Below are 57671 nucleotides of genomic sequence, written 5' to 3' on the forward strand. Positions count from 1 at the left end.
GCGGCCAGCACCTCCGAGCGCAAGTTCCCCGAGTACTACGACAAGACGCCGTTCTTCTATGAGTGGAGCCGCAACTTCATCAAGGAGTTCCGCCTCGACGCGGCGGGCGACCTCCTGAAGATCAACCCCTTCGTCGCCGAGCTCGGCCTGCGCTCGCCGATCGACATGAAGTTCGGCCCGGACGGCGCGATGTACGTCGCCGAATGGCCTACACCGCCAACGGCACCTACTCGGCCCAAATGACGGTCACCGACAGCGGTGGCAAGTCGGCCGGCGTGAACGTGCCGATCATCGTCGGCAACACCCGCCCCACGGTCACCTTCACCTCCCCCGCCAACGGTCGCTTCATCGACTACGGCGACACCATCACCTACCAGATCAGCGTGACCGACCCCGAGGACGGGGCCGTCGACTGCTCCCGGGTCGTCGTGACCGCCGCGCTCGGCCACGACAGCCACAGCCACGACACCGGCCAGTACACCGGCTGCTCCGGGACCATCACCACCGGCGCCTCGGGTCACGACGCCACCGCCAACACCTACCTCGTGCTGTCGGCCGACTACACCGACAACGGCGGTCTGCAGGGCACCACCTCCATCGTGCTCCAGCCCCGCCACAAGCAGGCCGAGTACTTCACCGGCAAGTCCGGGGTCCGGGTCGTCGAGCAGAGCGGCGCCGAGAACGGCAAGCGCATCGGTGACATCTCGAACGGTGACTGGATCTCGTTCAAGCCCCTGAACCTGGCCGGCGTCGAGTCCGTGACCTTCCGGGTCTCGGCTCCCTCCAGCACGGGCGGCTCCATCGAGCTCCGGGCCGGCTCGCCGACCGGCGCGCTGATCGCCACCAGCCCCGTCCCGTCCACCGGCGGATGGGACAACTACGTCAACCTCGACCCCGTCGCGGTCACCGACCCCGGCGGCACCCAGACCGTGTACGCGGTCTTCAACGCCCCGACCGCCGACTCGTTCGACGTGGACGCGCTCGTCTTCAACGCTCCCGGTACGGGCTGGACCCCTCCGCAGAGCGGTAACAAGTACACCGTGACCAGCGCCCACAGCGGCAAGCGCGTGGACGTGCGGAACGGGTCGACCGCCGACGGCGCGGCCGTCATCCAGTGGACGGCGAACGGCGGCACCAACCAGCAGTGGCAGCTGACCGACGCGGGTAACGGCGCCTACACCCTCACCGCGCAGCACAGCAACAAGTGCCTGGACCTGGCGTCGAAGACCGCCGCCAACGTCCAGCAGTCGGCGTGCGTCGCCGGCGCGTCCGACCAGAAGTGGAAGCTCGTGTCGGCCGGGCTCGGCAACTACCGGATCGTCTCGGTCCTCAGCAACAAGTGCCTGAACATCCCGCAGGCGTCCACCGCGGACGACGTGCAGCTGGTCCAGTCGACCTGCAGCACGACCGCGGCCAGCCAGAAGTGGAGGTTCGGCCAGGTCGGCTGAGCCCCCTCCCGACACCCGGTGCCCGCCCCCACCTGACCGAGGGCGGGCACCGGGCCCTCAGCACCTCGAACCCCCCACCCCTCACCCCCTTCGACATCCGAGGTGGATACGCCATGACACGTCCGATCACCCTCTTCACCGGGCAGTGGGCCGACCTGCCGTTCGACGAGGTCTGCCGACTCGCCGCGCAATGGGGCTACGACGGCCTCGAGATCGCCTGCTGGGGCGACCACTTCGAAGTCGACCGCGCACTCGACGACCCCGACTACGTACGACGCAAGCGCGAGGTCCTCGACCGGCACGGACTGTCGGTGTGGGCGATCTCCAACCACCTCGTCGGCCAGGCCGTCTGCGACCACCCGATCGACGAACGCCACCGGGCGATCCTGCCGGCGCGCCTGTGGTCCGACGACCCCGAGACGGTACGCCGCAACGCCGCCCGCGAGATGGCCGACACCGCCAGGGCGGCGGCGCTCCTCGGCGTCGACACCGTCGTCGGGTTCACCGGCTCCGCGATCTGGCACACCGTCGCCATGTTCCCGCCCGCCACCCCCGGCATGATCGAGGCCGGCTACCGCGACTTCGCCGAACGCTGGAACCCCGTTCTCGACGTCTTCGAGGAGCAGGGCGTCCGGTTCGCGCTGGAGGTCCACCCGAGCGAGATCGCCTACGACTACTGGACGACCCGGAAGACCCTCGAGGCCATCGGCCACCGCTCTTCGTTCGGCCTGAACTGGGATCCGTCCCACATGGTGTGGCAGGACATCGACCCCGCCGACTTCCTCCTGGAGTTCGCGCACCGGATCTACCACGTGGACTGCAAGGACACCCGCGTCCGTGTCGGCGACGGCCGCCGCGGCCGCCTCTCCTCCCACCTGCCCTGGGGCGACCCCCGCCGGGGCTGGGACTTCGTCTCCACCGGCCGCGGGGACGTCCCCTGGGAGGACTGCTTCCGGGCGCTCAACGCCATCGGCTACGAGGGTCCGGTGTCCGTCGAGTGGGAGGACGCCGGGATGGACCGCCTGGACGGCGCCGCCGAAGCGGTCGGGTTCATCCGCCGCCTCGCCGAGACGAGGCCCCCCGCCGCGTCCTTCGACGCCGCTTTCGCCACCCAGGACCCGAAGGAAGGAACCAGCCATGAGTGAGACCCCCACGCGTGAACCCGGGCGCACCGGCGTCTGGTTCGTCGGCGCCCGCGGCTCGGTGGCGACGACGGCCGTCGCCGGCGCCGCCGCGGTCGGAGCGGGACTGGTGCCGCCCGTCGGCATGGTCGCCGAGCTGGACGAATTCACGGACGCCGGACTGCCGCCGGTCGACGGGCTGGTCTTCGGCGGCCACGACGTGACCGACACGCCCCTGCCCAAGCGCGCCGAGCAGCTGGCGGCGGCCGGAGTGTTCCCGCCGGCCCTCCTCTCCGGCGTAGAGGCGGCGCTCCGGGCCGCCGACCGGGAGATCCGTCCCGGAGCCCGTCCGGCTCCGGACCGGCCCCAGCGGGAGGCGGCCGAGGCGCTCACCGCGGACATCGTCTCGTTCCGTGACCGTCACGGTCTCGACCAGGTCGTGGTCGTCAACGTCTCCTCCACCGAACCCCCGGCCGCACCCCACCCCGCCCACGACGGCCTCACCGCCCTGGAGGCGGCCCTGGCCGACACCCCCCACGTCCTCCCCACGAGCTCCCTGTACGCCTACGCGGCCCTGCGGGCCGACTGCGGATACGTGGACTTCACCCCCTCGCCCGGCATCCGCCTCCCCGCCCTGCGCGAACTCGCCGCACTGCGAGGACTGCCCTACGCGGGCAGCGACGGCAAGACCGGCGAAACCCTGGTGCGTACGGCCCTGGGGCCGATGTTCGCCCACCGCGGCCTGCGGGTGCGGTCCTGGTCCGGCACCAACCTGCTCGGCGGCGGCGACGGCGCGACCCTCGCCGACCCCGAGGCGGCCCTCAGCAAGAACACCTCCAAGCGCAGCGGCCTGACCGCCATCCTCGGCGACCAGGTGGAAGGCCTCACCCACATCGACTACGTGCCGAGCATGGGTGAGCTGAAGACGGCGTGGGACCACATCGCCTTCGAGGGGTTCCTCGGCACCCCGATGACCCTCCAGTTCACCTGGCAGGGCGTCGACTCGGCGCTCGCCGCACCCCTCGTCCTCGACCTCGCCCGCTTCCTGGCCCGCGCCCGCGGCGACGGCGCCACCGGGCCCCAGGAACAGCTCTCCTTCTTCTTCAAGGACCCCGTCCGCGCCGACGGATCACCGGCCGAACACCGACTGGTCACCCAGTTCGAGACGCTCCGGGCCTGGTACAGCGGAGACGGGCGATGACGGCCGCCGCGGCCGTGACCGGCGCGGGGATCGGGGCCGGGGAGCCCGGGACCGAGACCGGCGCCGCGATCGGGGAGGGACCCGGGACCATGACCGGCGCCGGTGCCGGTGCCAGTGCCGGGATCGCGACCAGGGCCCGGACCCTGCTGGAGCTCGTACGGGCCCCCGCGGCGCTCACCGTGCTCGGCGACACCCTCGCGGGCGCCGCCGCGAGCGGCCGGCATGCCGCACCGGGACGGACGGTGCGGCTCGCGTTCGCCTCCACCTGCCTCTACTGGGCGGGCATGGCGCTCAACGACTACGCGGACCGGGAGGTGGACGCCGAGGAACGCCCGCACCGCCCCCTGCCGTCCGGCCGGATCAGCCCCCGCACCGCCCTCGCCACCGCCGCCGCGCTCACCGGCGCGGGGCTCGCCGCGGCGGCGGCCGACGGCCGGGACAGCCTGGCGGTCGCCGCGCCCCTCGCGGCCACCGTGTGGGCCTACGACCTGTCCCTCAAGAACACGCCGTACGGGCCCGCCGCGATGGCCGCGGCCCGGGGCCTCGACGTCCTGATGGGCGCGGGGGCCCGCGGAGCACGACGAGCCCTCGCCCCGGCCGCCCTCCTCGCCGGGCACACGTACGCGGTCACGGCCGTGAGCCGCAAGGAGACCCTCGGCGCCGGCGCCTCCCTGCCCGCCGGCGCGCTCGCGGCCACCGGCGCGGTCGGCCTGGTCGCCGCCGCACTCACCCCGGCGACCGCCGGCCCCGTCCGGCGGGCCACGTCGACCGTGCTGCTCGGCGGCTACGTCCTGGCGGCCGGATCCGCACAGCTGACCGCGACCGTCCACCCCGACGCCACCCGCCTGAAGCGCGCGGTGGGCGCCGGGATCCACGCCATGATCCCGCTCCAGGCGGCCCTGACAGCACGCGGCGGTTCCGTCCGCGCCGCGCTGACGCTCCTCGCCGCGTACCCCCTGGCCAAGCGCCTGTCCCGGAAGGTGTCCCCGACATGACCGCACTGCGATTCGGATACGGCACCAACGGGCTCGGGGACCACCGCCTCGACGAGGCCCTGGAGGTGATCGCCGGCCTCGGGTACACCGGAGTGGCCCTCACCCTGGACCGTGGCCACCTGGACCCGTACACCTCCGGCCTGAGCCGCCGGCTCGCCAGGACCCGGCGCAGGCTGACCGCGCTCGGCCTCGGCGTCGTGGTGGAGACCGGAGGGCGCTATGTGCTCGACCCCTGGCGCAAGCACGCCCCCACCCTGCTCGACAGCGAACCGGAGGGACGCGCGCGCAGACTCGGCTTCCTGCGCCGGGCCGTCGGGATCGCCGCCGACCTGGAGGCCGAGGCGGTCTCCTTCTGGAGTGGCGTCCCCGAACCCGGCATGGACCACGACGAGGCCTTCAAGCACCTCCAGGAGGGATGCGCCACGGTCGTCGAGACCGCGGGCCTCGTCGGCGTCCGGCTCGGATTCGAACCGGAACCGGGCATGCTGGTCGCGGACCTGGACGGCTACGAGCGCCTGCGCCACGCCCTCGGCGACCCGGACGTCTTCGGACTGACCCTCGACATCGGGCACTGCCAGTGCCTCGAACCCTTCCCGCCGGCCGAATGCGTACGGCGGGCCGCGCCCTGGCTGGTCAACGTCCAGATCGAGGACATGCGCCGCGGCGTCCACGAGCACCTGGAGTTCGGCGACGGCGAGATCGACTTCCCGCCCGTCCTGGCCGCGCTGACCGAGGTCGGCTACCGCGGCCTCGTGTCCGTCGAACTGCCCCGGCACGGTCACAGCGGCCCCCGGACCGCCGCCCGTTCGCTCGACGCCCTCCGGGCCGCCTCGGCGCTGCCCTGGACGGCCGAGGCGGTCCAGCGCGTACGGGCCGATCCGCGCTCCCTGACCACGCTGTTCCCCATCGCGGCCCGCCACGCCGGTACCGAAGCCGGGGAAGCCGTCCGCGTCCAACTGCTCCAAGCCCTGCCCGGTTCCGCGCCGGAACGGATCACGGCCCTCGAACGGCTGTACCGGCAGGGGGACACGGCCGAACGCCTCGCGGTGCTCCGCGCCCTCGCGCCGCTCGACCGGGACGGCGACCTCGGCCCCGCGGCACTGCCGCTGATCGCCGACGCCCTGCGGACCAACGACATCCGCCTCGTCACGGCCGCCGTCGGCCCGTACACGGCCCGGCACCTCGACCAGCCCGCGTGGCGCCAGGCCGTCCTGAAGTGCGTCTTCATGAACATTCCGCTGGACGCCGTCGCGGGCCTCTCCAGGCGCACCGACCCCGAACTCGTCCGCATGTTCCACGCCTTCGCCGCCGAGCGCCTCGCCGCCGGCCGACCCGTCCCCGACGACCTCCTGACCCAGCTCGACCTGCACGACACCGGAGAGCGACATGCGCATCTTTGACCCCCACATCCACATGACCTCCCGCACCACCGACGACTACCGCGCCATGCGCGCCGCCGGCGTCCGGGCCGTGGTCGAACCCGCGTTCTGGCTCGGCCAGCCGCGCACCTCTCCCGGCAGCTTCCACGACTACTTCGACTCGCTCCTCGGCTGGGAGCCGTACCGCGCCGCCGAGTACGGCATCCGGCACTTCTGCGCCCTCGCGCTCAACCCCAAGGAGGCCAACGACCCCCGCTGTCTCCCCGTCCTCGACGACCTGCCCAGGTACCTCGTCAAGGACAACGTCGTCGCCGTCGGCGAGATCGGCTTCGACGCGATGACCGACGCGGAGGAGCACGCCTTCACACGGCAGCTCGCACTCGCCCGCGAACACGGCCTGCCCGCCCTCGTGCACACCCCGCACCGCGACAAGGCCGCCGGCACCGCCCGCACCCTCGAACTCGTCCACGCCGACGGCATCGACCCCGCCCACGTCGCGGTCGACCACCTCAACGAGGTCACCGCCCCGATCGTCGCCGCGTCCGGCTGCTGGATGGGCTTCTCCGTCTACCCCGACACCAAGATGGACCCGGACCGCATGGTCACCATCCTCAAGGAGCACGGCACCCGCCGCGTCCTCGTGAACTCGGCGGCCGACTGGGGCCACAGCGACCCGCTGCGCACCCACGCGACCGCCCTCGCCATGCTCGACGCCGGCTTCACCGAGGACGACGTCGACCAGGTCCTCTGGCGCAATCCGGTCGAGTTCTACGGCCAGAGCGGCCGGCTCGTCCTGGACGACGCCGAACACCCCGCGCACGAGGAGTCGTTCGCCGGAAACTCGATCCGGCGGGGCGGCAGCTGATGCGACTGCGCCACCCCGGCGGTGAACTCGTCCACCTCGGCTACTGCACCAACGTGCATCCCGCCGAGGACCTCGACGGCATCCTCGCCCAACTCGACACCTACGCCCTGCCCGTACGCGAGCGCCTCGACGAACCGGTCCTGAACATCGGGCTCTGGCTCGCCCACGAGGTGGCCGCCGCCCTGGCCGCCGACGCCGGCCTGACCCTCAGGCTCCGCGACGAGCTCACCGCACGCGGCCTGGAGGTCGTCACCCTCAACGGCTTCCCCTACGGAGGCTTCCACCGGCCCGTCGTCAAGCACGCCGTCTACCGTCCGGACTGGACCTCCCCGGAGCGCCGCCGCTACACCGCGAACCTCGCGCACGTGCTCGCCGGGCTTCTCCCCGACGACGTGGGGGAGGGCACGATCTCCACCCTCCCGCTCGGATGGCGCGCCCACTGGCAACCGCACCACCTGGACCTGGCCGGCCGGCAGATCGGCCGTCTCGGCGAGGAACTCGCCCGGCTCCACCAGCTGACCGGACGCACCGTACGGGTCGCGTTCGAGCCGGAACCCGGCTGCCTCGTGGAGACCACCGGCGACGCCGTGCGGTACCTGTCGGACCTGGACCCGCGGTACTTCGGCCTCTGCCTGGACATCTGCCACCTCGCCGTCGCCTTCGAGACGCCGAAGGAAGCCCTGGACCGGCTGGCCGGCGCCGGGATCCCCGTGGTCAAGGCGCAGATCTCCTGCGCCCTGCACGCCGAGGATCCGGCGGACCCCGCGACCCGCGCCGCACTCGCGGCCTTCGCGGAACCCCGCTTCCTCCACCAGACACGCAGGGACGGGAGGCCCGCCAGAGGCACGGACGACGTGCCGGAAGCACTCACGGGACCGGCGGCCCTCGCCACCGGCAGCCCCTGGCGCACCCACTTCCACATCCCCGTACACGCCGACCCGGTCCCCCCGCTGACCTCGACCCGGCCCGTCCTGCGCAGCGCGCTCGCCGCGCTGCTGCACACCGAACACCCCGTCACGCGGCACCTCGAGACGGAGACCTACACCTGGTCGGTGCTGCCCGAACCGCCGCACGGCAGCGCCGGTCTCGCCGCGGGCATCGCCGCGGAACTGGAATGGACGCGCCGCGAGCTCCTCGACCTGGGCCTCTCCCGGCCGGTCGCAGGACGGCCGGCCCCCGACTCCTCCGGCCCCGGAACGGGACAGCCCGACCGGGAACACGAACTCCGACCGAACGGGAGCACCCCATGAGCGTCGTCGTCCTGAACGTCGTGGGCCTCACGCCCCGCACCCTCGCCGACATGCCCCACCTGCGGGCCGCCGTAGCCCAGGGCTTCACCGCCGGACTGGACACGATCCTCCCCGCGGTCACCTGCTCGGTCCAGTCCACCTTCCTGACCGGTGAACTCCCCACCGAACACGGCATCGTCGGAAACGGCTGGTACGACCGTGACATGGGCGAGGTCGCCTTCTGGCGCCAGCACCACGCCCTCGTCCACGGCGAGAAGGTCTGGCAGACGGCCCGCCGCACCCGCCCCGGCCTCAAGGTCGCCAACATCTGCTGGTGGTACGCCATGGGCGCCGACGTCGACATCACCGTCACCCCGCGCCCCGTCTACCACTACGACGGACGCAAGTCCCCCGACTGCTACACGGTCCCGGCCGGGCTGCGCGACTCCCTCACGGCCGAACTCGGACCCTTCCCGCTGTTCGACTACTGGGGCCCGAAGGCCGGCATCGCCTCCTCCCGGTGGATCATCGACGCCACCCGGCGCGTCCTCGCGGACCACGACCCGGACCTCACCCTCGTGTACGTCCCCCACCTCGACTACGACCTCCAACGACACGGCCCGAAGTCGCCCCAGGCACGCACCGCGGCACGCGAACTCGACCGTGCCCTTGCCCCCCTCCTCGCGACCCTCGCAGCGCGGGGAAGCACCTTGGTGGCACTCAGCGAATACGGCATCACCGAGGTGCGGCGACCCGTCGACATCAACCGCGTCCTCCGCCGCGCGGGCCTGCTGAACGTGTACACCCAGCAGGGCATGGAATACCTCGACCCCTGGACCTCCCGCGCCTTCGCGACCCCCGACCACCAGCTGGCCCACGTCTACGTGCCCGACCCCGAGGACCTCCCATGGGTGCGGGACCTGCTCCTCCGGACCGAGGGCATCGAGCAGGTCCTGGACGGGGACGACCAGCTGAAGGCCGGCCTGCGGCACGCGCGATCCGGAGAACTCGTCGCCCTCGCCGCCGCCGACAGCTGGTTCACCTACTACTACTGGCTCGACGACGACCACGCCCCGGACTTCGCCCGCGGCGTCGAGATCCACCGCAAGCCCGGCTACGACCCGGCCGAACTGTTCTTCGACCCGGCCGACCCCCTGGTCATGGCCAAGGCCGCCATGACCCTGGCCAAGGTGAGACTGGGCATCCGCACCGCCGTCTCCGTCGTACCGACCGACCCCTCCTGCGTCAGAGGAAGTCACGGCCGACTCCCCGACGACCCCGACGACGGCCCCCTCCTGCTGTGCTCCAGCCCCGCGCACGCCCGCGACCGCTTCCACGCCACCGAGGTCAAGCAGCTCCTGCTCTCCTGCCTGGGCGAAGCACCGGCGACCTGAGCGACGGCCACCCCACCGACGGCCCCCCACTCACCGACCCCTGTGAACAGTATTGAAAAGACATGTGACATGTGCCATTTTACTGCGCAGCCCGTCGCCGACGGGACCACTACTCCCTTCCCCAGGAGTGCACTTTGCGCACCAAGGCGCTCGTCACCGCCCTGCTCATCGCCGCCTTCGCGGCCACCCCCGCCCACGCGGCCCCGGCCGACCCCAAGCCGGACCACGCCTTCGCCGACCCCGGTCAGCGCCCGGCCCACGGCACCGCCAAGGGCGCTCCCGGGGCGACCGGCGCCACCGGCGGCAAGCTGGAATCACGCATCCTGCCGATCGTCCACGACTGCAGCCCGTCGCTGCGCATACGCGCCCAGGAGATGACGTTCACCCAACTGGCGGCGACCTGCGCGAGCCTGGCCAACCAGGACGCCTACTTCCACGGCGTCGTCAAGGACTCCGGGCCCGTCGCGAACGACCGCAACACCACCCTGGAGGTCGACGTCTTCAACTCCAGCGCCGACTACAAGGCGTACGCGGGCAGGATCTACGGCATCGACACCGACAACGGCGGCATGTACCTGGAGGGAGACCCCGCCAAGACCGGAAACCAGCCCCGCTTCATATGCTACGAGCGCACCGACGTGAGCCCCGGCTGGCAGATCTGGAACCTCAACCACGAGTACACCCACTACCTCGACGGCCGCTTCGACCTGTACGGCGACTTCGGCGCCAGCCAGACCACCCCCACCGTCTGGTGGGGCGAGGGCATCGCCGAATACGTCTCCTACTCCTACCGCGGCCTCATCTACGACAAGGCCGTCGCCGAAGCCGGCAAGCACACCTACTCGCTGCGCACCCTCTTCGACACCACCTACGCCAACAGCGACGTCAACCGCACCTACAACTGGGGCTACCTCGCCGCCCGCTACATGGTCGAGCGGCACCCCGCCGACGTCGCCACCGTCCTCGGCCACTACCGCACCGGAAACTGGGCCGCCGCGCGCTCCCACCTCACCGCACTCGACTACGAGGCCGACTGGAACACCTGGCTGGACGCCGTGGCCGCGGGCGCCTGACCCGTACGCCCGCCGCCGGGGCCCGCTCGGTGCCATCCGGAATGACGAAGTCCCGCCCTCTCGTGTTCGGGCGGGACTTCGTCCTCCGACGAACGGGCGGGTTCAGAGGTGCTGCTCCAGGAACTCCCGGACCTCGACGGTGCTCGCCGGCCCCGTCCCCTGGGTCACCGCCTCGCCGCCCCTCAGCAGTACGTAGGACGTGGCCCCGGTGATCCCGTACCGCTCGGTCGCCACCGGATGACGCGTGATGTCGACGCGGACGGCCGTCAGACGGCCCGCGTACTCGTCGGCGATGCCACCCATGACGAGGTCCATCACCCGGCTGGGCTCGACCGCCTTCGGCCAGCTTCCGGTGAAGTACGCCAGGACCGGGCCCTCGCTCACCCTGAGGATGAAATCGAACTCGGCGTCCTCACGGGGCTGGTGAACCCGCTTTGCTGCCATGGAAGCTCCTGACCTCACGTTTCTCGCTGTCCACGCCCATCATCTCCCGTGAGGTACGCCCAGCCCGTCACGGAGCACTGCGCCGACCCTGCTGTGGACCGTCCTCCTGGGACCACCCGGACAACGCAGCGTTCACGGCGGCCTCGGCATGGAGACGCGCGGTGGGAAAGACGGGCACGGGACTGTCCCCGGCATCGATGAGCAGCTCGATCTCGGTGCAGCCCAGAACGACGCCCTCCGCGCCGCCCGCGACCAGGTCCGCGATGATCTCCCGGTACGCCGCGCGTGACTCCTCCCGCACGATGCCCAGGCACAGCTCCTCGTAGATCACCTGGTGAACGGCCTTCCGCCCCGCGGCATCCGGGACGAGCACCTCCAGCCCGCAGGCCTCAAGGCGACCCCGGTAGAAGTCCTGCTCCATCGTGAACGCCGTCCCCAGCAGGCCGACCCGGCGCAGTCCCGACGCACGCACCGCCTCCGCGGTGGCATCCGCCAGGTGGAGCAGCGGGACGGAAACCGCCTCCTCGACCCGGTCGGCCACCTTGTGCATGGTGTTGGTGCAGATCAGCACCATGTCCGCCCCCGCCGCCTCCAGCGCCCGCGCAGCCGCGGCCAACACGTCCCCGGCCTCCGCCCACCGCCCCTGGACCTGCAACCGCTCGATCTCCGCGAAGTCCACCGAATAGAGCACACACCGCGCCGAATGCAGCCCCCCGAGCCGATCGCGCGTGAACTCGTTCACCAGCCGGTAGTACTCCGCCGTCGACTCCCAGCTCATCCCGCCGATCAGCCCGATCGTCTTCACCGCCACGCCCCTCGCCTCGACTCCCGCCGGCATGCCCAGGTAGGCCACCGGACGCGCACCCATAAGGCATTCAGCATGCCAGGCAGTCCGGCATAAGCCTCACTTGGAGGATCCTGTGGATGTGGATGTGGATGTGGATGTGGATGTGGAGGTGGAGGTGGAGGTGGAGGTGGAGGTGGAGGTGGAGGTGGAGGTGGAGGTGGGCGTGGGCGTGGGTGCGGGTGCGGGCGTGCTCGTCTCGGGATCCCAGTCCCAGTCGCCGACGTAGGCCGCCACCCCTGACCGGCGCGCCTCCGCGAAGGCGGTCAGCCGGGCGAAGTCCCGCACCGGCATCAGTGCCCGCCACTCGTCCAGCGGCAGGACCCGCACCTCGTCGTGCTCGTCAGGGGCGAGCGTGAAACTCGCGATCTGCCGGTCGGTCAGCCGTCCCCCGTCGAAGACGAAGCCGACCGTCGCGAGCGGCCACGACGCGCCGGGCAGCCCGAACACGGCCGCCAGGAGACGCGGCGGCCCGGACACCAGCAACCCCGTCTCCTCCTCGGTCTCCCGCACCGCCGTCTCCCACGGTCGCTCGCCGTCCTCCGCGGTCCCGCCGGGCAGCTGCCAGGGATGCACGGCGCTGTAGACCGCGTGCAGCTGCACGGGCCGAACGTCCATGTCGGTGAAGAACAACGAGCCGGACACACTCGCCTTCGGCAGCAGCGCCGCGTACTCCTCGGGCGGGAGGAACTCGCTTCTCATCGCGGCAGACCTCCTTGCACACGGCTGGAAAAGGGCCAGACGTCGTCACGGGTCCGCAGACGGACCAGAGTGCGGCGGCCGCGCTCGACCAGCTCAGGGTCCCCGGCCCGGGTCCCGAAGGCGATACCGGAGACCGCGTCCAGCGCCGCACTCGCCACCAGATGCGTCTCCTCGACGCCGGTGAGCGGGCGGCCGTAGCCGCCGAGGAACGCCTCGGCGAGATCGGCACGGCCGTCGAAGCAGCCGAGGAGCCGGACGAAGTCCCGTACACGGGAGTGGGGTTCACTGCGCTCGACGTCGATGAAGCGCACGGCGCCGTCATCCGCGAGCAGGAGGTTCCGCAACTGGAGGTCGCCATGCGTCACCACCTGCTCCAGCGGTGGCGACTCCCGCGCCGCGGCGACGGCCGAGCGAACGCACTCCTCCTCCCCGGGTTCGAGCAACGGCCGAGCGGCCGCGAGATGTCGTTCCGACCGGTCGTACGGCCCCGTCGGCAACGGCACATCGGCATCGGGGGACGGCAGCGGACTCGCATGGATACGCGCCGCGAGCGCGCCGATCGACCGGAACACCTCTCCCTCCTCGGCGACGGTCAGCACAGCCCCGTGGAGCGACCGCCCCTGGACGGCGCTCACCACGACCGCCCGGAGCTCCGCGTCGGCCGCCACGAGCCGGGGCCCCGAGCTGCCCAGCCGCGGGACCCACCCACGCAGCGCGGCCGTCTCCCGACGGTGGAACCTGTCGTTCTGGTGGACCTTGACGAACCACAGACCGCCGCCGACGCCTTCGATCCGCCAGACGCGGCTGTTCTCGCGCGACCACGACACATCCGCCCACGCGGCGATCCGGCCCGCGGCGCGCTCGGCGAAGTCCCGTACCCCCGGTTCCGGAACCTGCTCCGGTACCCGCTGCGGCACCAGCTCCGGCACCTGCTTCTCGCCCCCCGGAGCCGGGACGAGGCACCTCCGGTCGAGACGAGGCTCGTAGGCGATCGGATCGTCGGGCTCCTGGAAATGCAAGGCGACAGGAGCACCGGCCCGATAGGCGTCGAGGCCGGCCCGGCAGTACGCGACCATCGGCTCCGGCAGCGCACCGAACGGAAACCACCCCATCGCGTCGCACTTGTCCGGTTCCGCGATCCGCGGCGTGCCCCGCCAGCGACGGACCTCGAAGAAGAACCCGACCCGTTCCCGCCCGCCGGGCGGCCGATGGTGCACCGTGACGGCCGCCCGCACATCGGCCGGATCCACCACGAGACCGGTCTCCTCGAACGTCTCGCGTACGACGGCGTCGACGACGGTCTCCCGCTCCACGTGCCCCGACGGCGCATGCCACAGACCGGCCGCGTACACCTCACCGGCCCGCCGCGACAACAACACCTCCGGCCCTCGCTCCCCGTCCCGTACGGCGATCAAGTGCACGTCCACCGGAACGGTATGCCGCCCTCCGCCGCTCACGCGCCTCCTCCCGCTCGCCGCATCGGCGGCACGATCGACTCCGCCTGTTCCACCGGTCCGGCCCCTTCGCCGTATTGCTCGGGCAGTGATCGTGCGTGGGCGGAGCTCGCGGGAGCGGCGGTGGCGAGCGCGGGCAGCGTCCACTCCAGAGCACGCGCGCCGCCGCCGGAGGTGACGTGCTGCGGCCCGCCGCCGTCGGAGAGGTCCACCTGGTACGCGTCCGGCCGTCCCGCGCGTTCCCACCGCTCGTGAACGGCTTCGAGGTCGGCCCACACATCCCGCCGTCCCCGCACACGCACCGTCCCCTCTCCGGGGCCGGGTACGGCCCAGGAGTCGTCGTCGGGCGCGACGATCCTCATCACGCCCTCCTGGAAGTCCCACACGAGCCCCTCGGCGAGGTACGCGGCCGCGAGCCAGAAGCCGTACGCGTCCCGATCCGGCGGCGCGAGCCGCGTGGCGCGCGGCCGACCGGGGTCCGCCTCGATACGGGGACGGTGGTGGACGGAGGTCAGCCACCGGTAGCCGAGCAACGGCCGGGTACCACGCTGACCGCCCTGAAGCACGGCCTCGGGCCGGCCCCGCGGTGTCCGGGTGACCAGCAGCTGTCCGGGCCAGCTGGGCGTCCTGGTCGCCAGCGTCGTCACCAACCTGCCACCCGGAGCGAGTTGGTCGATCCACGCCGCCGGAACACTGGGAACCCCGAACCCGGAATGGACCCGGTCGTACGGACCCGAGGCCGGATGCCCGTCGATCGCATCACCGGTCACCACCTGCACGCCGAGCCCAAGCCGGTCCAGGTTCCGCTGCGCGAACGCGGCCATGTGCCGGTCCCGTTCGACGCCGAAAGCCCTGCCGGGGCCGACGACGGCGGCGGCCAGCGCGAGGGAGACGCCCGGACCCGGCCCGAGATCCAGGAATCGCTGCCCGGGCTCGATCCGCAGCGTCTCCAGCGCCTTCACGGTGGCCAGGAGCCCAGTGGACATCGAGGTCATGTGGCCGCCGGTGACCGGCCCGCGCCCCAGCGCGTCGAGGGGTTCACCGTCCCGCTGAAGAAGGACGGAGTCCCCGTCGTACACGAGGTCGAGCCACTCCTCCCGGTCGTCGGGATGGCCGCCGTCGAGGAGCCGCCAATCGATCGGATCCGCGGCCGGACCGCTGACCCGTACATAGGCGTGCGGAAGCAGGACCTCCCTGCGCAGCCGCAGCAGGGCGTCCCGCAGACGCGGGTCGCTGAGCTCGCCCTCGGCTTCGAGACTCCGGACCAGCGCGGCACGCCGACTGCTCGGGTCGGCGGAGGCCCCGGACAGACCAGTACTCCCTGAGTCGGTCAACGCACCCACCCCATCTCCGTGTACGGCCGTCCGGCCCGGATGCCTTCGATCGCCGCACGCGTGTAGGGGACGATCGGCTCGGGCAGGTCCTCGGCGCTGCACCACTGCCAGCCGACGCACCTGTCCGGCTCCCGAACCTCCGGCACGCCCTCCCAACGGTCGGCGCGGAAGAACAACTGGACTCTCGGCAGGCCACCGTGCTCCACCATGTGCACCGTGTGAACGAGGCGGAGGTCGCACGGGTCGACGACCAGCCCGGCCTCCTCGTACGCCTCGCGAACCAGACACGCGGTTGCCGACTCCGCCTCGCAGTGACCGGCGAGGGTGTGCAGGAACCCGCCCGCGTACACCGAATCGGGATGTCGACGGCCGAGCAGGACCTGACCGTCGCGCTCCACGTACAGGTGAACGCCCACGATGTGCGGCACGGTCCCAGGCGGCCCCGCCGCAGGCGCGACTGGACCCGTGTCCGCCTCCACCGCGGACGGGCTGAGGCCCGCCGGCTTGAGCGAGCCGACTCTTCCGGGGGCGGGCTGCCTCGGTGCGGGCACCGACGGGTTCGTGAACTGGCGGGCCTGGAGCTCGTACGCCTCCCGGAACGCTCCCGTGCTCGTGGCCGGGTCCATGAGCTCGGCGAACGTACCGTGCTCGACGACCCGACCCTGATCGAGGACGTAGATGAGGTCGGCGTGGCGCACGCTGTGGAGGCGGTGGGTGATGAGGACGGTGGTCTGGCCGGTGCCGGCGAGCCGATGGATCTGGTCGAAGACACGCTGTTCGGCGGCCGGGTCCAGCGCACTGGTCGGCTCGTCGACGATCAGGACCTGACCCTCACGAGCCTTCCCCCGAGCCAGACCGATCCTCTGCCACTGGCCGCCGGAGAGTTCCTGCCCGCCCCGGTAGCCGCGGGCCAGCAAGGTACCGAGGCCGCGGGGGAGCCCGGCGATGACCTCGTCGGCTCCCGCGTACGCGGCCGCCGCCCCGATGGCCGTATCGTCCATGGCGACACTGCTGCGGCCGATGCCGATGTTCACGCGGGCGGTGAAGGGCCACCGCTGGAAGTCCTGCGCGACCAACGCGACCCGGGAGAAGATCCGGGCGCGGCACGCGTCGGCGGCACTGACGTCTCCCCACATCACCCGCCCCTCGGCCGGCAGGTGCAGACCGCACAGGAGTTTCGAGACGGTCGACTTGCCGGAACCGTTCTTCCCCACCAGGGCCACCGTCCGGCCACGGGGAATGACGAGATCGACCTCCCTCAGAGACGGCTCGTCGGCACCGTGATACGAGAAGCCGACCTTCTCGAACCGAATCTCGTCGAAGTCCTCCGGCACGTCCACGCCGGTCTCCGGGATCGCACGCCGCTCGGCCTCGACGCACAGCCGCTCCAGGTCGGCGACGAACAGGGACTCCTCCTGGATGTCGGTGACCCGCAGCACCAGGTCCGTGATGCTCGCCGATCCGGCGCGGATGGCCAGCACGGCGGTGCCACCCACGGCGAGTGCCATCTGTCCGTTCCACAGCAGCAGCCCCAGCACTCCGTACGCGGCCACCGTCGCCACACCACGAGCCCCGTCGGCCAGCAGCCCGGTACGAGCCGCCACCCAGGCGAGCCGGGTCTGCTCCCGCTCACTCGTCTCCGCCATGCCCCGGAAGTGCTCCAACAGGAAGGGACCCACGTCGTGGACCCGCACCTCGCCCGCCGCCTGCTGGTCGATCAGCAAGCGGCTGATCAGCTTCGCGGCACGCGTGTGCTGCACGAACCGATGCCAACTCGCGTACCGCGCCCTCGCCATCGTCAACGCCCCCCACGCACTGGGCAGCGCCATCGCGGTCAACAACGGCAACAGCGCCCAGTGCAGCACCGTCAGCACACTCGCCGCCGCGACCAGCGAGATCGCCGAAGCCACGACGGCCGTGCAGTAACCCACCATCCGGCGGGCCCCGTCGGCCCCCCACTGCGCCGAGTCCATCAACTTGTGAAACGCGTCGTCCTCGATCGCGTCCATCTCCACCCGCGCGACCAGCCCCAGATACCGCTCGGTGGCCACCCGCTGAACCTTCGGCTCCAACACCCCCGTCGAAGCGGTCGACGCCGACTTCAACAGCGAGGACACGACCGCCATCACCGACACGACCACCAACGCCGGCACCGACGCCCTCAGTCGATCCACCAACGCCCCCGCCGCCAGCAGCTCACCCAGCAGCCCGTTCACCGCCACCAGGCTGAGCGCCTGCGTCAACCCCCGCCCGACCTCACTGACCCCCACCGTGTACAGCGCCCTGCGATCCGCCGCCCTCGCCAACCGAACAGCCACCGCAACCTGCCTCGGAAAGCCCACGGCCATGCTCCACATGCCCAACTTCACCCAGGTCCCGCGGTACTGATTCCACCCCTGCTCATAGTCGAGCCGCCCCCCGAACAACACCTCCTCGGACGCCGAATGCCCGCCCGCCTCGCCCCCCGACGCACTCTCCCCGCCGTTCCTCACACCCCCCACCTCCCCTCCGCGCGCCCCGAGCTCAACGCCCCATCACCTCGACGAGACCTCGAACCGCCCCCAAGGCCCCCGGACCGCCCAAGCGGCCGACCACCAGGACGATCGGGAACGGGATTCATGACGTCCTCCACAGGAACTTGGCTCGGGTTGTCGGATAACTCAACGACCACCCCCAGTCCGTCGAACACACGTCTTTCGGACGTCGTACGAACCCCGAGACGGAGCGAATCCATGTTCGTGCCAAGTGCACCGACCCTTGCGACAAGAGGACCGTGCCCTGGCGAAGACATGGCCGAAACGCCGCCATGGAACCGGCGCGGCGCCGGGCTGCGCAGGGCGAGACGTCGACGCCGGCCTCGCCTTCGAGACGGGGCGCGTGACCGTTCTCAACGCACTCGACGAGAACGGGCCGAGCTTCGAGCCTCCCGGTCCGAGCCTGCGGTCCCACGCGTTCCGTTGACGCACCCGGATCCGCCCGACTCGGACTCCGCTACCTCGTCCCCTACCGTCCGCCGCGGCCGAGCCGTGACAGTGCTTCGGTGGGCGCACAGAGCCAGTCGAGCAGTCGACTGCTCAAGACGAAGTAGTGGATGCTCACCCGCCCGTTGGCCTTGTCGACGACGGCCGGGGCGGCTTCGCCGTAGACGTGCCGCAGGTAGCGGCGGCGGATCGGAGCCCCGGCCACCAGCAATATCGGCGCAGCAATGATGATCGCTACGGGTATGAGCACCCTGGTCAGGGTCGGTTTCATCGGCTCGTCGACTCGCATGGGCACAGTGTGGACGCCACCCCGTTGCCTGTCATCCGGCCTACGGGGTCCGGCGCCCGCCTGTGGTGTCCGGGCCGGTTGCACGTAGGTTCCCGAACGCGCGGGACGGCCGTCCGCGACGCGACCGTGGCCCGCTTCGACGAGCTCGCCGACACCCTCCGTACCGGATTCGTCCGACCTTCCGTGCCCCGCCCTCCCGGACCGAGCAGGTGATCGCCCACCGGACACTCCGCAGCAGTGTCCACCCGCCCCTCACCACCCCAGCTGCGGCTCGCCCAGGACCTCGCTGCCGATGCGCGCGGCAAGTTCCTGGGCTCGGGTCAGGCCCCCGGGGTGACTACCGCCGTGGACGAAGACGGTGTGGTGTTCGGTCCACCGGCCGATCTGGGCTTCGTCGGCGTGGAACACGATCTGGACTCCGTCGTCGTTGGCGCTCGCGTATTGGCCCGTCTCCGGGCGTGCCGGCCACAAGCCGCGCCAGCAGACATCGGCCAGGCCGTGGCCGAGCGCAGCCATGAAGCGCTCCTCCACCGTCCCCGTCGGAACCTCCGCCATGACGTCCAGTGGCAAGTGCGCCTCCAGCGAGGCGTCGTCCGCGCCGGCCACGTCGAGGTCGAACGAGAGGGCCTCGCCCGTCGGACCGATGCGCATGTCCGCGTAGTCGAAGATCCCCCCGGGCAGGATCGGGAGCATCCGCCGTACGTCGTCGACCGTTCGCAGCTCGGCGTAGAGATCGGCCCTGCTCTCGCACTCCGCCATCAACGAGCGCAGATGCTCGGCCCGCGCGTACGCCGCTGCCGCGTCGGTGGTCTGGAAGACGGGATAAGCCCTGGAATTGCCCATGGCCGAACCGTCACACGTGCTCGCACGACTCCGCCACCGCGTTTCGGCGATCGACTGCTACGAGAAGGCCGACGCCATTCTGGTCGAGCTCGGTGACCACCAAGCGCGGACCATGGTGATGAGCAACCTCGGCACCGCTCACCGGCAGGCGGGAAGGGCCGAGGAGGCGGAGACCTGCCGCAGGTTCGCTCTGGCCCTCATCCGGGAATTCGGCATCGACCGTCACAGTGAGGCCACGGCTCTGAACAACCTGGGCACGGTCCTGACGGACAGGGGCAAGTTAGAGGAGGCGATCGCCGCCCACGCCAACGCGGTCGTCGTCTTCGGCGAGGGCCGCCGTGCTCTCCGCTGGGGGCGGTTTCGCTCACTGGCGCGGCGAAGCGGGGGACCCGGAGGCGGCGGCAGCGGCGTTCGCCGAGCCGCTCGTGGTCATGACGCGAGTCCTCGGTGAGGAGCACCCGCACGTCCGGATCATCCGGCGCAATCTGATCCACTTCAGGGAACAGGTACAGGGCTGACGTTCGGCGTCTCTCCGCGTCTGCTGTGGGGCTTCGCGTAGGGGAGGCGTACTCGCCGTCCCGTTCGCGCGGGGCGTGCTTCACGCCGTCGTGCCCGTCAGGCCGGGTGCCCCGCCGCATTTGTGGTCCCGACAGGCTTGCGGAATATGTAGACCGGTCTATTCTGGGTTCATGGTTGGAACCAAGGGAGCCGAGACCAGCTCGCGGCTGGCGGAGTCGATGCTGGAGCTGATCCAGCGGCACGGGTACAGCGGTACGGGACTGAACGCGGTGGTGGAGCACGCGGGTGCCCCGAAGGGGTCGCTCTACTTCCACTTCCCGCAGGGGAAGGAGGAGTTGGGGGAGAGGGCGGTCGAACTGGCGGCCGCGCGGTTCGGCTCTCTCGTGACCGGCTCGTCGACGGCCACGGCCACCGCCACGGCGTCCGCGTCGGCCACGGTGGGTGAGGTGCTGGGCCGTGTGATCGACGAACTGGCCGGGATGCTCGAAGGAAGCGACTTCCAGCTGGGGTGTCCCGTCTCGGTGGTCACTCTGGAGATGGGGGCGGAGAGCGAGCGGCTGCGCGGCGCCTGTGCCGACGCGTTCGAGTCGTGGATCGCGCCGGTGAGCGAGTTGCTGGTCGCGCACGGACGGCCTCGTACCGTCGCCCGCGTACTGGCGACCGCCGTGGTGAGCATGGTGGAGGGGGCGGTGATCGTGTCGCGTGCGCAGCGGTCCACCGACCCGCTGCGCTGCGCCGGCCAGGCGATCGACGTACTGCTGGCGGCGCAGGGTGTGGAGGCCTCGGAGTGAGCACGGACGAGCGGCACGCACTGGTGCTGGGAGCGAGCGGTTTCATCGGGCGCCATGTGGTGCTCGCGCTCGGGCAGGCCGGTGTACGAGTGAGTACGGCCAGTCGGAGCCGGGAGTCCTACGAGCGGCTGGCTCGGTGGCTGGCTGGGCGCGGGCACGGCAGCGCACCGGCCGACCTTCGGGTCGACTACAGCAGGGCGTCGCTCATCGAGGGGGAGTGCGGCGACGTCACCGAGATCTACAACTGCGCCGGTGCCTTCCGGTTCGGGATGCAGGTGGAGGAGGCGCGTCGCGCCAACGTCGACAGCGTGCGCACGGTCGTCGAGTTCGCGGCGCGGCTGCCGTCGCTGCGCCGGCTGGTCCAGGTCTCCGGGTACCGCGTCGGCGGGATGGAATCCGGCGCGTGGAGCGAGGAACGCCGACGCGAGACCTATCGGACACTGGGTCCCTACGAGGCGTCGCGGGTGGAGGCGGACGCCGTCTTCCGCGACCTGGCGGAGCGGTTGGGCGTCCCCTGGTCCATCGTCAACCCGGCCAGTGTCATCGGGGACAGCGCCACCGGGGAGTCCGACCAGTACCTCGGGCTCGCCTCCAACGTGAAGGATCTCTGGGAGGGCGCGCTCCCCGCGCTCCCGGGCAACGGGCAGACATTCGTCCCCGTGATCGCGGCCGACCACCTCGCCCGGTTCATGACCCTGCTGCCGACGGAGTCGGCCACGGAGGGCACCGCGTACTGGCTGCTGGACGACGACACGCCCGCGCTCCCCGACCTGCTCACGCTCGTGGCGGAGCACTACGGCGTCAAAGCGCCCCGGGCGCGGATACCGGCGTCCCTGCTCAAGCGGCTTCCCCGCCGGCTCACCAAGGCGGATCCGGAGACCTTGACGTTCCTGTCGACCGACCGCTACCCGACCGGTTCGGCCCATGCCTTCGCCATCCGGCACGGGCTCACCATGCCGGACACCGCCACGACGGTACGCCGCTGGGCCGACCACCTGGCAGCCCACCGCTTCGGCGGCGCCCCCGCGAGTGACAGGCGGTTCATCACGCCGGGCGGAATACGGACGTTCGAACTGGGCGGGTCAGGCGCACCGACGGTGGTGCTGCCCGGTCTGCCGGTCAACGCCGACACCTGGGCACCCGTCGTCGCAGCGATCGGGCACGCCCGCGCCGTCGACCTGCCGGGCCTGGGCATGAGCTCGGGGAGCCGCGACGACTGGCCGACGTGGTCGACCGCGCTGGTGACCGAGACCGGCGCCCGTCACCTGGTGGGCCACTCCATCGGCGCCGCCGCCGCCGTCGAGGCCGCGACCGCGCACCCTCAGGCGGTGGAGCGACTCACACTCGTATCACCGTTCTTCCTCCAGGCCCGCCCGCCGCGCGCCGTCCAGTGGACGCCCCTGACCCGTCTGCTCCTGAGCCGGGCGACTCCCACAGCGCTGGCCGAGCGGCTCACCGGCACCACGGACCACGCGCCGGCGCTCCGATCCGCTGTCTCGGACCTTCGCCGCGGCACCGTCGCGGCCACCACCGCCCGGCTCCTCGCCGCCACGGCGAACGCGCGGTGGCGCGAAGACCTCCGGGCCAAGCTGCGGAGCCACCCCGGGCCCGTCCACGTCGTCGTCGGCTCCCGCGATCCGCTCGCCGCCGACGGACGGGCCCTGCTGGACGCCCTGCCGCACGCCACCGTGACGGTGATCGACGGCGCGGGGCACCACCCCCAGCTGACCCACCCGGAAGAGGTCGCTCTGGCCATGGGCGGGGTGCGCCGGGGTCAGGCGTAGGTCTCGCGAGCGTCGTCGTCGCCGTCATGGGTGGCCTGTTCGTTCTGCATCGCGCCGCGCGGCCCGGAGCACGCGACCCCCGCGGTCACGGACGAGCCGGAAGCCGCCGAGGCCGTCGGCGCCCGTCGAGCGTGGGCGGGGCCACGAGGACGGGGCCGCCCGTCCGGCCCGCGCGACGAACCGTGGGCTCCCGCCCATACTGAGGAGGACGGCAGCCGTCCAGGGGTGCGTACCGACGAGAATCGCGGTGGCGATGGAGCAGGTGCCCTTCGACGAAGTGACCACCAGTGCGGCCCGGGACGCGGGCGGCTGGCTGGGGGCCCTGCCGGTCGCCGTGGTGGCCACTGGCGCGGACGGGGCGATCGTCCGCTGGGACCACGCGGCGGAGGGCCTGCTCGGCTACACCCCGCACGAGGTGCTCGGCCGGCACATCGCCGACCTGCTCCACCCGGGTGCGGACCGCAGCCTCGGCCGGTCGCTGTGGGAGGGCGCGGCCACCGGGCGCGGGGTCATGGGAACGGTGACCGCCTGGCACAGGGAGGGGCGCCCGCTGGACCTGGAGATCTGGGCGTGTCCGGTGCCGGCCCGGCACCGGGGCGGGACGACGGTGCTGGTGTTCGCCGCGGAGGCGGAGGCCGCACGACGGATCCGGGGCTCGTCGGCCGTGTGGGACGGACTGTTCACCCGTTCCCCGGTCGGCATCGCGGTCCTGGACACCCAGCTGCGGTTCCTCCGCGTCAACCCGGCGCTGGTGGCTATGAACGGTCTTTCGCAGGCCGCCCACATCGGGCGGCGCCTGGCCGAGATCCTGCCCGACGTCAACGCCGCGGACATGGAGCGAGCGATGCGGCGGGCCCTGGACGAGGGTAAGCCCGTCCTGGATTCCCGCCGTACGGGCCGCACGCCGGCCGACCCGGACCACGACCATGTGTGGTCCGGGTCGTACGTCCGGCTGGAGGACACCGACGGACGCCCGATCGGGCTGGCCGCCACCCTGATCGACATCACCGCCAAGGAGCAGGCGCAGCTCGAAGCCGAGGCGAGCCGGCGCTACCTCGCCCTGGTGAACGAGGCCACGCTGAAGATCGGCACCAGCCTGGACCTGGAACGCACCGCGCAGGAGCTCGCCGACATCGCGGTGCCCGACCTCGCGGACGCCGTCACCGTCGACGTTCTGGAGACCCTGGCCGCCGACGGCGAAGTCGGCGCGGGCCTGCTGGGCGGCGCCATGCTGCGCCGGCTGGCCAAGGCCCCGCTGACGGGATCACCCGTCACCACCGCTCTCGCCCCCCTGGGACGCACCCTCGTGTTTCCCGCCAACGCGCCCTACACCCGGGCACTCGGCGAGCGCCGCTCCTATGTCGTACCCGAGTTCGACGAGCAGGCCATCGCACCGGCGACGGGCCACTCATCGAGGCCCGCGGAGCTGCTCGGGCTGGGAGTGCACTCGTTCATGATGACCCCGCTGCTCGCCCGGGGCGTGGTGCTGGGCCTGGCCACCTTCTACCGGACCCGTCCGGTCGGCCCGTTCACGAAGGACGAGGTCGACCTCGCCGGCGAACTGGCGGCCCGCGCCGCGGTGTGCGTGGACAACGCGCGCCTCTACCACCGTGAACACGACACGGCCGCCGTGCTGCAACGCAGCATGCTGCCGCAGCACATCACCCCTCCGCCGGGCATCGAGGTCGCCCACCGGTACCTGCCCGCCAGCGATGTGAACGAGGTCGGCGGCGACTGGTACGACGTCATCGCGCTGGAGGACGGCAGGGCCGTCCTCGTCATCGGGGACGTGATGGGGCACGGCACCGCCGCCGCCGCGGTGATGGGACGGCTCTCCGCGACCGTCAGGGCCCTGGCGCGCCTCGACCTCGACCCCGAGGACGTGCTCTACCAGCTGGAGGCCGCCCTGCGCGACCTCGCCGAGCCGATGATCGCGACCTTCCTGTCCGTGGTGGTCGATCCGGCCACCGGCCGCTGCCGCATCACCCGTGCGGGTCACCCGCCCCCTGTGGCCGTCCTTCCCGACGGCACCGTGCGCCTGATCGACGTACCGCCGGGCCTGCCGCTGGGTGTCGGCGGCGTCGCCTTCACGACCACCGAGGTCTCCGTGCCCCTCGGCAGCGTCCTCGTCCTGTACACCGACGGCCTCGTCGAGTCCCGGAACAGCGACATCGACGCCCGTCTCACCGAACTGACCGATCTGCTCGCCGGACCCGTCCCGTCCCTGCCCGCCCTCTGCGACCGCCTGCTCACCCACCTCGTGCCGGCGTCCTCGGACGACGACATCGCCCTTCTCGTCGCCCGCGTCGGCACCCCGCCCTGAGGCGGTGGGACGGGCCACCCGCCGTGAATGTGCGGAGCGCTCCGACGAATGCTGCAATGGGTTCGGTACCGGCTCCGGTCACGCCCGCCGAGATGCGACGGGGACGGGGGTTGGGCTCGGTCAGTCCTCCCAACAGTGTGTGGAGCGGTGATGAGCAACGAATTCCAGGACATGGGTCCCGTCGATTACCTGGTCATCGAGTTCCCGGGCAACCGGATGACGGGCAAGGGAATGTCCCTGCTCCTCGATCTGGTCGACCGGGGCATCGTCCGCATTCTCGACTTCACGTTCGTCCGCAAGGACACCGACGGCAGCGTCATCGCGCTGGAACTGCGGGATCTCGACGCGGACGGCGAGCTGGACCTGTCCGTGTTCGAGGGCTCCTCGTCCGGACTCCTCGGGCAGGACGACCTCGACGAGGCGGGGATGGCCCTCGAACCGGGCAACTCGGCCGGTGTTCTCATCTACGAGAACCTCTGGGCCGCGCCCCTCGCCCGGGAACTGCGGCGCGGTGGTGCGCAGCTCGTGGCCGGCGGGCGCATCCCCGTACAGGCTCTTCTGGCCTCGCTGGAGGCCGCGGAGGCGGAGGGCGGCAGCGCGGCCGCCTGACGTCCCCGGACCCTCAGGACCAGGACAGCGATCCACTAGAACAACGGCCAAGGAGGAACGACATGCCAGGACTTCTCCGGGGTGTGGCGCGTACGGCAGTGGTGGCAGGGACGGCGACCGCCGTCTCCAACAGGGTCTCGCGACGCCAGGCGGGCCGTTGGGCCCAGCAGGAACCGGCCCCGGCCGAGCAGTACGCGCCGCCGCCGGCCGCGGCGCCCGCCCCTGCCGCACCGGCACCCGACATGAGCAGCAAGATCGAGCAGCTCAAGGAACTCGGACAACTGAAGGAGCAAGGCGTACTGACCGAGGAGGAGTTCGCGGTGCAGAAGAACAAGATCCTCAACTCCTGACCGGCCGACGCGGTGCTGTGGCGGGTGGTGCTCACCGCGGCCCGTCGTGGCGTCGGTCGTGGGGTACGAGGGCGACCGGCGCGCGGCTGTGGTGCAGCACCGCGTGGGCCACGCTGCCGATGTGCGCGCCCAGGGTCGAACGCCGGGTGCGCCGGCCGACCACCACGAGGGACGCGTCGCCGGAGGCCGCCAGCAGTTCCGCTCCGGCCGAGCCGGTCCGTACACGGCCCACCACCGTCACCTCGGGGTACTTCGCCCGCCACGGCGTGAGGAGCTCGTCGAGCGACCGCTCGATCTCGGGCGCGACGGCGAGCCGGATGTCCGGCACCATCGCGGGGCCGAGGCCCGCGAAGAGCGGCAGCTGCAGGGCGAACACGGCGTGCAGCCGCGCATGTCGCCGATCGGCCTCCTCGAACGCGAACCCCAGGACCGAGTCGGCGGCCTGCCGCACGTCCACGCCCACCGCCACCGGTCCCTGCGGAGCGGTCGCGCCGTGTGCCCGTACGAGAACGACGGGCCGGTCGACCGCACCGGCGACCGTCAGACCGGTCGAACCGAGCAGATAGCCGGCCATGCTGCCGAGCGCACGCGAGCCGAGCACCAGCAGGTCGCCCTCCTCGCCCGCGGCGACCAGGGCCGGAACGGGCCCGGAGGCCGCCGACAGCCGGGTGGTGACCGAGAGGCCGGGATGCCGCGCGCGCAGACCGGCGGCCGTACGGGCGAGCAGGTCCTCGGCCCATGACTCGTCGGGTTCCCGGGCGACGAGCGGCAGCATGACGTCCGGCGAGGGCTCCTTCGCGTGCACCAGCCGTACCCCGGTGCCCCGCAGCACGGCCTCGTCCGCCGCCCACTCGGCGGCGGCGCGCGCCTGCTCCGTGCCGTCCACGCCGACCACGACGCCCCGTGTCATGACCGCCCACCTCCCGGTGAGACGGCGTCCTTCTCGTACGTGAGCCGGGTGCGGGAGAGCGAGACGCCCCCCACCAGGCGTGGTCCTGCGGCATCACCTCGAAGACGGCGCGGCATGAGCTCCTCCTTCACGGGACGGGCGGTCCCCATGGATCCACCCTGACGCACGGCCCCACCCGGCAGAAGTGCCGAACGGTCCCCTTCCGTGACCGCCGGCTCCCTGGGGGTGCGGTCGGTCCGGCCGGGTCGAAGCCGGGACCGACCGGCCCATCCCCCCGGCACCGGCACGGTGCCACTGTGGGAGGTGGCCGCTCCAGGCCGCTGCTCCCGGCGCCTGGGCGTTCCGGAGGAGGAACCATGAACAGCGGGAGTCCCGTCCGGCCGGAGCTGGGCGATCTCGTCGTGGGAGTCGACGGGTCCCCCTCCGCGCACACCGCCGCCCACTGGGCTGCCGAAGAGGCGCACCGCAGGGGCCGTTCCCTGCGTCTCGTGCACGCCGCGGACATCGACCGGCGCGCCTTCTGGTCCGACGCCGAGACGATGGAGGCGGTGCGCCGAGCGGGACACGACCTGCTGACCAGGACGACCGGTTCGGTCCACGCACGCCATCCCGACCTTCCCGTGACCAGGGAACTCAGCCGTCTGGAGCCGGTCGCGGGGCTGCGGGACGCCGCCGGCGCCCGGGGGACGATCGTGGTGGGCAGCCGGGGTCTCGGCGGCTTCTCCGCCCTCCTGCTCGGCTCCGTGGGTCTGGGCGTGGCGGCCCGGGCCGAGGTGCCCCTGATCGTCGTGCGCGGGGAGAGCGAGCGGCCCGAGGCGGGCTCGGTGACGGCGGCCGTACACGACGAGACGGACCTCGACTGGCTCCTGCTGGCCGCCGCCGAAGCCGATGCCCGCAAGGCGGCGCTGCGCATCGTGAGCGTGTGGAACGTGCTCACGCACGTGGGCAGCGTCGCCACCATGGTCGACGACCTCGACGGGATCGCCCGTCGGCGCGTGCGGGAGGTGAAGTCGCTCGCCGACCGGGTGCGCGAGCTCTACCCCCAGCTGATCGTCGCGCACCACGTGGAGACGGGTACGAGCACGCCGGGAATCCTGATCGACGCGAGCAGCCGCACCGACCTGCTGGTGATGGGCCGCAGCCGTCGACGGTTCGGCGTCGGGCCCTCCCTGGGCCGCGTCGCCCACACCCTGATCCATCACGCCCACTGCCCGGTGGAGGTCGTTCCGTCCGGCTACGCGTCGAGGGGTGAGGGGCCGTGAGCGAGGTCCTGGTCGGCATCGACCCCCGTGAACTGTCCGTCCCGGCTCTCGTCTGGGCCGCCGACGAAGCCGTTCGCAGGGCTTCCCGGCTGCGCCTGGTCGTCGCCGTCCCGCCGGTCCACGACCGGCCCCGCCACGGTGCGGTCGCCCACCAGAGCTCCTTGCGCATCCGCGCGGAGTCGGCGCTCGTCAACGCCGAGGACCTCGTGCGGGAACTGCACGAGGGGCTGTGGACCGCGACGGATCTCGCCGACGGGGCCCCCGCCACCGTGCTGCTCGACAGGACACGGGGTGCCGCACTCGCCGTGGTGGGCTCACGGCGCCTCGGCAGGGTCGCTGAAGTCCTCAGCGAGGGCTCGGTGATCGTCCCGCTGGCGGCACGCGCCGAATGCCCGGTCGTCGTGATCCGCGAACCGGAGCACACGACCGTCCATCCGCCGGTGATCGTCGTCGGCGTCGACGGCAGCGGGGACTGCCGTGCCGCCGTCTCCTTCGCCGTGGCGGAGGCGAGCCTGCGCGGGGCACGGCTCATGGCGGTCAGGGCCTGGCCCCGTCCCCTGCTGTCCCGCGGTGACGAGATCGAGGACTCCGCCGACCGTCGGCGGCTGCTCGCGGAGTCGGTCGCCGGCTGCACCGAAAGCCATCCGGACGTCGCCGTGGACCACGTGATCATCCGGGGACACCCCGTCGAGGAACTCACCCGTGTCTCCCGCGAGGCCCTCGCGGTCGTGGTCGGACGCAGGGGCCGCGGCGGGTACTCCGGCATCCGGCTCGGATCCACGGCGCGCGGACTGCTGCACCACGCCGCCTGCCCCGTGATCACCGTCCCCCTTCCCGGCGCGGGAGAGGCGGGCGGCACCCCTCCCGGGGCCGGACCCTCGCGGCACAGGAAGGACCGACAGCCTCCGAGGGGCTGACGCCTTCGGCACGTCCTGGCGATCGCAGGAAGGGGCCGAGGACCCCGTCTCTCAGGACTGTCCGCTCCCGTCGGCCGGGGGAGGGCCGCCAGGCCCCCGCGAGCGCCGGTGGTCGTCGGCGTAGGCCGAGAAGACGTGCTCGGGTGTCCCGCCGGTGCGCAGGAAGCGCTCGTCGAGCACCGTGGCCAGGTCGTCGAGAGCGGTACGCAGCACCGCCGCCGAGAGCTGGACGTCCGGGTGGCGCGCCGAGGCGGCTCGGTTCGCCAGGTCGGAGGCGTAACCGAGCTGGCAGGGCAGGGACGTGTTCTCGTCCCCGTCGTAGAAGTAGTACGACTCGGCGTACTGGAGGAAGTCGACCGTGATCGTGGACAGGGCGGAAGCGAGGCCGTCCAGGAGCGCGGCGCCGCCGTCGGAGTCGATCGCCCGCGCGGAGCTCGGGCTGCGCCGCACGTGCGAGAGCCTCAGGGCGAGGGCCCTGCGCCGGGCCAGCGCCGGGTAGACGCCGAGGATCCAGGCGACGGTGGCCGACAGCAGGACGAAGCCCACCAGGGCCTCCATCGGGGCGAGGGTGCGCAGCCACCCCGAGGTCGGCGCGATGTCGCCCAGGCCGAGGGTGGCCAGGGTGACCAGCGAGACGTACAGCGCGTCGACGGGACCGGCGTGTTCGGCGGGGTCGAGCCCCGTGGCGTAGGAGAAGTCCTCCGGCATGCGGGGCCAGTAGACGAGGCCCCAGCCGACGGCCACCGTGAGGGCCCACACGGCGACGACGGTCATCATCCCCATGGGGCCCGCGATCCCCGCCGACCGCCACCGGGTGGCGCGCAGGGCCGACAGACGCCAGACCGACCGCATCACCGTGCGGCTCAGGCCGCCGTGGCGCGTGGGGTGCCACAGCGTGTGGAACACGTCCCGGAGGATGAACAGCACCAGCGCGGCCCCCGCCAGCGTGGACAGCCATGTCATGCCGGCTCCTCGTCGGTGGTCGTCGGCCCGGACGTCCTTCGAGCATGCGCGACCGGGCAGACCTCCGCACGGGGGCCACGCGACGCCGCTGACCGCCGTCCTCCTGGGGGCTCAGGCGAAGGTGAGCACCTCGGAGACGGGCCGCCGAGGGGTGGCTGCGCCGCGGGGCCCGTAGCCGAGGCGGAGCACCATGTGGACGTAGCCGCTCGTGGAGGCTGGATCACGCGCGTCGGAGCGCAGGTCGGGCCATTCGAGGAGCTGGGACATGAGGGAGGTGGACAGGCCGTCGAGCGTGGCGCGGAGCAGCACGTGCTGCAGCGCCTGTCCGGCCTTCAACCAGTCCCTCGGGGTGTCGTCGGCCGTGCCCAGAAGTGCGAGCTGGGGGCGCCTCTCGAAGCGGGCCGAGCGGCGGTCGGCCACGCGGCGGGGCGCGTCGAAGTCCCGCACCGGGGAGGTCACGTCGTACTGGCGCGGGCCGAAGGCATACGCCGGGATTCCCTCGGAGGCGGAGCCCTCACCGCTCGCGCCGGTACGGATCCACGCGGCGACCTCCGCACGGACCGCTTCGTCCGCCGTCTCGAACAGCTCCGACGCGTGCACGAGGCCCATGACGGTGTCGGTGTGCCAGGCACCCGGCACGGCGAGTCGGCAGCCTTCCAAGAGGGCCGCGGCACGGAGGCCGTCCAGGATCTCGGCCGGGACCTGCTCCTCCGTGAAGGGGAACCGACTGGTGTGCCGCTCACGCAAGGCGGGCCGGAGCGCGGCCAGGTCCTCGTCGCCGACGGCCTGCCGGATGCGGACGTCCGCGAAGTGCCAGGGGTCCTCACGGACCGGCAGCAGCACCGGTACGGCCTCCCGGCCGTGGTGGGCGGCGGAGACGCGCATGCCGAAGAGGGCGGCGCCGCAGCCGAGGTGGAGGGCGCGGTGGTCGGGGTCCTCGCGCGGCATCTCGCGCGACGGGTCGCCGTAGAGCTCGATCACATCGGTGCCCGCCCGGTGGACGAACCTCCACGGCTGTGCGTTGTGCATCGACGGCGCGGTCACGGCGTCCTCGACGAGCGAGGCGACGAGCGGCCGGGGCAGAGGGGTGGTGGACACGGTTCGTCCCGTCTGTGAGCGCGGATTCATTCACAACCGTCGTCGGTCCGCCGGCGGCGGGCGAGGGCCGAACGGGCCACCGTGGGGCCCGACCGGTCCCGCGTCGGGGAGGGCCCCTGCGACACCCGCCGCACGGCCGGGCAGGCAGCCGCCCCTCGCGGTACGTCTCGTCCGGACCGGTGATGCGGACGATTCGAGCAGGAACGGGCCCGGCATCCGGACTACCGTGAAGGAGGGTGCGACGGGTGCCGTTCGCGCCTTCGACGCGACCGGAGGTTTCGATGGCCCGGGAGGACGCCGCGTCCGCGTCCGCGCGGCTGCCGCGCTTGAGGCTGGACGAACTGCTCGACGAGCTGCAGGCGCGGATCGACGAGGTGAGGGGAACCAGGGACCGGCTCAACGGGCTGCTCGAAGCCGTCATGTCGGTGGGCCGGGAGCTGGACCTGTCGCAGGTGCTGCGCGGCATCGTGGAGGCCGCCGTGTCCCTCGTGGACGCCGAGTACGGAGCCCTGGGCGTCATCGGTGACGACCGGAGGCTCTCCGAGTTCGTCCCCATCGGCATCGACGACGACCTGCGGGCGCGGATCGGCGCACTGCCGTCCGGGCACGGCATCCTGGGCGAGCTGATCCGCAACCCCGAGTCCCTGCGCCTCACGGAGCTGTCCGAGCACCCGGCCTCGTACGGCTTCCCACCCCACCACCCGCCGATGCACACGTTCCTCGGTGTGCCGATCCGGGTGCGCGACGAGGTGTTCGGCAACCTGTACCTCACCGAGAAGCGCGGCGGAGGAGATTTCGACGCCGAGGACGAGGCCGTGGTGACGACCCTGGCCGTCGCGGCGGGCATCGCCGTCGAGAACGCCCGGCTGTACGGCGAGGGACGACTGCGCCAGCGCTGGTTGGCCGCGAGTTCGGACATCACCAGCGCCCTCCTGTCCGGCGCGGAGGAGACGGAGGTCCTCGGCGGGATGCTGGAGCAGGCCGTGGACATCGTCGCCGCCGACATCGGGGTCTTCTACCTGGTCGGCCCGCGCGGCGAGCTGCGCGGATCGCTCGCCACCGGTGAGGGCGCCGAGACCCACCGAGGTGTGGTGCTGCCCAGCAGCGACGGCACTCTGGCCGCCGCGGCCCTCACGCAGGACGGCCTGATCACCGTCGTGGACGTCGAGAACGACCCCCGCATCACCGTGCAGCCCGAGCGCTGGAAGGGCTTCGGCCCCGCGGTCGCCGTCACGGTCGGCACGAAGGAACGGCTCAGCGGTGTGCTCATCCTCGCCCGACGCCACGGACGGCCCCGCTTCGAGGGCGCGGAGATCGTCGCCCTCCCCGGATTCGCGGGACAGGCGGCGCTCGCCCTCGAACTCGCCGAGCGCCGCCGTGACGCCGAACAGGTGAGCCTCCTCGAGGACCGTGACCGGATCGCCCGCGACCTGCACGATCTCGCCATCCAGCGACTCTTCGCCACCGGCATGACGTTGCAGAGCGCCCGCCGGTTCGTCGTGCACCCGGAGGCCGCCGACCGGCTGACCCGGGCGATCGACGACCTGGACGCCACCATCAAGATCATCAGGTCGACCATCTTCGGCCTCCGCGAGCACGAGGCGCCCGGCTCCGCACCGAAACTCAGGAACCGCGTCGTCAAAGCGGTGGACCAGGCCGTCGCGACGCTCGGGTTCGCCCCGGCCCTGCGCATGGAGGGCCTCCTCGACACCGACGTGCCGGCGGCGGCGGCCGAGGAGGTCGTCGCGGTCATCGGCGAGGCGCTCACCAACGTGGCCCGGCACGCCCTGGCCCGCCACACGGAGGTCGCGGTCGTCGCCGAGGACGGCGTCCTCGCGGTCACGGTGAGCGACGACGGGGTCGGCGTTCCCCCGGGCAGCGCCCGCAGCGGACTGCGCAACCTCGCCGAGCGGGCCGAGCGCTGGGGCGGGGAGCTGTCGGTTCGCGCGCGGCCGGACGGCGCGGGCGGCACCGTACTCGAATGGCGCGTCCCGCTGCCGTCCGACCGGGAGTGAGAGGGCTACCTCCCCCGGCTTCGTGCTCGTGCACCCGCGCGGCGATGACGGCCGCCTGGACCCGACGCTCCACACCCAGCTTGGCGAGCAGCCGTGAGATGTGGTTCTTGACGGTCTTCTCCGAGAGGTACAGCCTTTCGGCGATCTGCCGGTTCGTGAAGCCCTCTCCGATCAGCTCCAGCACGGACCGCTCCCGCTCGGAGAGCGCCGCGAGGCGTTCGTCCTCCGGCGGTCCAGCCGCCTCCGGGGTCCGCAGCGAACGCATCAGCCGGGCGGTGGCGGCCGGGTCGAGCATCGACTGCCCGGTGGCCACCGTCCGTACCGCCGAGACCAGATCGGCGCCCTTGATCTGCTTGAGGACGTGCCCCGCCGCCCCCGCCATGATCGCGTCGAGGAGCGCGTCCTCGTCGTCGAACGACGTCAGCATCAGGCACGCGATCCCGGGCATCCGCGTCCGCAGCTCCCTGCACACGGCGATCCCGTCGCCGTCGGGAAGCGGCGCGTCGAGAACGGCCACATCGGGCCGCAGCGCCGCCCCCTGGCCAGCGCCTGGTCCGCCGTGGACGCCTCCCCGACGACCTCCTCCATGGCCCGGACCGCCTCTTGCTCCTCGCCTTCCCGCGGAGCGCGGCTCAGGCCCGCTCCGGCGTCCTCACCCGGACGGCTTCAGACGGCCGCGTCCTCGCCGGGGCCGGGTGCGTGCACGTCCTGGATTCGGCCCAGGCGCACCGATCGCGTGCGTTCGCCCGTCCGCAGTCGAAGCGCGAGTGCGGCACGTCCGGAGCACGACGGAGACGAGTCGCCATGACACGTCGCCCCAACATCCTTCTGGTCGTCACCGACGAGGAGCGCGCGGCGGTCCCGTCGGGGCGCGGGACCGCCCGACGGGCATTCGCTCCCGGCACGCGAGCGGCTCGGTGAGCGCGGAACGACCTTCGAACGGTTCTACTCGGCGTCGGCGATGTGCAGCTCCGCCCGTTCCGTGCTCTACGGCGGGCAGCACCTGCCGGTGACGGAGATCTACGACAACGACAACATGCCGTACATCCGGCCGCTCGATCCGACTGGAGATCGACCCCGTGATCGCAGGGCAGGCCGTACGGTGGCTGCGCGACCGGGCGTCCGTGGTGGCGGAGGACCAGCCGTGGTTCACGGCCGTCGACTTCGTCAACCCGCACGACATCATGAGCTTCGACTGCGGCGGCCGTGCGCAGGTCGAGTTGCCGTTCGGGCTCGCCCACGCGGTGGTCGCCGAGGCCGCGGCGGACATCCCGGTGTACCGGAAGCGCTGGGACTTCGACCTGCCCGCGAGCCTGCACGACGACCTGTCCGGCGCGGCGCCGGCCGTCGCCGAGTACGCGCGGATGCTCGACACCGTCTTCGGGCCCGTGGCCGACGAGGCGCACTGGTACGACGGCCTGAACTTCTACCTCAACGCGCTTCGAGACGTCGACCGCGGCGTGGAACTCGTCCTCGACGCGCGCGAAGCGTCCGGCCAGGCCGACCGCACCGTCGTCGTCTTCACCACCGACCACCGCGATTCCGCCCTGATCGGCAAGACGCCTCCTAGATCCGGGACGGCCCCGGTGGGGTGCGCAGGCGGTCGAGGAGTGCCGCTTCGGCGGCTTCGGAGCGCGGGTCGTGCCAGGGGCCGAGGGGGACGGCGCGCAGGTGGCGGCCCTGCGGGTCGAGGAGGTGGCCGCCCAGTTTGATCGGCCAGAGGGTCAGCGCCCGGTCCGCGACGGCGAGTTCGGGGAAGCGCTCGGTGAGGCGTGACTCGAAGGAGGCGATGTCGTCGACCGAGCGCAGCCAGGCGGCGAGCAGCAGGTTGTGCGGGCCGGAGAGGGACGCGCAGAGGCGGATCTCGCGCAGGGCGCCGATCCGTTCGGCGAGGTACCGGGCCCGGCTTTGCGGTACGGCGGCCCACATCGACACCGAGACCGGCCAGCCGGAGAGGGTCCGGGCCACCTCGCAGCGGTAGACGAGGGAGTGCTCGGCGTCGAGCCGGTCGAGCCGGCGGCGGACGGTGGTGGGGCTGAGGCCGGTGCGCTCGGCGAGCCGCGCGGCGGGCTGCCGGGGGTCCTCGCTGAGTGCTTGTACGAGTTCAAGGTCCCGGCCCCGGAGCAGCTTGCCGCCCTGCGGTCCGGGCCCGGCGGTCGTCGCTGGTGCGAGTCGTCGGCGCTGGTCCTCGGTGAGCCGGTCGAGGCGCCATCGGCTCCCCTCGGTGTGGAGGGCGGTGGCGACCTGGGTGCGTGAGGAGACCACCCCGGCGAGGGCTCCGAGGCGGAAGCCGACGTAGCGGGCGAGTTCGGCCTGGTCGGTGAAGACGGCGGTCACGAGCAGGTCCCGGCCGCCGCTGACGTGTTCGAGGGTGAACACGTGAGGATCCTCGGCGATCTCGGCGGCGACCTCGGGGAGCCGGCCGGCCGCGCAGTCGACCTCGATGAAGGCGACGACCGAGGGCGCGTGGGCGTGCGCCGCCGGATGGACGCTGATCCACGCGTGGCCGGCCCGCGTCAGCCGCGCCCACCGGCGTCCGACGGTCGACGCGTCGAGGCCGAGGGCGTCGCCGATCGTCTGCCAGTCCGCTCGGGGGGCGATCTGGAGCGCGGTGACGAGGAGGTAGTCGAGTTCGTCGAGCACGGCCGCTTCTCACCTTCCGTGGTTCGGCTGTTTCCTGCAAACGATCAGCCCTATCCGGTGGATCCCTGCGCCTGGGTGGCGGTGACCGGGGGGATCGGCACTATACCCGCCATGTTCAAGCACAGCGACGTCCTCGTCCTCGAAGACTCCCTCATCCGGCTGCGTCACGACCTGCATCGCGAACCCGAGCTGGGCCTCGACCTGCCGCTCACCCAGCGGAAGGTCCTCGACGCGCTCGACGGTCTGCCGCTGGAGATCACGCGGGGGAAGCGCCTCAGCTCGGTGACCGCGGTGCTGCGCGGTGGCCGGCCCGGCCCCGCGGTCCTGCTGCGCGGGGACATGGACGCCCTGCCCGTCCAGGAGGACAGCGGCGTCCCGTACGGCTCGGAGGTCCCCGGTCGGATGCACGCGTGCGGGCACGATCTGCACACCGCGGCTCTCGTCGGTGCGGCGCGGCTGCTCGCCGCGCGGAGGGACGAGCTCGAGGGCGATGTCGTCCTCATGTTCCAGCCGGGGGAGGAGGGCATGGGCGGTGCCGCCCTGATGATCGAGGAAGGGGTCCTCGACGCCGCCGGAAGCCGGGTCGTGGCGGCGTACGCGCTCCACGTGACCTCGACGCTGCTCCCCACCGGTTTCGCGGCCGTCCGCCCGGGCCCGATGCTGGCGGCCTCCGACGCGGTCACGGTCCGGGTCTGCGGTTCGGGAGGCCACGGTTCGTCGCCGCACTCCGCGAAGGACCCGGTGCCGGCCGTGTGCGAGATGGTCACGGCCCTGCAGACGATGGTCACCCGCACCGTGGACGTCTTCGACCCGGCGGTGGTGACGGTCGGTTCGCTGCACGCCGGCTCCGCGGGCAACGTGATCCCCGAGCACGCCGAGTTCGAGGCGACCGTACGATCCTTCTCCGTCGAGACCCAGGCCCGGGTCAGGGCCGGGATCGAGCGGACGGTCCGCGGCGTCGCCGCCGCGCACGGCGTCGACGCCGAGATCGACTACCGGGAGAACTATCCGGTCACGGTCAACGACCCGGACGAGGCCGCCTTCGCCCTCCGCACCGCCCGGGAACTCCTGGGCTCGGACCACGCCTTCGAGGCGCCGCGCCCGCTGACCGGGGCGGAGGACTTCTCCTTCGTACTGCGCGAGGTGCCCGGCGCGTACCTCGGCATCGGCGCCTGCCCACCGGACCGCGACCCGGCCACCGCCCCCATGAACCACTCGCCCCGAGCCGTCTTCGACGACCGCGCCGTCCTCGACGCGGCCGTCCTGCTCGCCGACCTCGCCGCCCGCCGCCTTCAGGGAACCACCGAGGAGCGCCCGTGAGACCGACCGGTTCCCTTCCTCCCGCGCCCCCGACCGCCGTGGCGCCGGAGCGTCCCGCGTCCGTGGGCGCCGTCGTCGGCCTCCTGGTCCTCTTCGAGCTGACGAGCGGCTTCCTCCAGGGCGGGATCGCTCCGCTGCTGCCGGAGATCGGGCGTGAGCTCGGCATCCCCGACGCCGAGCTGACCTGGGTGATCTCCGCGCAGCTGCTCGCCGCCGCCGTGTCCGTACCGGTCCTCGGCCGACTGGGCGACCTCTACGGGCACCGGAAGGTGCTGCGCGGCGCGCTCGTCTGCGTCGCCGCCGGCACCCTGCTCGTGGCGCTCGCCCCGTCCCTCCCGGTGCTGCTCGCGGGCAGGGTGCTGATGGGGCCGCTGGCCGCGCTGCTGCCCCTGGAGATCGCGCTCGTCCGCGACCGGCTGCCGCTGGACCCGGCCCGCTCCGCGATCGCGCGGCTCGTCGGGGCGCTCGCCCTCGGAACCCTGCTGGGCGGGGTCGTCATGGGCGCGGTCCACGAGGCCACCGGGGACGTACGGACCACGCTCCTCGTGCCGGCCGTGCTCGCCGTACTCTGCGTCCCCGTCTCCTTCCTGGTCATCCCGGAGTCCGCGCGCACGGGCGGCGGCCGGCTCGACTGGCCGGGGGCGGCGCTTCTGAGCCTGACCATGGTGCTGCTCCTCTCCGGTGTCTCCGCCGCGAAGGACGCCGGCTGGCTGTCCGGGGCGGTGCTCGGCCAGCTGCTCCTCGCGGTGCTCCTCGGCAGTGCCTGGGTGGTGGTCGAACTGCGCACGGCGGAGCCGCTGGTGGACGTCCGAGCGCTGGCCGACCGCAGGGTCGCGCCGTTCTTCCTGTGCGCCGTCGCCTTCGGAGTGGTGTACTTCGGCAGCCTGTCGCCGGACGCCACGTTCCTGGCCGCAGACCCGGGCCGTACCGGGTACGGCTTCGGGCTCTCGGCCCTGGAGATCTCCCTCGTGGCCCTGCCCGCGGCCGTGACGGCGGTCGTCACCTCCTCGCTCACGGCGCGCATCGCGGGACGTCTCGGCTACGTTCCGGCGCTGGCCCTCGCCTTCGCCCTGATCGGCGCGAGCTTCCTCGTCACGGCCGTCCTGCACGCCGAGGTGTGGCAGCTGGTGGCCGCCAAGGTGCTCGCGGGACTCGGGATGGGGGTGGCGCTCGGCGCACTGCCCACCGTGATCGCGGAGAGCAGCGACCCCTCCCGTACCGGTGTGACCACCGCCCTGTACAACAACGCCAAGACGCTCGGCGGCGCGGTCGCGGGCGGAGTGATCGTCACCCTGCTGGCCGCGTCGGCGGGGCCCGGCCCCGGCGACGGGACGCCGGCGGAGTCGGGCTACGTGACGGTCTGGCTGCTGTGCGCCGTCCTCGCCTTCGGCGCGGCGGCGGTCACGGTCGTGGCCCGGCGGGCGGGACGCGACTGACGGGACGGCGCACGGCGGAGAAGCGCGCCGTGCGCCACGGCCCTGTCCTTGAGACGCCCAGGCCGCCGCGGCCGGCAGCCACACCTCCACGGCCCCGGTACGGCCCCTGTTCCGAGCGGCTCCCTACGACCGAGCCCGCTCTTCCGACGCCTCCCGCTCCCGCGCCACGGAATCGGCCGGTACGGCCCCGGTCCTGCCGCCGCGCCCGGCGGCGACGGCCGTGAGGCCTGCCGCCAGCGACACGAGACCGCCGGCCGCGAACCCCCACCGCACGCCCCAGTGCTCGGCGAGCGAGCCCACGAGCAGGGCTCCCAGCGGCGTCGACCCCTGGAGGATGAGGGTGTACAGGGCGAGGACCCGGCCGCGCAGCTCGGGGGGAACGCCCAGTTGGACGCGGTGGTTGGCGGCCTGGGCGAAGTAGATCGCGGCGCCGCCGGTGAGGAACAGCAGGACCATGGACGGCCCGTACGACGACACGACGCCCACCGCGGTCTCCAGTACGCCGAAGCCGATGGCGGCGCCCGCCACCAGTCCGGCCGACGGACGGCCCCGTCGCATGGTCGTCATCAGTGCCGCGACGAGAGACCCGGCCGCGAACACGGCGGTCACCACGCCGAACGTCGAGGCGTCGGCGTGATGCACCTGCGCCGCCAGCAGCGGAAGGGTCAACTGGAAGTTGAGACCGAACAGTCCCACCACCGCCACCAGCACCAGTGGCACCGCCAGATCGAATCGGCCCGCCGCTTTCAAGCCGTCCCACACCCGCACCCGGTCACCGCGCCGCGGTGCCCTCGCGGAGCCGCCCCGCATCAGGCGCAGCGCGACGACGGTGGCCGTGTAGCTCGCCGCGTTCACCAGCATCACCCAGCCGACACCGGCCGCCGAGATGAAGAGACCTGCCAGGGCGGGGCCCACGACCCGGGCGACGTTGAAGTACGCGGCGCTGAGCGCCGAGGCGTTGGGCAGCAGGTCCGACCCCACGAGTTCCCCGACGAAGGCCATCCGCGTCGGCACCTCGACCGAGTTCACCACGCCCAGGACACTCGCGAACACGTACACGTGCCACAGCCGGACCTCACCGGACAGCACCAGCACCGCCAAGGCCAGCGAGACCACGCTCGACAGCACGTTCACGACCGTCAGCAGGGCCCGCTTGTCATACCGGTCCGCGAGTCGCCCCCCGTACAGCGTGAACAGCAGCAGGGGCGCGAACTGCAGCGCCGTCACCGTACCCAGCGCGCTCGCCGAGCCGGCCGTCAGTCCGAGCACGAGCCAGTCCTGCGCGACGACCATCATCCACGTACCGGCGACCGACACGATCTGGCCGAGGACGAACAACCGGAAGTCCCTCACCCGCAAGGCACGGAAGACCCCGCCGCCCGCGCTCGCGGTTCCGGTACGCCCGGCGAACGCGAACCGCCCGGGAACCCGCACGCGCCCGCGCCCCTCCACGCCGCCACCGGCCCCCCAGCCACCCACCGGATCCCTCACCCTCCTCGGCATCCGCGTCACCGCGGACCGGCCGACGCGAGATGTACCCGGAGGCTACGGACCTCGGGTCGGGCGCCGGTCGAGCCGCCGCGCACACGGCGAGGCGGCGCCTCCCACACCTCCGGCCCGGGGAACGCGATCAGTCGATGCAGAACTCGTTTCCCTCGATGTCGAGCATCGGGATGCACGCGTCATTGCCGTCGTACAGCGTGCGCACGTGCACCGCGCCGAGAGGGACCAGTCGCGCGCGTTCGGCCTCAAGAGCGGCGAGGCGCTCCTCGCCCACGAGCCCGGTGCCCACGCGCACGTCGAGATGCAGCCGGTTCTTGGCGGCCTTTCCTTCGGGGACGCGCTGGAAGTACAGGCGCGGGCCCACACCCGAAGGATCGACGCAGGCGAACCACGCATCCCGCTCCTCCGGCGGCTGCGAAACCCTGTACTCGTCCCACGTGTCGAACCCCGCCGGCGGCGGCGGTACGACGTACCCCAACACCTCGCACCAGAAGCGAGCGAGACGCTCGGGTTCCGCGCAGTCGAAGGTGACTTGGAACTTCCTGATCGCTGACATCGGCGCACCATATCAACGGGTCTCCGCGGCACCCTCCCCATTTTCTCCAGGGCGCTCCGACCGCACTTGGCAGGGGCACGGCCGCTGCCGATCGCCCCTGTCCGGGGGCCTCAGCCGCTAGCCGGGGGTTCCGGAAGCCAGTCGCGTGTCGGGTCGTACTCGAGCCAGCGGCTGCGCCCCGCTTCCTCCGCGCAGGCGGCGGCGAGGCCGGCCAGCCCCGGGTGTCCGTCCCCGCTGCGCCACAGCAGTGACCAGGCGTACAGGGGAGTGGGGTCGACCAGGGGGACGGAGCGCAGGCCGGGGACTTCCGGCAGGGGCACGTCGGCGGGCACGAGTGAGAAGCGCCGCGGGTCTTCCGCCACCTCGGCGAGGAAGTGGGCGAGCCCCAGGTTGACGCTCGTGGCCGTGTTCCGGATGGCGAATCGGTCGGCGAACCGGCCGAGGAAGTCGAGCCGGTCCAGGGTGCCGGGGGCCCACAGGGTACTGTCGCGCAACTGGTCGGGCCGCAGGGCCGGTTCGGCTGCGAGCGGGTGACGGGTGCTCAGTACGGCGTCCATCGGTTCGAGGCGGACGAGGCGGTGCGCCAGCCCGGCGGGCAGCGGGGGGTGGACTCGGCCGAAAGCCGCGTCGATGTCACCGCGCAGCAGTGCGGCCGTCACCGACGGCAGGTCGCGCCCGTGCCCCAGCGCCAGTTCCCCGGCTCGTCCGGCGACTTGGGCGAGTGTCCGCATCGGCGCGTAGAGGTGCCCCCAGACGTCCACCCGCAGCGGATGTTCCCGCCCCGAGACCGCGGCGACCGCGGCGTCGGCGGCGGCCACGGCCTGCCGGGCCGGTGGGAGGAAACGCCGTCCGGCCTCGGTGAGGCTCACCCCGTTGCCACCGCGCTGAAAGAGCTCGGTGCCGAGCAGGGATTCCAGCCGCGCGATCCGCTTCGACAGCGCCTGCTGGGAGATCGCGAGTGTCCCGGCCGCCCGGCCGAAGTGCAGTTCCTCGGCGGTGCGAACGAACGCGCGTACCTGCGCCACGTCGAGATCCATGGCTCTCACCTTAGGTGACAACCGATGGTTGTCGACAGTGCTCGATCGTTGTTGGATCACGGGGTGACCTCGGAGGTTGCATCCTCCCCATGCAGAGACTGATTCCCACGGGGGAAGCGGCCCGCCCGGTCGCCTTCGCCGACGTCCCCCAGCCCGTGCCGCAGCCGGACGAGGCACTGATCAAGGTCGAGGCGTTCGCCCCGAACCGGGGTGAGCTGTTCCTCCTCGAACGCCCCACGCCGGAGCTGCTGCCCGGCAAGGACATCGCGGGGCTCGTCGTCCAGGCGGCAGCCGACGGCTCCGGCCCCGGCATCGGGACCCGCGTCGTCGGACACCCGGCGCAGGGTGGTTGGGCCGAGTACGCCGCCGTGCCCACGCACTCCCTCGCTGTGCTCCCGGACGGCGTCGACAGCGTACGTGCGGCGGCCCTGCCCCTGGCCGGGATCACCGCCCTGCGGCTGCTGCGCACCGCCGGTTCCCTGGCCGGCCGACGGGTGCTGCTGACCGGCGCCTCAGGGGGCGTCGGCCACTACGTCACCGAGCTCGCCGTCGGGGCCGGAGCCGAGCTCACCGCCGTGACGGCCACGCCGGAGCGCGGCGAGCGGCTCGTCGGACTGGGCGCGAAGGTCGTGCACGAAGTCGCGGCGGCTCGGGGTCCGTTCGACGTCGTGCTGGAGTCCACGGGTGGGCCAGATCTGCCGCTCGCGCTGTCGAAGGCGCGCCCGGGTGGTCTGCTCGTCTGGTTCGGCCAGGCGAGCCGCACTCCTGTGTCCCTCGACTTCTTCCAACTCCTCGGCGGACCACAGCGCGTGACGATCCAGCACTTCCACTACGCCGGCGCCCCGTACGGCTCCGATCTCGCGGCGCTGGTGAGTCTCGTGGCCCAGGACCGGTTGCACCCGGAAGTCGGCCGTACCACCGACTGGGCACGGACCGCCGAAACCCTGGTCGACCTGCGAGAGCGCCGGATACGCGGCAAGGCCGTCCTGCTGACCGGAGGAGCACGATGAGCCCCGACGAGTTCGCCGCCGCCCAGTGGTCCCGCGCCACCGGTGCCGGCGTGGACCCTCACGAGTACCGGCGCGTCACCGACGGCCTCACCTCCGTCGCCGACTGGGGGCCGTCCTTCCTCCGCACCGGACACGCCTGCCTCCGACGCGCGCAGGACGCGGGGTCGGCACGCTCGGCGGGCGAGCACCTGCTGGAGGCGGCCCGGTGGTTCCACCTGGCCACCCTGGCGCCGTACGCGGAAGCACCTCGTGCCGCCGCCGAGGCGGATCGCGCGTCGGGCCGGGCCCTCACCCTCCTGGAGCCCGGTGCGCGGCGGGTGAGCGGCGGGGGGTTCACCGGTTGGCTGCGCGGCCCCTCCGACGCACCGGGGACCGTGGTGATCGTCCCCGGCCTGGACTCGGCCAAGGAGGAGTTCCTCGACCTGGCGTCCGCGCTGCTGGCCAGAGGGCTGGCGGTGTTCGCGATGGACGGGCCGGGACAGGGTGTGCTCGCGGCCACCACGACCTTCGTGCCGGACTACGAGCGGGTCGTGGGCCGGGTCGTCGACGCCCTCGGCGTCGCACGCATCGGGATCGTCGGTATGAGCCTGGGCGGCTACTTCGCGGCCAGAGCCGCGGCGCTCGAGCCGCGCGTGGCGGCCGTCGCCTGCGTCAGCGGTCCCTTCCGCCTCGACTGGGATGAACTGCCCCCGCCGGTACGGGACATCATGGCGCTGCGCGCCGGGGGAGCCGAGGCCGCCCGCGAGTTCGTACGGCACGTGGACCTCACCGCCCTGGCTCCCCGCATCGCGGCCCCGCTGCTGGTCGTGGACGGCGGTCAGGACGTCATCCCCGGCGTGGCGAACGGCGAGTCCCTGGCCCGCCTCGCGCCGCACGGCACCTACCTGTCCGTCCCGCACGGCGACCACCTCCTCGGCAACGCGCGACCGGATTGGCTGCCCCACCTCGGCGACCACCTCACGCACACCCTGACGGGAGCACCGGCATGAACCGCTTCACCGGCAAGACCCTGCTCATCACCGGCGGCACCAGCGGCATGGGGCTCGCGACCGCACACCGCCTCATCGCCGAAGGCGCGCACGTCATCGTCACCGGCCGCACCCGCGCACGACTGGACGCCGCGGTCGGACGGCTCGGCCCCCGTGCCTCGGGCATCGTGGCCGACGCCGCCGACCTCGGCGCGACGGACACGCTCATGGAGACCGTCCGGGACCGCCACGGCCGGCTGGACGGGCTCTTCGCGAACGCCGGCACCGGCACGTTCCTACCGTTCGAGAACATCACCGAACAGGACTTCGACCACGGCGTCGACGTCAACTTCAAGGGCGTCTTCTTCACCGTCCAGAAGGCACTGCCGCTGTTGGCGGACGGAGGCTCGATCGTCATCAACTCCTCCTGGACCCTCCACCGCGGCAACAGCGTCCTGACCCTCTACTCGTCGACCAAGGCCGCCGCCCACAACCTCGCCCGAACGCTCGCCGCCGCCCTCGCCCCGCGCGGGATCCGCGTCAACTCCGTCAGCCCCGGCTACATCGACACCCCGATGTACCCCGCTGCCGCCCTGACCCCGGCGGAGACGGAGGCGGTCACCGGCCGGATCGTCGCCGGCCGCTTCGGGCGCCCGGAAGAGGTGGCCGCCGCCGTGGCCTTCCTCGCCTCGGCCGACGCGTCCTACATCAACGGTCAGGACCTCGTCGTCGACGGCGGCCTGCTCGGTGCCGTACCCGACTGAGGGCCGGTGGCCAGGACTCGCGACTCAGCCGGTCGCCTCCGCGAGGCGGGTCATGGCGGACCGCTCCCTGATCTTCGGAACGAGCAGCCACTGGCCGGCCGCGGCGCCGAAGCACAGGAGCACGCAGACCGCCCAGAGCCCGGTGGCCCGCCATTGCAGGAGCCACGTGCCCATGAGGGGGGCGGCGAGTGCGGCCGTGGACCACGTCATGCCGTAGAGCCCGAAGTAGCGTCCGCGCAGCGAGGGGGGTGCGAGGGACGCGATGACGGCCTGGTTCACCGAGCTGACGGCGACTTCTCCCAGGGTCCAGACGGCCACGGTGACGGCGTAGCCGACCGGGGTGGACACCAGGGCCGTGGCGCCGTACCCGGCCCCCAGGACGAGGATGCCGCCGATGAGTACATGGCTGTGGTCCAGTCCGGAGAGCAGTGGGCTCGCCACGGGCTGGACCATGATGATGACGACGGCGTTCGTGGCCATCACGTACCCGAAGGTCGACGGTGCGATGCCGTCGGCCTTCATGGCCAGGGGAAGCGTCGACAGCCCCTGGCAGAAGACGACTCCGTAGGCGAACCAGGATCCGAGGTAGGCCAGCATCAGCCGGTCCCTCGCGACGTCCAGATAACTGCCGGAGGGGGCATCCGATGCGTCCGGTCGCCTGGGAGCCGTCGTCGGCCTGCTCGTCGGCCTGCCCATGAACCACACCAGGAGACCCGCGACCACACAGGCGACGGAGTTGACCCAGAAGAGCAGGGTGAACCCGTGGCGGACCAGCGAGCCTCCGAAGACCATGGAGAACGCGTAGCCGAGGTTCACGGCCCAGTACAGCAGGCCGAAGGCCTTCGGCCGGTCGGCCGGGGCGTAGTGGGCGGCGATCATCGACGCCGAAGCGGGTCTGTGCATCTCCGCCGCCAGACCGACCAGGAAGGCGAACACGGCGATCAAAGCCACCTGGTCCACCGCTCCCAGGAGGAACAGGAAGACTCCCGTTCCGGTCATCCCCAGCATCATCGTGGCCCGGTAGCCGATGCGGTCCACCAACAGCCCGCCGCACAGCTGCGAGATGATCCCGCCGAAGCCGGACGTGGCGAGGACCAGACCGACGACGGAGAGCGAGACGTTCTGCTCCTGTGTCAGGTAGTAGCTCAGATAGGGGATCACCATGGATCCCAGCTGATTCGTCAGGGTGGCGCCCCAGACCACCCAGAACTGGCCTGTGAGGGCGCCGGTCCACTTCCGCCACACGCCGCCGCTCGGGACGGATCGTGCGGTGGTCGCCTGGCTGTCCGGTGCGAGCTCCTCTTGCGGATTCGTCATGCCTCACGCTTTCCGCCGGACAACGACCTCCGGCCTGTACCTTCCCGAGAACCGCATCGCCGGTGACGCGGTGAGCACCCGCGTCACCGGCGGAATCAGTCGGAGACGTAGGTGAAGGCCTTGTCCGAGGCCAGGAAGTCCGCCAGATCGAGGAGCGGTTCGGGGGATTCGGACGTCGCGATGAGGCGGGCCAGTTTGCCGCCCGACGTTCCCCGCGCCCAGTCCGGGCGATCTCCCGCCTGATAGAACAACTCGGCCTCGACGACCTCCTCGAACGCCATCAGCTGTTCGACGGTCGGCACCTGCGCGAGGGTGACGTCCCTCGCGGGCGCCTGCGGCACGTACTGGCCGGTGCTGCGCAGACGGGGGCCCATCGGTGCGATGGGGCGACCGGTGGCGATGTCGGCCATCGCGGTCACGACGTCGTAGTCGAAGCTGAGCTGGAGCATTTCGATGGCGGCTCCCCCCAGCCGGCTGTTGACCTCGATGATCCGCGGTCCGGCCGCCGTGAGCATGACCTCCGTGTGCACCATCGAGTTCCTGATCCCCAGGGCCTGGATGGCCTGTGTGGCGCACTCCAGGATCGAGTCGATCCGGTGCCGGGGGAGGTTCGAGGGAAAGACGTTGCCGTTCTCACGGAAGGGTTCCGACAGCGGGAACTTGTCGGTCACCGCGCAATGGGTCACGGAGCCGTCCTGGACCAGCGACTCGACGCTGACGTAGGGCGCGTAACGGGGGTCGTCGTGCCACCGCTCGCCGATCAGCATCTCCTCCAGCACGAAGTGCACCGAGCCGTCCCCGCGCGGATCCGCCGTGTACCGGGAAGTCGCCGTGTCCCACAACCCGGACAGGTCGACGTCCTCCGTGACCGGGTACGTGGCCATGCTGCCGACGCCGGCCGACGGCTTGAGGACCGCCGGCAGGCCCACCTCGGCCACCGCCCTCACCAGATCGGACAGCGAGAACACGGAAGCGAACCCCGGCACCGGGACCCCGCCCTTCGCCAGCGCCGTGCGCTGCGCCTCCTTGCTCCGCAGCGCGGGCAGGGATTCGGGGGAGTTCGCCGGCAGCCCCAGTTCGAGGGCCGCGGCATGGGTCTCCGTCACGACCAGCTCGCTGAACCCGAGGATTCCCTCCGGACGCCACTCCCGGGAGAAGTCGACGATCGCACGCACGGCGTCGTCGCCGCCCAGCAGCGGCGAATGGGCGCAATACCGGTCCAGGGTCCCGGCGTGTAACGCGTCCCTCTCGGCGTCTCCTGTCGGGGCCCAGAGGACGTGTACCTCGAAGCTCTTCGTGAGCTTCGGCAGGTACCACTCCGGCGGCGGCGGGCCGGGGCCGTCGAGGAAGACGAGCCTGGGCAGGTTCTTCTGAGCGTCCACGCGTAACTCCTGCAGGACAGACGGGGAGTTGAGGCTACCGGCGAGCAACTTACGAGGGTCTGCACACCTAGTCAACATCCGAGTCACATCGATGACTCCGCTCCTCGACGAAAGAGCGGCAATCCGAACCATCCAGGTCAAGAGGTACGCCCGGTCGGCCTGGAGGAAGCCCGTCGGACGCGGGGAGGGGTAGGTTCTCGGCCTGGGGTGTCAACTGTCAGTCAAATGCATGACTCCTGCATTGACTCTGCTTGCGAGGGCTATCTAGCTTGAGGGCCGCAGCTCCCGAAGGACTCCACTCCACCCATCGATCCCGAGGTGTTTCGTGTCCTTGAACATCACCCTCCTTGTTGGCGGTCGGAGCACCGAACATGATGCGTCCCTCCACGGCTACCACCATGTACTGAGCGAATTACGCAAAGAGCCGGATCGGGTCACGGTCGATTCCGTCTGCTACGTCGACCGCACCGGCGCGGTCCACTTCTTCGGCAGCGGACCGTGGCCGGAGGACGAGAAGGACCTCCTCGCGGGGGAGGCCCTGTCGCTGGGTGCGGCCATCGAACGGCTCAGGTCGGGCGGCTCGTTCGTCTTCTCCCTGCTGCACGGGAACGAAGGTGAGGACGGAGGCTGGCAAGGGCTGGCCGAAGTCGCGGGGATCCGCGGGAACTTCGGGCCCGTACTCGCTTCCGCTCTGGGCATGGACAAGTACCTCCAGGCCGCCCTGGCGACCGCTCTGCTGCCCGGATTGCGTGCCCCGCGCTCCGTCCTCGTCCGCGCGGACTCGTTCGACGCACAGCGCGTCCTGCAGGAGGCCGGGCCCGGTTCCCTCGTGGTCAAGCCCAATCGCATGGGTGCTTCGCTGCTCACCACGTGCCTGCGCGATCCGGACGAGTCGGAGCTGGCGAAGGCGGTCGCGGCAGCCGCGCCGTACGACAACCAGGTCCTGGTGCAGGAGTTCGTCAGCGGCCGCGAGTACTCCTGCAGCGTGTACCGGGAGAACGGGCGCCTCGTCGAACTCCCCGTGGCGGAGGTGGTGTCGCAGGGCTTCTTCGGCCACGAGGAGAAGCACGTCAAGGGGCGTGCGCGCATCGAACTGTGCGCCGAGGACCCCACCACCAAGGCCATCCGCGACTACGCGCAGGCGCTCTTCGAAGCCACCGAGGTGGCGACCTTCGCGCGATGCGACTTCCTGGTCAGGGACGGCGAAACGTACTTCCTCGAAATCAACACCCTGCCCGGCCTGATGTCCGGAAGCATCTTCCCGATGGCGCTGGCGGCAACCGGCCGCACCATCACCGACCTCGTCGTCGCGGCGTCCGGAGACTACGAATCCCGCCCCGCACGCGACAAGGTCAAGGAATACGACATCAGTCACTGACCGGGCGATCGGACGAACGCACGCATTCGGTCACGACACTGATGGGACGGTCATGTCCGTACAACTGAAAGAACGACTCCAGCCGATTCGCACCCGCGTCGTCCGGCTCCAGCCGCACGGCTGGCGGGACATCCTCGTGAAGGACGAGACGCGCCAGATATCCGGGGCGTTCAAGTACCGGGGAAACGCCCATAAAGTGGCGGGACTGCCGGCCGGAAGCACACTCGTCACGGCCTCCACCGGGAACCACGCCTCCGGTCTGGCGGAAGCGGCCTCGGCCCGCGGCCTGCCCCTGCGGGTGTTCGTTCCGCGGACGACACCGCTGGCCAAGCGGCAGCGAATCACCGGCGCCGGCGGCGACGTCGTCCTCGTGGACGGCGGCTACGACGACTGCGAGGTCCTCGCACGCAGGTACGCGGACGAGAACACCGCCGTCTTCGTGCACAGCTTCGACGATCCCGACATCATCGAGGGTCATCGAAGCCTCTACCGCGAGGTACGCGAGGAGGCCGGCCTGCCCGACGCCGCGTTCGTGCCGGTGGGCGGGGGAGGCCTGGTGGCGGCGGGCATCGCCGAATGGGGCGATGCTGCCACCAGGATCACAGGCGTCGAGTACCAGGGCGCACCGGCGATGCAGATGTCGCTGCGGGCCGGCCGCCGGATCACGCTGGAGACCGCCAAGGGCCTGCCGGAGGGACTGCTGGTCCGGCGCATCGGCGCCCGGTCCTTCCAGGCCTGCAAGGACTACGGCCTGGAGGTGCGCACGGTCGACGACATGGAACTGCATCGGGCGATGCGCATCCTGTGGGCCGAGGCCGGCATCCGGGCCGAAGGGGCGGGGGCGGCGGCGTTCGCGGCCGCGCTGCGGAATCCCGACCCCCGCAAGGTGGCGCTCTGCGTGGTCTCCGGTGGAAACATCGACGATCAGACCTGGAGCGACTGCATCCTCGGCTGAGTGGGCGTGTCCCGTCGATCAGGCCGGATCGGCCGGGCCGCTCGTCGCGGTCGCCGCACGACGGCGACCGCGACCCACCACCGGGCCCGGCCTCTACCGGCCGCTGATCCCCAAGGTGACTCCTCGTTGCGCGAAGAACCGTGGCAGCGCCTGCCAGGGCACCTCGGCGAATCGCTGCGACACCCCGGGCAGCCCGGACGGGTTGTGGATCAGCAGGTGGTCGGGCGTGCAGCCGACGGCAAGGACCAAGTGCCCACCGCGGCCGGGAGGCGTGCCGTCCGGCTCCCGGATCGACGGGTGGACGGACAGCATGACCAGCCTGCCTTCCTCCAGGTGGCCCGGGATCTCCTCGATCGCCAGCGTCCCGTGGACTTCGGCCTCGATGTCCCACCGCTGTGCGGCGTACTCGGCGAACGGAGCGTAGATGAGGCCGTCCACGCCGTCCTCGCGGCGTACGTACGCGCCGGCGTCCAGGAACTCCCGAGCCAGCGTCAGGAGGTTCGGCGGCTTCAGGTCCCAGTGCTCCAGGGCCATGCGCAGACAGGCCATGCCGCAGATGCGCCAGGACCAGAAGGCGTATTCCCCGGCGGTGTCCGCCCCCGAAGTACGCCAGGAAGGATCGTCCTCGGCCTTTGCCCGGCCGGAAAGCAGATCGGGGACGAGATCCGCGGATTCCCATTGCGAGTAATACGGCACATCATGCCGGACTGAAATGTTCCTCATATTCCTTCCATGTGCCGGTCACGCGCGTGGGATTCGCATGTCGGGCGGAGTGGATCAGGACGATAGCATGGCGTCCGGCGTCCGCTGCCGGCGCGGGGCCCGTCAAGTCACCCCTTCCCGGAATGAGTCGACGATTTTCGGCCACTTCTGTTGTGCGCCTGACGCCTACACAAAGGAACAGTCATGAGGGTATACATCAGCGCGGACATGGAGGGCATTACCGGACTCGTGGACCCGGAGGACGTACAGCCGCCGGGCAGGGATTACGAACGCGGCCGCCTGATGATGACCGAGGACGTCAATGCCGCGATTTCCGGGGCTCTCTCCGGCGGCGCGACAGACGTTCTGGTGAACGACGCCCACGGTCCGATGCGCAATCTGCTCCTGGAGGACCTGCACCCGCGGGCCCGTCTGATCAAGGGGCGCCCGAAACCGATGAGCATGCTGGAAGGCCTGGAGGCCGACTTCGACGTCGTGCTCTGTGTCGGCTTCCACGCGCGGGCCGGGTCGCCGGGGGTCATGAGTCACAGCTTCATGGGCCACGAGATCGAGGACATGTGGCTGGACGGCCGCCCCGTGGGCGAGATCGGCCTCCTCCACGCCACGGCGGCGGCCATCGGTGTTCCCGTCGCCCTGCTGACGGGCGACGACGCCGCGTGCGCCGAGATGGCGGAGTGGGACGGCGGCGTGACGACCGTCGCCGTCAAGACGGCTCGGGACCGGTTCGCCGCCGAGCTGCGCCCCCCGGCCGAGTCACGTGCCGCCATCCAGGCCGCCGCGCACAGCGCCGTCGCCGACCGGCCGGACTCCTCGCGCGAGTCGGTCCCGGCGCAGAAACCGAGGACACTCGCGGTTCGCTGGCAGTCCGCGGCGGTGGCGACGCACCTGCTCGGCATCCCGGGCGTGACGCGCAGCGACAGCAGGACCGTCGAGGCGACCGCGCAGATGCCGGACCTCTACCGGCTGTTGGGAATCTTCCTGCGAGTGGCCGCGACCTTGACGAACCAGGCCCCCTACTGCTGAAAGGCCGTCACACCCACCTGGTGGTCCGATATGTGAAATAGGGCCGTGTTTCGCTCCGCACTCTGTGAAGAGACCATGGGCCGGCCCCGTACGAGTCATGGACGAGGCATGAACTTGCCTCGTAATATGTCTGCCCTTGACGCATTCGGAGAGCCAGCCCCGTCGAACACTGTCCACTGGCACGTCGACTGCCCCGCTTCGGCCCACAAGGCAACCATCGGAGTGGGATTCAGGAGTCATCGAGCACACGCATTGCGCTACGGCCACTCGATCTCGGCAGGCATCCGGGACGTCCCTTCGATGCCGACAGCAGCGCCGCTGTCACTGATCATCGCGCCGGCGGCGACCTGCGCACGTGTGGACTGTCGAACTTTGCGGGGCATGTGACTCTCCTACCGGATCAGAGGACGTTGCATGGAGATCGAGCAGCCTGCCTTCGGGCGGCGGCTGAGAAGACTTCGTCTCGAAAGCGGACTGACGCAGGGAGATCTGGCCGGTGGGCCGGTCTCCACGAGCTACATCTCGCGCATCGAAAGCGGCAGTCGCCTGCCCTCCGCGGAGACCCTGCGCCACCTGGCCGGGAAGCTCGGACTCGGCGTCGCCGAACTGGCGTCGAGCGACGGCGTCCAGGAGTCCTGGGGTGCGACCATGGCCGAGGTCTCCACGGCTCTGGCGGACAACGACCTTCCAAGGGTCATCGACCTGCTGGAGTCGCGCTCCGAGCTGCCGGCGCGGCTTCCGGAGGACTGGGCCTGGCAGGCACTGTGGGCCCGCTCTCGTGCTCGCTGTGAAATGAAGGACCCCGTCGGCCGGCGCGAGGATCTGCGCCAGTTGGTGGTACTCACCAGGAAATGGGAATCCCCCTGTCTACTCGGCAGGCTGCTCGTCGAGCTCTCCGGAGCGGAACGCAAGCTAGGTGGCATCACCGAAGCCCGAACCGCCGCCCAGGAGGCGGTGTGCCTGGTCGACGGGTTCCCCTCCGGCACTCATGCCCTGAAGGTGAGCGCCCGTCTGGCGCTCATAGCCGCGGAAACCGAGGCCGGCCTCCTGGCGCAGGCCGCCGCACGCATTCCCGACGTCCTGCGCATGGCGGCGGAAGTCCCCTCGGAACTGGGAGTCCAGGCGTACTGGACGTGCTCCGGTGTGAGGATCCGGCAGGGGCTCTTCCAGGAGGGCCGGACGCTGATCGAGCAGGCCCTGGCCGCGATGGACAGCCGGCGCGACCTGCTCGGCTGGGCGCGCCTGAGACTGGCCGCGGTGTCCCTCCAGCTGCGTTGCCCCGACCCTTCCTCCCCCGAGATCCAGACCTGGCTCCAGGAAGCGGCCGATGCGCTGCGCTATGTGGGAGAACCCATCCATCATGCCGAACTCACGGCGGTGTCCGCCCGAGTGCACCTCATGGAAGGTCGACCGGCCGACGCCCGGCGAGAAGCCGCGGCCGCGGAGGACACGGGGCTTCTCACCTTCCATGACAGATTGCGTACGACGCTCCTGCGTGCCGAGGCCACCATCCGGCTTGGCCGGAACCAACAGGGGGTCCGGCTGGCCCAGAGCGTCGCCGAGGAAGCCGAAGCCGCCGGATACCTGGACTTGGCAGCGGAGGCGTGGAAGGCGGTAGCGGTGGCCAAAGAGCTCCCACCGGCTATGTGATACACCCCGCCCCCTCTTCCGTGTGCGACCGGTTTTCCGGGCGCAGCGCTGACGATCTCAGGTCGCACAGGTTTCAACATATTCACTGCACTGTGAACTGAGAACAGTGATTCAAGTCAGTGAATCATGGCGAGAATCCTTCGCGGTCGCCGTTGTCCCCCGTCGGCCCAAGCGGCTTCCACAACACCCCTCACCCTTCGGTGCGTTCGCGTCGAAGGGATGTGCACGGCGCCCACCTGCGAAGACCTCACAGGATTTTCTCGACACGGCCGCTGCCGTGTCGCATGTGGGAGAGGGGCAGGGTGGGCCCCTGGGCTGTTTGCGTGAAATGCCTCATGACTCGAACTCGCCAGCCCGGGAACCTCGGCAGTGCCCAGATCCTGGCGCAATCGAGGGTCAACTCGCCGGGCTGGTCAGGGTGCGGTGGGGATCGTCGTGGTCCGGATCGCCGACGCGGGTCCAGGACTTCCAGACCTTGCCTTGCCGCAAAGCGGCCCAGGAGTCGGGCTTCCGCTCACCCGTTTCCGGGTGGGCGGCGTCGAAGGTCACGGAGACGACGCTCTAGTCACGGGAGCGAGATCAGCGCAGTGCGACAGCGACGCGACACGGTCCACCCTCAGCGGGTTCCGAGGTCGCGTGCGCGACCGGTGGGGCAAGTGCCTGTGCCGTACCCTCGCATGGAGTTTGAACGCGTTCAAGCCGCAGGTGCCGCAGGCGTCCTCAGACCGCGCCCGCCCGCAGGTCGTCAAGGACCGTGCGGGCCGCCCGCGCCCCCGACGCCAGCGCACCCTGGAGGGAACCGGTCGCCCGGTGGTCCCCGCACACGTACCGGCCGGGAGCCCACCGCACCGCCCGGGACAGCGGAGCGGGCCCCGGCATCGCCGGCAGGGCGTCGGTGACCGTGACGCGGTGGACCGGCTCCCAGTCGCCCGTGTCCGTGGCGTACACCTCGCCCAGGGCCCTCAGGACGGCGTCCGTGTCCGCCGGGCCGGGGGAACCGAGCACGGAGGTGGACACGAGCGCCCGTCCGTCGGTGGAGAAACCGGGCTGAACGGCGGTGAGGACACAGGTGTTGAGGAACCTCCGCCCGGAGTCGACGACCAGCACGGGCTCGTCCAGGGGAGGCCGGGTGGTTGCGTGGTACAACGTGGTCACCGTCCGGCCGCCCGGGACGCGAAGCCCCGGAAGCAGCCCGGCCGCGACCCGTTGCCCGCTCGCGACGACGACCGTACGGGACCGCACCTCACGTCCGCTCTCGAGGGCCACGCCCTCGGGCGTCACGGCGGAGACGGTCGTTCCGGTCCGCAGCACGTCCTGCGGCAGCCGTGAGGCGAGCTGCGCGGGCACCGCCCCGACCCCCTCGGCCGGCAGACACAGGCTGCCGCGCAGCATGCTCCGCCACACCAGGTGGAAGAAGCGCGCAGAGGTCTCCAGCCGGTCCTCCAGGAACACCCCGGAGAGGAACGGCCGGAAGAACGTCTCCACCAGGTGTGTCGACACGCCTGCCGAGGCCAGGGCGTCGAGCGTGGTCCCGTCGGCGCCGCGCCGCAGCACGGAAGCCGGTGCGAGGACGTCCCGTGCGGACAGGGCGGAGAGGGCCAGCAGATCGCGTCCCGACGCGAGCCGCCCCGGCAGCAGATCCCGGCTCTCCCTCGGGCGACGGCTCGGATCCGTGAACCGGCGCAGCCCCCGGTCGGTGTGCACGAGCACCCCCGGCGTGAACGGTCGCAGCCGCAGCGCCTTCAGGTCCAGACGCCGCTTCACCTGCGGATACGACGTGTTGAAGACCTGGAAGCCGCGATCCGCCGTGAAGCCCGCGACCCGGTCGGTACGCATCCGTCCGCCGACCACGTCACCCGCCTCGAGGAGCAGCACCCGCACACCTGCCGCGCACAGATCACCGGCGCAGGCGAGACCCGCGGCCCCGGCTCCGACCACCACCACGTCATACCGTGTGCCGTCCGTCGTCTTCTCCATGCCGTCCTCGTTCCATGGGTTTCCTCGTGAGGCGCCCCGCTCGTGCGCCCGCGGCGGACCGGTGGCGGGGGCGGGCTCCAGGGCCCGGAGCGACGTCAGGGCGGTGCGCCGCCCCGTGCCCGTTTCCGTTCCAGGAGGGCGGGCAGGTCCCGCAGCCGTTCGAGGCCCCGCACCGGCCGGGACGTGCGGGCGTTGCGGCCGAGCCTTTCGCGGTGCCGGTGGAGGGAGGCCCAGTACCCGGCCGTGAACGGGCAGGCGTCCTCGCCGGCTCGCCGGTCCGGGTGGTACGGGCACGGACCGCACAGGTCGCTCATCCGGTCGATGTAGGCGCCGCCCGAGGTGTACGGCTTGGTCGTCATCCGGCCACCGTCGGCGTACTGCGACATGCCGACGACGTTCGGCGGCATCACCCGGTCGTAGCCGTCGACGAAGCTGCGGTGGAACCAGTCGGTCACCGCGGCGGGATCCCAGCCGCGCTGGAGCGCGTAGCTGCCCAGGACCATCGGACGCGGGATGTGGTGGGTCCAGCCGGTGTCCCGGACCTGGCGCAGGGCCGTCGCCACGCAGCGGGCCGGCACGGCGTCCTCCTGCGGCCGGTAGGCCGCCGGCGCGCCCAGCGAGCGCGCGCCGCGCGGTGGCGGCCGGCGGTTCTCGTGGTCGAGGTTCCAGGTGCCCCCGGCCGGGTCCCCGCCCTCCGTCAGAAGGTCGTGGGCGCGGCGCACCTGCCGGTAGAAGCCCTCCGTGCGGAGGGTGCGCTGCCCGTCAGCCCAGACGGCGAACTCCTCCGGGCCTACCAGGAACCCGCGCGGCGGCGGCACCGTGACGTTGTCGAGCGACCGTACGAGACGCAGCGCCGCCCGCGACTCGATCCTCACCACGGGGGCGTCACGAGCCGGGCCGCCGCTGGACGCCAGGAAGGAGGGCCCCAACTGGTCCCCGAAGAGCCGGTGCGTGTCCGTCATGCCCCAACCGTCCTCGTCAGCGCGGTGCTCCGTCGCACCCGTCACTTCGCATTCGTCCGGAGGGCCTCCGCCGGATGCGGTGGACGTCCGCGTTGTCCGCGTTGTCCGCGTCGTCCGTGTCGTCGGCGGGACTTCCGGGAGACCCCCTACGCCTGAGACAGGGCTTCCAGGACGGCGTCGATGCCGAGGGCCAGGTCCGCGTGGAAGCTCTGGTGGAGGTCGAAGTTCCGGTTCATGTCGACGTAGTAGCCGTCCGGCAGGGTCGACTCGGCACGCGAGAGGTCGCTGTTCAGTTCGTCGAGCTCGTGGATCATCCGGTGGGTGTCGCTCAGGGACTGCGTGAGGGCCTCGGCGAGCGCGCCGCCGGACCGAGAGGAGGCGTCCGTACCGGGCCGGTGCGACGCGACCAGCGCCGCCCGCACCGCCGCGCGCCGGAACCGCGCCAGGGCGAGGGACGCCTCGATCCCGTCGTAGGAGACCTCGTTCGTCCAGGGGTCGTCATGGACGAGGCCCGCCGCCAGGAATCCGACGCGGCGCGGGACGTCGAGGTCCTTCACCGCGTCGAACATCGGCGCGGCGAGCGCGGCGTCCTGTGCCAGTGCGACCGCGAACTCCCGGGCGTCCTCCCTGCGGAAATCGTCCCTGGTGGCCCGTGTCCCGGACCTCTCGGCCTCCCGCCGGAATCGCTCCACCTGGAGGGCGAGCACCGCTCCGAGCCGTACGGCCGCCAGCTCGACCGCGGGGAACCCGATGAGGGCAGCCTCGCGGCCCTGCGCGTCGTACCGGGCGAGGCCGGCCGCGTACGCCCGTATCCCGGACGGCGCGGGCTCGGCGAACGAGTGCAGCAGGGGCGCACCGAAGGGCGGCACGGGGAGCGAGGGGGAGAGGTTCCACAGAGGCGGTACGGAGGCACGGCGAGCGGTGGTCCCGTCCGCGCCGATGGAGCCGCTCACCTCGTCCAGCCCGGCCCCCAGGTCGAGGACGGGATCCAGCGCGGCGGCCAGCTCGCCCAGCAGCTCCGCGAACCTGACGTCCGCCTCCGCGGACCCCCCGGACGCCCCGGACCCCTCAGCCTCCCCCGGCGCCTCGGCACCTCTCTCCTGCCGTGGCCCCGTCTCCGCTCCGAGCAGCTTGCCGACGTGGCGCAGGGTGCGGTGCACCTTCGGCATCGACAGGCCCAACTCGTAGCCGATCGCTCCCGGCGCACAGCCGGCCAACCGAAAGGCCGTGACGTTGAGTTGACGCTCGTTCAACTCTCTCAGCGGAGCGAGAGCCACCACCGTCCGGGCCTGCACCAGGGCGTCGGTGCTGCCCTTCCCCAGAAGCGCGGGCACCGTCCCGTGCGCCGGGCGGAGCACTCCGCAGCCGCCTCCGACCGCCATCCGGCACGTCCAGGACCGCAGTGCCTGCGCGCTGACCACGGGGGGCCTGGTGCCCTTCGCGCCCCCGCCCACGTTCGCGACCGGCAGGTCCATCCACAGCCGGGCCACCGTCATCGAGTCCTGGGCGAGTCGCGCCGCCTCCACGAGGTCCGCGCCCCGCAACAGCGACAGCGCGACGAGCGGCCCCGCATGCGCCCGGTAGTAGTCCCCGAAGCCGACCCCGCTGACGGACACTGTATCCGCCGGATCTGCCGTCACTAATCCAACTCCCCTGTTTTTACCGCAACTTGTCATCTCCGCCGGAGTTCAAGGTAGAGGTTCGACGCGGGGGTGGCGGAAACTGCCCCGCCCTGGAGCGAGGGCGGGGCAGTAGCAGTGGATCGCGAAGGCCTAGTCTCCGTGGCCGACGCCACCGCTGCCGAAGCCGCCGCTGGAGATGCCGCCCCACTTGCGGCGTTCCTCGCTCGGCGGTTCCGTGGACGTCTCGGTGCTGCTTCCCTTGAGCTGGTGCGGGGTGAGCCGGTGCGCGCCGTCGGTGCTGGGTACCT

At 71.8% G+C, this 57671-nt stretch carries 52 protein-coding genes and 2 pseudogenes (1 of these 54 running past the window's edge); 29 read left to right on the forward strand and 25 right to left on the reverse strand.

Annotated features, from left to right (window positions below; translation table 11 throughout):
- The 10 genes from OO54_RS42405 to OO54_RS13640 form a co-directional block, all read left to right on the forward strand.
- A partial coding sequence (locus OO54_RS42405) for a hypothetical protein (protein ID WP_157856474.1) occupies positions 1–243 on the forward strand: 243 nt, incomplete at its 5' end.
- Entirely contained in the window at positions 204–1448 is a 1245-nt protein-coding gene (locus OO54_RS41515; protein WP_051786921.1) for an RICIN domain-containing protein, read from the forward strand. The genes OO54_RS42405 and OO54_RS41515, both read left to right, overlap by 40 nt.
- Before the next feature lie 113 nt (positions 1449–1561).
- On the forward strand, positions 1562–2593 hold the full coding sequence (locus OO54_RS13605; RefSeq protein WP_033203130.1) for a sugar phosphate isomerase/epimerase family protein: 1032 nt from the start codon (positions 1562–1564) through the stop codon (positions 2591–2593).
- The gene (locus tag OO54_RS13610) at positions 2586–3770 is read left to right on the forward strand and encodes an inositol-3-phosphate synthase (RefSeq protein ID WP_033203131.1); all 1185 of its coding nucleotides are present in this window, start codon (positions 2586–2588) and stop codon (positions 3768–3770) included. The genes OO54_RS13605 and OO54_RS13610 overlap by 8 nt, the downstream gene beginning before the upstream one ends.
- Positions 3767–4765, forward strand: coding sequence for an SCO3242 family prenyltransferase (locus tag OO54_RS13615; protein WP_157856475.1), 999 nt, complete (start codon positions 3767–3769; stop codon positions 4763–4765). Before OO54_RS13610 ends, OO54_RS13615 begins: the two co-directional genes overlap by 4 nt.
- On the forward strand, positions 4762–6165 hold the full coding sequence (locus tag OO54_RS48770) for an EboA domain-containing protein (RefSeq protein ID WP_051786922.1): 1404 nt from the start codon (positions 4762–4764) through the stop codon (positions 6163–6165). The genes OO54_RS13615 and OO54_RS48770 overlap by 4 nt, the downstream gene beginning before the upstream one ends.
- Positions 6152–7009 carry a TatD family hydrolase gene (locus OO54_RS13625; protein ID WP_033203132.1) on the forward strand — a complete coding sequence of 286 codons (858 nt, stop codon included), beginning with the start codon at positions 6152–6154 and terminating at the stop codon, positions 7007–7009. Before OO54_RS48770 ends, OO54_RS13625 begins: the two co-directional genes overlap by 14 nt.
- Positions 7009–8259 carry a metabolite traffic protein EboE gene (eboE, locus tag OO54_RS13630; protein WP_051786923.1) on the forward strand — a complete coding sequence of 417 codons (1251 nt, stop codon included), beginning with the start codon at positions 7009–7011 and terminating at the stop codon, positions 8257–8259. The genes OO54_RS13625 and eboE overlap by 1 nt, the downstream gene beginning before the upstream one ends.
- Positions 8256–9632 (forward strand): alkaline phosphatase family protein, encoded by a 1377-nt coding sequence (locus tag OO54_RS13635; RefSeq protein WP_033203133.1) that lies wholly within the window; start codon positions 8256–8258, stop codon positions 9630–9632. Before eboE ends, OO54_RS13635 begins: the two co-directional genes overlap by 4 nt.
- 134 nt (positions 9633–9766) lie before the next feature.
- Positions 9767–10705: a collagenase gene (locus tag OO54_RS13640; protein WP_051786924.1), complete on the forward strand. Its 939-nt coding sequence runs from the start codon at positions 9767–9769 to the stop codon at positions 10703–10705.
- Between the two features lie 102 nt (positions 10706–10807).
- Here the strand turns inward: OO54_RS13640 and OO54_RS13645 are convergent, their stop codons facing one another.
- From OO54_RS13645 to OO54_RS13680, 8 genes are all read right to left on the reverse strand, one after another.
- The gene (locus OO54_RS13645; RefSeq protein ID WP_033203134.1) at positions 10808–11149 is read right to left on the reverse strand and encodes a thioredoxin family protein; all 342 of its coding nucleotides are present in this window, start codon (positions 11147–11149) and stop codon (positions 10808–10810) included.
- A gap of 67 nt (positions 11150–11216) precedes the next feature.
- A complete protein-coding gene (locus OO54_RS13650; RefSeq protein WP_051786946.1) occupies positions 11217–11954 on the reverse strand; it encodes an aspartate/glutamate racemase family protein in 738 nt (245 codons plus the stop codon).
- A 99-nt stretch (positions 11955–12053) separates the two neighbouring features.
- On the reverse strand, positions 12054–12695 hold the full coding sequence (locus OO54_RS13655) for an NUDIX domain-containing protein (protein WP_063738279.1): 642 nt from the start codon (positions 12693–12695) through the stop codon (positions 12054–12056).
- A complete protein-coding gene (locus OO54_RS13660; protein WP_234439275.1) occupies positions 12692–14122 on the reverse strand; it encodes a phosphotransferase in 1431 nt (476 codons plus the stop codon). The genes OO54_RS13655 and OO54_RS13660 overlap by 4 nt, the downstream gene beginning before the upstream one ends.
- A gap of 26 nt (positions 14123–14148) precedes the next feature.
- Positions 14149–15483: a methyltransferase domain-containing protein gene (locus OO54_RS13665; protein WP_418953246.1), complete on the reverse strand. Its 1335-nt coding sequence runs from the start codon at positions 15481–15483 to the stop codon at positions 14149–14151.
- Positions 15480–17726: an ATP-binding cassette domain-containing protein gene (locus tag OO54_RS13670; protein WP_342450914.1), complete on the reverse strand. Its 2247-nt coding sequence runs from the start codon at positions 17724–17726 to the stop codon at positions 15480–15482. Before OO54_RS13670 ends, OO54_RS13665 begins: the two co-directional genes overlap by 4 nt.
- Positions 17727–18486: 760 nt before the next feature.
- Positions 18487–18753 (reverse strand): hypothetical protein, encoded by a 267-nt coding sequence (locus tag OO54_RS13675; RefSeq protein ID WP_033203135.1) that lies wholly within the window; start codon positions 18751–18753, stop codon positions 18487–18489.
- Positions 18754–19005: 252 nt separating this feature from the next.
- A complete protein-coding gene (locus OO54_RS13680) occupies positions 19006–19596 on the reverse strand; it encodes a hypothetical protein (protein ID WP_033203136.1) in 591 nt (196 codons plus the stop codon).
- Here OO54_RS13680 and OO54_RS13685 point away from each other — a divergent pair.
- The 6 genes from OO54_RS13685 (at position 19595) to OO54_RS13710 (ending at position 25972) form a co-directional block, all read left to right on the forward strand.
- A complete protein-coding gene (locus OO54_RS13685; RefSeq protein WP_033203137.1) occupies positions 19595–20047 on the forward strand; it encodes a tetratricopeptide repeat protein in 453 nt (150 codons plus the stop codon). The two genes, OO54_RS13680 and OO54_RS13685, sit on opposite strands and share 2 nt — an antisense overlap.
- 238 nt (positions 20048–20285) lie before the next feature.
- The gene (locus OO54_RS48305) at positions 20286–20906 is read left to right on the forward strand and encodes a TetR/AcrR family transcriptional regulator (protein ID WP_033203138.1); all 621 of its coding nucleotides are present in this window, start codon (positions 20286–20288) and stop codon (positions 20904–20906) included.
- Positions 20903–22690, forward strand: a complete 1788-nt coding sequence (locus OO54_RS13695) for an alpha/beta fold hydrolase (RefSeq protein ID WP_033203139.1) — start codon at positions 20903–20905, stop codon at positions 22688–22690. The genes OO54_RS48305 and OO54_RS13695 overlap by 4 nt, the downstream gene beginning before the upstream one ends.
- A 253-nt stretch (positions 22691–22943) precedes the next feature.
- Entirely contained in the window at positions 22944–25013 is a 2070-nt protein-coding gene (locus tag OO54_RS13700; RefSeq protein WP_051786948.1) for a SpoIIE family protein phosphatase, read from the forward strand.
- 150 nt (positions 25014–25163) lie between these two features.
- Positions 25164–25622 (forward strand): DUF6325 family protein, encoded by a 459-nt coding sequence (locus OO54_RS13705; RefSeq protein WP_200146583.1) that lies wholly within the window; start codon positions 25164–25166, stop codon positions 25620–25622.
- A gap of 62 nt (positions 25623–25684) precedes the next feature.
- Entirely contained in the window at positions 25685–25972 is a 288-nt protein-coding gene (locus OO54_RS13710) for an SHOCT domain-containing protein (protein WP_033203140.1), read from the forward strand.
- 31 nt (positions 25973–26003) lie between these two features.
- Here the strand turns inward: OO54_RS13710 and OO54_RS13715 are convergent, their stop codons facing one another.
- The gene (locus OO54_RS13715) at positions 26004–26882 is read right to left on the reverse strand and encodes a universal stress protein (protein WP_033203141.1); all 879 of its coding nucleotides are present in this window, start codon (positions 26880–26882) and stop codon (positions 26004–26006) included.
- A 356-nt stretch (positions 26883–27238) separates the two neighbouring features.
- Between OO54_RS13715 and OO54_RS13720 the strand changes: the two genes are divergently transcribed.
- Positions 27239–28144, forward strand: coding sequence for a universal stress protein (locus OO54_RS13720; RefSeq protein WP_051786926.1), 906 nt, complete (start codon positions 27239–27241; stop codon positions 28142–28144).
- Entirely contained in the window at positions 28141–29061 is a 921-nt protein-coding gene (locus tag OO54_RS13725; protein WP_063738280.1) for a universal stress protein, read from the forward strand. Before OO54_RS13720 ends, OO54_RS13725 begins: the two co-directional genes overlap by 4 nt.
- A gap of 51 nt (positions 29062–29112) precedes the next feature.
- Here the strand turns inward: OO54_RS13725 and OO54_RS13730 are convergent, their stop codons facing one another.
- Entirely contained in the window at positions 29113–30024 is a 912-nt protein-coding gene (locus OO54_RS13730; protein WP_051786927.1) for a potassium channel family protein, read from the reverse strand.
- 111 nt (positions 30025–30135) lie between these two features.
- Positions 30136–31122, reverse strand: coding sequence for an Acg family FMN-binding oxidoreductase (locus OO54_RS13735; RefSeq protein WP_033203142.1), 987 nt, complete (start codon positions 31120–31122; stop codon positions 30136–30138).
- 281 nt (positions 31123–31403) lie between these two features.
- Here OO54_RS13735 and OO54_RS13740 point away from each other — a divergent pair, with 281 nt between their 5' ends.
- Entirely contained in the window at positions 31404–33137 is a 1734-nt protein-coding gene (locus tag OO54_RS13740; protein WP_033203143.1) for a sensor histidine kinase, read from the forward strand.
- Positions 33138–33147: 10 nt separating this feature from the next.
- On the opposite strand, the pseudogene OO54_RS43565 reads toward OO54_RS13740, so the two are convergent.
- Positions 33148–33719 (reverse strand): annotated as a pseudogene (locus tag OO54_RS43565) (LuxR C-terminal-related transcriptional regulator); the annotation flags it as partial.
- 545 nt (positions 33720–34264) lie between these two features.
- Between OO54_RS43565 and OO54_RS47360 the strand changes: the two are divergent.
- Positions 34265–34678, forward strand: a pseudogene (locus OO54_RS47360) (sulfatase-like hydrolase/transferase); the annotation flags it as partial.
- Between the two features lie 25 nt (positions 34679–34703).
- Here OO54_RS47360 and OO54_RS13745 read toward each other — a convergent pair.
- Positions 34704–35780, reverse strand: a complete 1077-nt coding sequence (locus OO54_RS13745; RefSeq protein WP_033203144.1) for an Lrp/AsnC family transcriptional regulator — start codon at positions 35778–35780, stop codon at positions 34704–34706.
- 111 nt (positions 35781–35891) lie between these two features.
- Here OO54_RS13745 and OO54_RS13750 point away from each other — a divergent pair, with 111 nt between their 5' ends.
- Both OO54_RS13750 and OO54_RS13755 read left to right on the forward strand, forming a co-directional pair.
- Positions 35892–37100, forward strand: a complete 1209-nt coding sequence (locus OO54_RS13750; protein ID WP_033203145.1) for a M20 metallopeptidase family protein — start codon at positions 35892–35894, stop codon at positions 37098–37100.
- Positions 37097–38536: an MFS transporter gene (locus OO54_RS13755; protein WP_033203146.1), complete on the forward strand. Its 1440-nt coding sequence runs from the start codon at positions 37097–37099 to the stop codon at positions 38534–38536. The genes OO54_RS13750 and OO54_RS13755 overlap by 4 nt, the downstream gene beginning before the upstream one ends.
- Positions 38537–38659: 123 nt before the next feature.
- Here the strand turns inward: OO54_RS13755 and OO54_RS13760 are convergent, their stop codons facing one another.
- The 3 genes from OO54_RS13760 to OO54_RS13770 all read right to left on the reverse strand — a co-directional run bounded on the left by OO54_RS13760 (position 38660) and on the right by OO54_RS13770 (position 41632).
- Positions 38660–39970 carry an MFS transporter gene (locus OO54_RS13760; protein ID WP_234439229.1) on the reverse strand — a complete coding sequence of 437 codons (1311 nt, stop codon included), beginning with the start codon at positions 39968–39970 and terminating at the stop codon, positions 38660–38662.
- Positions 39971–40166: 196 nt separating this feature from the next.
- Complete coding sequence (locus OO54_RS13765) at positions 40167–40595, reverse strand: VOC family protein (RefSeq protein ID WP_033203147.1); 429 nt, start codon at positions 40593–40595, stop codon at positions 40167–40169.
- A gap of 110 nt (positions 40596–40705) precedes the next feature.
- Positions 40706–41632, reverse strand: a complete 927-nt coding sequence (locus OO54_RS13770; RefSeq protein WP_033203148.1) for a LysR family transcriptional regulator — start codon at positions 41630–41632, stop codon at positions 40706–40708.
- Between the two features lie 89 nt (positions 41633–41721).
- Between OO54_RS13770 and OO54_RS13775 the strand changes: the two genes are divergently transcribed.
- Genes OO54_RS13775 through OO54_RS13785 form a run of 3 tightly spaced genes read left to right on the forward strand, consistent with a single transcriptional unit; the run spans position 41722 to position 44374 of the window.
- Positions 41722–42642: a zinc-binding dehydrogenase gene (locus OO54_RS13775; RefSeq protein ID WP_033203149.1), complete on the forward strand. Its 921-nt coding sequence runs from the start codon at positions 41722–41724 to the stop codon at positions 42640–42642.
- Entirely contained in the window at positions 42639–43631 is a 993-nt protein-coding gene (locus OO54_RS13780) for an alpha/beta hydrolase family protein (RefSeq protein ID WP_033203150.1), read from the forward strand. The genes OO54_RS13775 and OO54_RS13780 overlap by 4 nt, the downstream gene beginning before the upstream one ends.
- Complete coding sequence (locus OO54_RS13785; protein ID WP_033203151.1) at positions 43628–44374, forward strand: glucose 1-dehydrogenase; 747 nt, start codon at positions 43628–43630, stop codon at positions 44372–44374. Before OO54_RS13780 ends, OO54_RS13785 begins: the two co-directional genes overlap by 4 nt.
- Before the next feature lie 24 nt (positions 44375–44398).
- Here OO54_RS13785 and OO54_RS13790 read toward each other — a convergent pair whose 3' ends face one another.
- A complete protein-coding gene (locus OO54_RS13790; RefSeq protein ID WP_051786928.1) occupies positions 44399–45691 on the reverse strand; it encodes an MDR family MFS transporter in 1293 nt (430 codons plus the stop codon).
- 95 nt (positions 45692–45786) lie between these two features.
- Positions 45787–47073: an ATP-grasp domain-containing protein gene (locus tag OO54_RS13795; protein WP_033203152.1), complete on the reverse strand. Its 1287-nt coding sequence runs from the start codon at positions 47071–47073 to the stop codon at positions 45787–45789.
- A gap of 331 nt (positions 47074–47404) precedes the next feature.
- Between OO54_RS13795 and OO54_RS13800 the strand changes: the two genes are divergently transcribed.
- Positions 47405–48451: a D-alanine--D-alanine ligase family protein gene (locus tag OO54_RS13800; protein ID WP_157856477.1), complete on the forward strand. Its 1047-nt coding sequence runs from the start codon at positions 47405–47407 to the stop codon at positions 48449–48451.
- 52 nt (positions 48452–48503) lie between these two features.
- Positions 48504–49406 carry a threonine ammonia-lyase gene (locus tag OO54_RS13805; protein WP_051786929.1) on the forward strand — a complete coding sequence of 301 codons (903 nt, stop codon included), beginning with the start codon at positions 48504–48506 and terminating at the stop codon, positions 49404–49406.
- Positions 49407–49499: 93 nt separating this feature from the next.
- Here OO54_RS13805 and OO54_RS13810 read toward each other — a convergent pair whose 3' ends face one another.
- Positions 49500–50129: a C39 family peptidase gene (locus OO54_RS13810; RefSeq protein ID WP_033203154.1), complete on the reverse strand. Its 630-nt coding sequence runs from the start codon at positions 50127–50129 to the stop codon at positions 49500–49502.
- A 183-nt stretch (positions 50130–50312) separates the two neighbouring features.
- On the opposite strand from OO54_RS13810, the gene OO54_RS13815 reads away from it, so the two are divergent.
- Positions 50313–51152 carry a M55 family metallopeptidase gene (locus OO54_RS13815; protein ID WP_033203155.1) on the forward strand — a complete coding sequence of 280 codons (840 nt, stop codon included), beginning with the start codon at positions 50313–50315 and terminating at the stop codon, positions 51150–51152.
- Positions 51153–51409: 257 nt separating this feature from the next.
- Here OO54_RS13815 and OO54_RS48310 read toward each other — a convergent pair whose 3' ends face one another.
- On the reverse strand, positions 51410–51535 hold the full coding sequence (locus tag OO54_RS48310; protein WP_267888938.1) for a hypothetical protein: 126 nt from the start codon (positions 51533–51535) through the stop codon (positions 51410–51412).
- Between the two features lie 31 nt (positions 51536–51566).
- On the opposite strand from OO54_RS48310, the gene OO54_RS13820 reads away from it, so the two are divergent.
- Complete coding sequence (locus OO54_RS13820; protein WP_033203156.1) at positions 51567–52802, forward strand: helix-turn-helix domain-containing protein; 1236 nt, start codon at positions 51567–51569, stop codon at positions 52800–52802.
- A gap of 396 nt (positions 52803–53198) precedes the next feature.
- Here the strand turns inward: OO54_RS13820 and OO54_RS45855 are convergent, their stop codons facing one another.
- The 5 genes from OO54_RS45855 to OO54_RS13840 form a co-directional block, all read right to left on the reverse strand.
- Positions 53199–53351 (reverse strand): hypothetical protein, encoded by a 153-nt coding sequence (locus tag OO54_RS45855; RefSeq protein WP_157856478.1) that lies wholly within the window; start codon positions 53349–53351, stop codon positions 53199–53201.
- A gap of 171 nt (positions 53352–53522) precedes the next feature.
- Positions 53523–54779, reverse strand: a complete 1257-nt coding sequence (locus tag OO54_RS13825) for an NAD(P)/FAD-dependent oxidoreductase (RefSeq protein ID WP_033203157.1) — start codon at positions 54777–54779, stop codon at positions 53523–53525.
- Positions 54780–54874: 95 nt separating this feature from the next.
- Entirely contained in the window at positions 54875–55741 is an 867-nt protein-coding gene (locus tag OO54_RS13830) for a cryptochrome/photolyase family protein (protein WP_033203158.1), read from the reverse strand.
- A gap of 146 nt (positions 55742–55887) precedes the next feature.
- Positions 55888–57381 (reverse strand): hypothetical protein, encoded by a 1494-nt coding sequence (locus OO54_RS13835; protein WP_157856479.1) that lies wholly within the window; start codon positions 57379–57381, stop codon positions 55888–55890.
- A 132-nt stretch (positions 57382–57513) separates the two neighbouring features.
- A protein-coding gene (locus tag OO54_RS13840) for a DUF6479 family protein (RefSeq protein WP_051786930.1) crosses the window boundary here: on the reverse strand, positions 57514–57671 show its 3' portion. Its footprint extends 235 nt past the window's final position; the window shows 158 of its 393 coding nt (coding positions 236–393); its start codon lies beyond the right edge, outside the window; the stop codon is at positions 57514–57516.

The organism is Streptomyces wedmorensis, from assembly GCF_000716445.1.
GTDB classification, from domain to species: Bacteria; Actinomycetota; Actinomycetes; order Streptomycetales; family Streptomycetaceae; genus Streptomyces; species Streptomyces wedmorensis.

Bases quoted from the DNA above. Each gene is read 5' to 3' on its own strand.
- OO54_RS13830 (WP_033203158.1), bottom strand. From the start codon at position 55,741: ATGACGGACACGCACCGGCTCTTCGGGGACCAGTTGGGGCCCTCCTTC.
- OO54_RS13615 (WP_157856475.1), top strand. From the start codon at position 3,767: ATGACGGCCGCCGCGGCCGTGACCGGCGCGGGGATCGGGGCCGGGGAG.
- OO54_RS13770 (WP_033203148.1), bottom strand. From the start codon at position 41,632: ATGGATCTCGACGTGGCGCAGGTACGCGCGTTCGTTCGCACCGCCGAG.
- OO54_RS13730 (WP_051786927.1), bottom strand. From the start codon at position 30,024: ATGACATGGCTGTCCACGCTGGCGGGGGCCGCGCTGGTGCTGTTCATC.
- OO54_RS13675 (WP_033203135.1), bottom strand. From the start codon at position 18,753: ATGCGAGTCGACGAGCCGATGAAACCGACCCTGACCAGGGTGCTCATA.
- OO54_RS13715 (WP_033203141.1), bottom strand. From the start codon at position 26,882: ATGACACGGGGCGTCGTGGTCGGCGTGGACGGCACGGAGCAGGCGCGC.
- OO54_RS13635 (WP_033203133.1), top strand. From the start codon at position 8,256: ATGAGCGTCGTCGTCCTGAACGTCGTGGGCCTCACGCCCCGCACCCTC.
- OO54_RS41515 (WP_051786921.1), top strand. From the start codon at position 204: ATGGCCTACACCGCCAACGGCACCTACTCGGCCCAAATGACGGTCACC.
- OO54_RS13705 (WP_200146583.1), top strand. From the start codon at position 25,164: ATGAGCAACGAATTCCAGGACATGGGTCCCGTCGATTACCTGGTCATC.
- OO54_RS13605 (WP_033203130.1), top strand. From the start codon at position 1,562: ATGACACGTCCGATCACCCTCTTCACCGGGCAGTGGGCCGACCTGCCG.
- OO54_RS13720 (WP_051786926.1), top strand. From the start codon at position 27,239: ATGAACAGCGGGAGTCCCGTCCGGCCGGAGCTGGGCGATCTCGTCGTG.
- eboE (WP_051786923.1), top strand. From the start codon at position 7,009: ATGCGACTGCGCCACCCCGGCGGTGAACTCGTCCACCTCGGCTACTGC.
- OO54_RS13680 (WP_033203136.1), bottom strand. From the start codon at position 19,596: ATGGGCAATTCCAGGGCTTATCCCGTCTTCCAGACCACCGACGCGGCA.
- OO54_RS13625 (WP_033203132.1), top strand. From the start codon at position 6,152: ATGCGCATCTTTGACCCCCACATCCACATGACCTCCCGCACCACCGAC.
- OO54_RS13710 (WP_033203140.1), top strand. From the start codon at position 25,685: ATGCCAGGACTTCTCCGGGGTGTGGCGCGTACGGCAGTGGTGGCAGGG.
- OO54_RS13655 (WP_063738279.1), bottom strand. From the start codon at position 12,695: ATGAGAAGCGAGTTCCTCCCGCCCGAGGAGTACGCGGCGCTGCTGCCG.
- OO54_RS13810 (WP_033203154.1), bottom strand. From the start codon at position 50,129: ATGAGGAACATTTCAGTCCGGCATGATGTGCCGTATTACTCGCAATGG.
- OO54_RS13805 (WP_051786929.1), top strand. From the start codon at position 48,504: ATGTCCGTACAACTGAAAGAACGACTCCAGCCGATTCGCACCCGCGTC.
- OO54_RS13785 (WP_033203151.1), top strand. From the start codon at position 43,628: ATGAACCGCTTCACCGGCAAGACCCTGCTCATCACCGGCGGCACCAGC.
- OO54_RS13645 (WP_033203134.1), bottom strand. From the start codon at position 11,149: ATGGCAGCAAAGCGGGTTCACCAGCCCCGTGAGGACGCCGAGTTCGAT.
- OO54_RS13740 (WP_033203143.1), top strand. From the start codon at position 31,404: ATGGCCCGGGAGGACGCCGCGTCCGCGTCCGCGCGGCTGCCGCGCTTG.
- OO54_RS48310 (WP_267888938.1), bottom strand. From the start codon at position 51,535: ATGCCCCGCAAAGTTCGACAGTCCACACGTGCGCAGGTCGCCGCCGGC.
- OO54_RS13780 (WP_033203150.1), top strand. From the start codon at position 42,639: ATGAGCCCCGACGAGTTCGCCGCCGCCCAGTGGTCCCGCGCCACCGGT.
- OO54_RS13790 (WP_051786928.1), bottom strand. From the start codon at position 45,691: ATGACGAATCCGCAAGAGGAGCTCGCACCGGACAGCCAGGCGACCACC.
- OO54_RS13775 (WP_033203149.1), top strand. From the start codon at position 41,722: ATGCAGAGACTGATTCCCACGGGGGAAGCGGCCCGCCCGGTCGCCTTC.
- OO54_RS13685 (WP_033203137.1), top strand. From the start codon at position 19,595: ATGGCCGAACCGTCACACGTGCTCGCACGACTCCGCCACCGCGTTTCG.
- OO54_RS13700 (WP_051786948.1), top strand. From the start codon at position 22,944: ATGGAGCAGGTGCCCTTCGACGAAGTGACCACCAGTGCGGCCCGGGAC.
- OO54_RS13765 (WP_033203147.1), bottom strand. From the start codon at position 40,595: ATGTCAGCGATCAGGAAGTTCCAAGTCACCTTCGACTGCGCGGAACCC.
- OO54_RS13825 (WP_033203157.1), bottom strand. From the start codon at position 54,779: ATGGAGAAGACGACGGACGGCACACGGTATGACGTGGTGGTGGTCGGA.
- OO54_RS48305 (WP_033203138.1), top strand. From the start codon at position 20,286: ATGGTTGGAACCAAGGGAGCCGAGACCAGCTCGCGGCTGGCGGAGTCG.
- OO54_RS48770 (WP_051786922.1), top strand. From the start codon at position 4,762: ATGACCGCACTGCGATTCGGATACGGCACCAACGGGCTCGGGGACCAC.
- OO54_RS13610 (WP_033203131.1), top strand. From the start codon at position 2,586: ATGAGTGAGACCCCCACGCGTGAACCCGGGCGCACCGGCGTCTGGTTC.
- OO54_RS13820 (WP_033203156.1), top strand. From the start codon at position 51,567: ATGGAGATCGAGCAGCCTGCCTTCGGGCGGCGGCTGAGAAGACTTCGT.
- OO54_RS13815 (WP_033203155.1), top strand. From the start codon at position 50,313: ATGAGGGTATACATCAGCGCGGACATGGAGGGCATTACCGGACTCGTG.
- OO54_RS13750 (WP_033203145.1), top strand. From the start codon at position 35,892: ATGTTCAAGCACAGCGACGTCCTCGTCCTCGAAGACTCCCTCATCCGG.